This window comes from Vibrio sp. D420a (assembly GCF_030248625.1).
GTDB classification, from domain to species: domain Bacteria; phylum Pseudomonadota; class Gammaproteobacteria; order Enterobacterales; family Vibrionaceae; genus Vibrio; species Vibrio fortis_A.
This window is the reverse complement of sequence record NZ_JAHGAN010000019.1, coordinates 57,672-112,553: the sequence shown is the minus strand read 5'-3', so window position 1 is coordinate 112,553 and position 54,882 is coordinate 57,672. Positions and strand designations below refer to the sequence as shown.

Sequence of the window (54,882 nt, the reverse complement as noted above, 5' to 3'; positions counted from 1 at the left end):
TAAGGTTTGCGCTGCGCCACCATCGTAAGTGAACTGGGTAATCACTGCCCCATCAGCACTTTGTGCCGTCATCACATCAATGGTGTTGGTAGTAACAGTTCCGTCAGCCAAATTTGGCTCGGTGATATCGAGCGTACCATTAGCCATGATTTGCACATCATCACCAATAGTGACTGACAACGGCGACATCAATGAGTCATCGCCATCTGAGTCGACCGCATAAACTGGCAAGTCGAAGGTCAGCTCGTTGTTATCTAATCCATCAGCATGATCTAACGCTTCCAGCAGCGTAAAGGTATATTCTCCAAGGGTTGTCCCTGAGAAGCTCAAAGTGAATACAGGAACTTCCGAGCCCCCATCATTGATAAAGCCAATGTAGTTGCCTGAATCTACTGGTTCTTCTTTAAGTTCAACTGCGATGTTATTCGAGGTTAACGCACCACCGATATTGAACTCTGTCGGTTCAAGTCGAAACTTCTCTACATCATCACTTCGATTAGTAAACGAGATGGTCTCGGTTTGGCTGACCGCACTGCCACTTGGCGTTGAGCCATCAGCAAGCTGTGTTTCAGATAGCGATACGCTTGGTACTGACTCAATAGTTGGAATGTCACCATCAGTTATCGTAAGCATGACTGTCGCAGTTTCGACGTCGACATCACCATCACTGGACGTTACCACTATCGATTTCACGATTGGGCCATCTTCATGGTCGAGGTTACGGTTTGGTTCAAAGCGCGCATCACCTTCGAGGGTGATAAATAGAGAACCTTCAGCAAAGATAAACTCTTGCTCGCCTGTATCAGTTTGGTCAAGCAATAACGGTGTGCCACCGTCGTAGGTAAACTGAGTAATGGTCGCGCCATCCGCGCTCTGCTCTGGCATCACATCAATCGTGGTTGTGGTCACCACCCCAGCAGCCAGATCGACGACTGTCGGCTCTTCAATGGTCAAGACGCCATTGCTCATGCCTTGAACATCATCTTCAATGGTCACCGTCAGTGGCGACATCAAAGAGTCATCACCATCGCTGTCTACCGCATAAACTGGTAAATCAAAACTTAGAGTGTTGTTATCGAGTCCATCTTCATGGTCGAGCGCTTCAAGCAGTGTGAAGGTATAACGTCCTAACACGACGTCATCAAAGTTAAGGGTGAATACTTCGACCTCTTGATTTAGTGCATTAGTCGTAAATCCTGTGTATTGACCAGAGTCTGCTGGGAACTCTCGAAGCTCAACAGCCAAGCCATTCGAAGTCAGCGTGCCTGATGGGTTAAACTCATCAGTCGCTATTCTAAAGCGTTCAACATCATCGCTTTCATTAGTGAAAGAGATAGTCTCGGTTTGGCTCACTGCCACACCGCTTGGCGCAGAGCCATCTGCAAGGTCTGATTCTGAGAGCGAAACAGGTGGAATCACATCGATAGTTGGTACATCACCGTCAGTAATGGTCAGCGTGACTGTCGAGGTAAGAACGTCGTCATCACCATCGCTAGAGGTCACCACGATGCTCTTCACGATATCACCACCTGAGTGGTCTAAATCTCGGTTTGGCTCAAAGCGCACATCCCCCTGAGTTGTGATGAATAGAGAGCCTTCTGTGAAGATAAACTCCTGCTCAGTCACTATGTTTTTGTCGAGCGTATAAGCCGTACCATCATAGGTAAACTGAGTCACACTCGCACCATCGGCACTTGCGCTAGTGAGCACATCGAAGATAGAAGTCGTTGGCGTACCCGCAGCCAAATCAGCGGCCGTTGGCTCTTCTATGTTAAGCGCTCCGCTCGCCATAATTTGAACATCATCGGTAATGGTGACTGACAGCGGTGACATTAACGAGTCATCGCCGTCGGTATCGACTGCGTAGACAGGTAGCTCAAACGTTAGATCGTTGTTGCCACGACCATCTTCATGATCGATGTTCTCTACCAATGTAAAGGTGTATTGACCTAGAGTAGCAGCGCTAAAGTTGAGAGTGAAAATCTGTGTCTCTACATTCGAGGCATTAGTCGTAAATCCAACGTAGTTACCTGAGCCTGCCGGCTCTTCTTTAAGATCAATCGCTAACCCGCCAGATTTCAACGAGTCATCTGTATTGAACTCACTTGGCTCTAATCGGAACTTCTCAACATCATCACTTTGGTGGGTAAATGAGATGGTTTCAGTTTGGCTTACGGCTCCTATGATTGGAGAAGAGCCATCCGCCAGTCCTGCTTCTGCTAGAGTAACGCTTGGAATAGATTCAATGGTTGGGATATCGCCGTCGGTAATGGTCAGAGTCACCGTTGCCGTCTCTACATCAACATCGCCATCGCTTGAGGTGAAGACTAGCGATTTGACGATGTCGCCGTCTTCGTGGTCGAGATTTCGATTCGATTCAAAACGCACGTTACCTTCAATGCTCACGAACACTGAACCTTCGGTGAAGATAAACTCTTGCTCTCCGGTGATCGTTGGATCTAGAGTTTGCGCTGCGCCGCCATCGTAGGTGAACTGGGTAATCACCGCTCCATCAGCACTTTGCGCTGTCATCACATCAATGGTATTGGTCGTCACAACACCATCTACCAAGTTTGGCTCAGTGATGTCGAGCGCACCGTTCGCCATGACTTGGACGTCATCACCAATGGTCACAGACAGTGGCGACATCAGTGAATCGTCACCATCAGAATCAACTGCGTAAATTGGTAGGTCGAAAGTCAGTTCATTGCTGTCGAGACCATCAGCATGGTCTAACGCTTCAAGCAGTGTGAAGGTGTATTCACCAAGGGTTGTACCTGAGAAACTCAAGGTAAACACCGGAACTTCCGTTCCCCCATCATTGATAAAACCAGTGTAGTTTCCTGAGTTTACTGGCTCTTCTTTCAGCTCAACCGCAATGTTATTCGACGTTAATGTGCCACCGACATTGAACTCTGCCGGTTCAAGTCGGAATTTCTCTACATCATCACTTTGGTTAGTGAATGAAATAATCTCAGTTTGGCTCACTGCACTGCCACTTGGCGTTGAACCATCAGCAAGTTGCGTTTCAGACAATGATACACTTGGTACCGACTCGATGGTTGGGATATCACCATCAGTGATGGTCAGAACAACTGTTGCAGTTTCGACGTCCACATCACCATCGCTAGACGTCACCATAATCGATTTCACGATTGGGCCAGATTCATGGTCGAGGTTGCGGCTTGGCTCAAAACGCACATCACCCTCTAGCGTGATAAACAATGTGCCTTCGGTGAAGATAAACTCTTGCTCGCCCGTGTCAGTTTGGTCAAGCGTGTAAACACTGCTGTCGTAGGTGAACTGAGTAATGATCGCGCCATCTGCACTCTGCTCTGGCATCACATCAATCGTGGTTGTGGTCACCACCCCTGCTGCCAGATCCGCAACTGTCGGCTCTTCAATGGTTAAGACGCCATTGCTCATGCCTTGAACATCATCTTCGATGGTCACAGTGAGTGGCGACATTACCGAATCATCACCATCGCTATCAACCGCATAAACAGGTAGGTCGAAGCTTAGGCTGTTGTTGTCTAAACCATCTTCATGGTCGAGGGCTTCAAGCAGTGTGAAGATGTAACGGCCTAACACGACGTCATCAAAGTTAAGGGTGAATACTTCGACTTCTTGGTTTAGTGCATTAGTTGTGAAGCCTGTGTATTGACCAGAGTCTTCTGGGAACTCTCGAAGCTCAACAGCCAAGCCATTCGAAGTCAGCGTGCCTGAAGGATTAAATTCGTCGGTCGCGATTCTAAAGCGTTCAACGTCATCGCTTTCATTAGTGAAAGAGATAGTCTCTGTTTGGCTCACTGCCACACCGCTTGGCGCAAAGCCATCATCAAGGTTTGATTCTGAGAGCGAAACAGGAGGAATTACATTAATAGTCGGAATATCACCGTCGGAAATAGTGAGCGTGACTGTAGAAGTCAGTACATCATTGTCGCTATCGCTCGATGTCACTACGATGTTTTTAACAATATCACCCGTCGAGTGGTCTAAATCACGATTTGGCTCGAAGCGCACTTCACCTTCAGTGGTGATAAATAGCGATCCTTCAGTGAAGGTAAACTCTTGCTCAGAGCTGTCTGTTTGGTCGAGTGTGTAAGCCGTACCATCGTAAGTAAATTGAGTGACACTCGAACCATCGGCACTTGGCGCGGTAAGCACATCAACTACACCAGTAGTCACAGCTCCAGCGCTAACGTCAGCTAAATTTGGCTCAGTCACTGTTAAATCAACATCTTGCATAACCTGAACATCATCATTGATGTTCACAACCAACTGGCTTACAGCGGTTTTATCTCCATCCGTATCGACAGCCAAAATAGGAATATCGAAAGAGAGTAAGTTATTGCCTTGTAGAGGCCTATGATCGAACGCTTCAAGCAATACGAAGGTGAAATCACCAATATTGGTTTGATCAAAAGTAAGAGTGAAAACAGGCGTTTCAACGTTTGAAACATCGGTCGTATAGCCTAAGTAACTACCTGACCCTGCTGGCTCCTCGCGAATTTCAACGATAAGTCCGTTAGAGGTTAGCGAGTCGTCGCGGTTAAACTGTCCCACCACCACTTCGATACGTGCAACGTCATCACTCGCTTCAGTAAATGAAATAGTATTTTTTGAATCAACCGAGACACCACTTGGCGCTGAACCATCGATCAACCCAGACTCATCGAGCGTGACACTTGGTACATTATCTATAGTTGGGTCGTCGCCATCAGTGATTGTTAAGACCACAGTTGCCGTGTCCACGTCTACATCGCCATCACTAGATGTCAGCACAACCGTTTTAACGATATCACCATCGGTTTGATCGAGATTACGATTAAGCTCAAAACGAACGTCTCCATCTAGGGTTACAAACAGAGAACCTTCCAGGAATTGGAACTCCTGCTCGCCAGTATCATTCTGCTCTAAGGTTCGAATTGCACCATCGTAGGTAAACTGAGTGATTGACGCCCCATCTGCACCTTGGATAGGGAGCACATTGATCGTTTCCGTCGTAACAATACCTTGAGCCAACACGCCTAAGCTAGGCTCTTGAATGGTCAAAATACCATTTTGCATGGTTTGTAGGTCATCACCTATTGTCACAGTTAGCGAAGCACCTAGGGAGTCGTCGCCATCTGAATCCACCGCGTAAACGGGAAGGTCAAATGATAAGTCGTTATTCTGCAAACCATCGGCGTGATCTAGAGAGTCAAGTAGCGTGAAAGTGTATTCACCCAATGTCGAATCTGAAAACTCGAGAGTAAATACCGGCACTTCTGTATTCGAACTATCTGTCACGAACCCAACGTAATTTCCTGAGTCCGCAGGCTCTTCTTTCAAACCCACCACTAAGCCGTTTGAGGTTAGTGCACCACTGGTATTAAACTCTGAGCTCTCCAATCTAAAACGAGCGACGTTGTCACTACCTGGGGTGAAATCAATTGTTTGCGTTGAACTAACATCAGAGCCTGTTGGTGAAGAGCCCGAAGCCAAGTCTGGCTCCAATAAAGACACACTCGGAATGTCATTAATGGTAGGAATTTGCCCGTCAGTAATTGAAATTTGTAGTAAGGCTGAATCTGTATCGCCATCACCATCAACGGCATTAAATGTAATATCTTGAGTGATGGTCTCGCTTGCTGAATGGTCAATGTCTCTCGCAACGACAAAAGTCACATCCCCGTTTAATGCAACATTGAGTGTCCCCTCATCAAACACAAACGCTTGTTGAACCGCCTCGTCCTGATCTGGATCTAGATTGTATGTTGTGCCGTCATAAACAAAGGACTGAACCGTCGCTCCATCACCACCAGTGAAGTTAAAAAGATTATAAGAAACCGTTGAGTCACCGTCTTGCGTTGGCTCATCAAGTGCCACGCTGTTATCTACCAACTCGACAACATCATCGGCCACCGTCACCACAATCAATGCGGGTTGAGCGTCCCCACTACCACCAGCTAAAGAGGAACGATCGCCATCTGCATCAACTGCGTAGATAGGCAACTCAAAACTCAACTCAGCATCTTGAGAGCCTTGGTGCGTTAAAGAATCGAGTAGTGTGAACTCGTAAGAGCCCAAAACTGGACTATCGACTGCAACTTCAAAAACAACGCTTCTTACTCCATCAAGAGTGATGAAGCCCTCGTAGTTTCTAACCCCGTTCACTTCACTCACCAACTCCAAAGAAACAGGTTGGCCGTTCGACAACAGACTGCCATCAGTATTGAATTCCAACGGCTCTAATTCGTGGTGATCAATGATGTCGCTCGTAAAGGTATCTGAATCCACTGAACCCGCACCAGTGATAATACCTACGCCCTCTTCAGAGCCACCAACGAGACCACTCTCTTGTACAGAGATTGGGTCGACGGAATTGATCGTTGGTCGATCACCATCCGAGATAGTGATATTTAATGTACTCACTGCCGAGTCTTGGTCGAAGTCAGTGATTGTTACCGGGAGTGAGAATTCAAGAGAATCTGAATTGATCTGTTCAATAGGTTTGAACTGTTGGAAATGGTACTCGCCATCGGTATCAACTGAAACCGTGAGTACAACCTCTCCGCGGCCTAAGATAGACAGAGTGATCTCTGTACCATCGTCCGACAGCCTCGCGATGGTATTCTGGTTATCACTCAAAATACCATCGAATTGGGAAAGCGACGCAGAATCAAAGACTGCCGAAGCCAAGCTATCACTTTCTATGGAAACGAAACTCCCCTCAACCAAGGTCGTATTGGTTTCCGGGTTAGTAATCGTAACAGTCTCGGGAGTTGGATCTGTACCATCTAAAATTGCAACACCAGCTGAAATAAGTGTCGCTATGGCGTTACCACCAATGTCAGCGCCTTCAATATCAAAGGTCAACGTAATCTGGTTATCAACGTATGAAACCTGTCCGTCACCTACTGAAGAAACATGATCAATAGGAGCAGATAATGTCGAGGTAAGCGTCAAGTTAACATTCGAACCCGAGCTTACGGTGTCGATATCGACGCGTAGGACTTCCGTACCATTCTGAGTGCCCACAATGGCATTTTCGTTTGCATCATAAACAAACTGAACCGCCACACCACCCGATGTAATGTCGCTATTAAGTTCACTAAGCAGAGAAGAGAGAGAATCAGCAGCAGGTACAAAAGAGTTAGGGTCTAAATCGAGACTGCCGCTTGGAATAAGTTGATTTGTGGAAACGGTTTGAGGATAAGTTCCTTGTGACAAAGAACCCTCGGTCAGACTCTGTGAGACAGTCTGTCCACCTGATGAAGCGGTAACGTCGGTTCTAAATTCGTCATCATCTTCATCGACATCTTCTTGCGCTAACGCTGAGGTTTCAAAAAACGTTGAAGGTCGTGTTTCAGTATAATTGTAATCGATAGTCACAAAGCCAGCATTCGCCGAACCACTCGCTCCCCCAGCGGCCGTCGCTTCTAATATCTCCGTTGGATCTTCCCCAGCGAGTATTGCCTCTTGAATCGCCGCAATGTCGTTGACATCGAATGCCTCATCGCCAGCCTGGGTAAAATCTATCTCAACATCACCACCTAGGGGTTGTTCTCTCCAAGCAAATGTATCATCAAGACAACCCACACAGTTTTCGTCAACACTGACCTCTCCATTCACTTGAACAAGGACCAACTTTGCGCCTTTTGGAGTAATGATTATCTCATTGTCACGAATAGTATCTCCGGCTTTCAGCTTGCGAGCGCTACCATCCGGACTCATGACGACCACATCACCACTTACTTGTTGAACTATTGCTGCATTACGCAAAACTTCGACATCCATATGTCCCCCTAGATACACATAATGATGTTTTCATCATCGTGTAAGAATTGTTGTAAGCGCGCGTTGGGTTGTAACTCAGATTCAACCACTAATTTTTATCACATTATCTATCTTTAACTTGTGATGGCTCGATTTTGTTTTTACTTGATGTTTATCGAACTCATTTACTCTTAAGACTAGTATTTCCTTAGGAAAATTCCATTTTCAGGGGGATTGGATTGCATATCGAACCACATCCTATTTATGAGATAGATTTTTCAATTTAAGTGATAACAAATAAGGACTTATTTTAAGCAATCGGAAATAGTCACTAACTAGCGTCAATTTCGACCATTATGCGATTTCGATGAAGCTATCGTGCTCAGATCTCGTCATGATGAAAATACTATTTTCGAAGCTATCTCGCTTCAAACGACATATCATTCGACCGATGAAGCACAAAACAAAAAAGCCACTGCTCTATAAAACAGTGGCTTCTTTAAATCGGAGGTATGCTTTAAAAATCAGTCAGCTAGACGATTTGCAGTCCAAACATACAGAAGTTCTAAAGCAATGGTTGCTCCAGCTAATGCCGTAATGTCACTTTGGTCATAAGCTGGTGACACCTCGACAACATCCATTCCGACCATGTTTACACCTTGAAGACCACGAATAATCTTCAAAATTTTGTCGGAGTTCAGCCCACCACAGACCGGTGTACCAGTTCCTGGAGCAAACGCTGGGTCTAAACAATCAATATCAAACGTCAAGTAAACCGGCTTATCGCCGACGGTTTGCTTGATACGTGACACGATCTCATCAACGCTCAGATCATTGGCTTCCATCGCATTGATAACGTTAAATCCATGCTCATCTTTTTCATACTCAGTACGAATGCCAACTTGAACAGAATGCTCTTTCGAAATTAGCCCTTCGTTTGGCGCATGATAGAACATAGTACCGTGATCATAGCGACTGCCATGACTGTAGGTATCGGTATGTGCATCAAAGTGGATTAATGCCATTTCACCATACTTTTTCGCGTAAGCGCGCAGCAAAGGCAATGTAATGAAATGATCACCACCTAAACCCAACAACGTTTTACCACTGTTAAGGATTTCCGTTGCTGCTGCTTCTAAGCGTACCGTTAAATCTTCCGCATCGCCGGTATCAAACACCAAGTCTCCAGAGTCAATTACCTTGATGTGGTCGAAGACATTAAAGTCCCACGGGAATTTCTTACCTTCCCACGCCAAGTTGACTGAGGCACGACGAATCGCATCTGGACCTAATCGCGCGCCCGGACGACCTGATGTTGCCATGTCTAGTGGCGCACCAAGCACCACGACATCTGCCTCAGCATCGACCGGATTTTGTACCAAAGGACGACGCATAAACGTCATCGCGTTGGAGTACAGTGAGTAGTCTTTTTTAGTAAACAGATCTTTCATTAAAAATCCTCTAAATAGGTGTAGCCCATTAAGCCTTGCTCTAACTCAGCAAGTACACTCTGCTGATCTTCTTTTGGTACTTTCGCGCTAACCATCTCTTCGTAATTTTGGCGAATCAAATCCACATCGATGTGCACGTAGCGCATCATGTCAGCAACGGTGTCACCCTCATTGATATAATCTAGGTTCGCTTTACCTTCGTCATCAACGTTTACAACCACACTGTGTGTATCACCAAACAGGTTGTGCATGTCACCCAAGATCTCTTGGTACGCGCCGACTAAGAAGAAGCCCATTAAGTACGGCTCATCTGGGTTCCAAGCAGGTACCGGTAGCGTTGTTTCAATACCTTGGCCGTCTACGTATTGATCTATCGTGCCGTCTGAATCACAAGTAATATCCAGAACCACTGCACGTCGCTCATTCACTCTATCCAAACCGCTTAGTGGCAATACAGGGAATACCTGATCAATACCCCATGCATCTGGTAGCGATTGGAACAGTGAGAAGTTCACGAAGAACTTATCCGCCAATCTGTCGCTTAACTCATCCAAAATCGGACGATGGTAGCGGTTCTTTGTGCTCATCAACTGATTTAACTCGTAGTTGATGCGCAATGAAACCTGCTCTGCCCATGCTCGGCTTTGAAGGTTCAACATGCCCGTTGCGAACTGGTTGTGCGCCTCTGCAATGTCACTCTGAGTATCGTTGTAGATCTCAATCAAAGCACGGTCATCGCTGCCATCGCGCAGTGACTGAAAGTTACGCCACATGTTTTTCAAAAGTAGTGGCGCATCTTCTTCAGGCTCTGCAATCACTTCCGGAGAGTAGCTCTCGGTACCAATAACGTTAGTGATCAGAACGGCATGATGCGCTGTCAATGAACGCCCAGACTCAGAAATAATCACTGGCATTGGCTGTTGGTACTGCTTACAGATATCTCCCACTGTCATCACGATATTACGTGCGTATTCTAAAAGACCGTAGTTCATCGAGTTAGAAGACTGACTGCGTGTCCCGTCATAGTCTACGGCCAAGCCGCCACCCACATCGATGTAATCTAGCTGAGCACCGATATCACGCAGTTCACAGTAGAAACGAGCTGCTTCACTTACACCATTTCGTACATCACGAATGTTTGCCATTTGTGAGCCCAAGTGGAAATGAACAAGCTCTAGTGCTTCTAACTGGTCTTCCGCTTTCAAACGCTCAATTACAGTCAACACTTGCGATGCAGATAAGCCGAACTTCGACTTCTCGCCACCGCTTGCTTGCCACTTACCCGCGCCTTGAGAAGCAAGACGAATACGCAAACCTAAACGCGGTTTTACGCCTAGTGCTTTCGCTTCTTGTAGAACAAGATCAAGCTCAGATAACTTTTCAAGTACAATGAAAACCTTATGACCCAGCTTTTCACCAATCAACGCCAAGCGAACATATTCACGGTCTTTGTAACCGTTACAAACAATCACTGAGCTCGCTTTTTGAGCCAATGCCAGTACAGCCAGAAGCTCTGGTTTGCTACCCGCTTCTAGCCCCAGCTGTTTTTGTTCTAGCTGTGCTTGGCTTGCTAAAATCTCATCTACGACTTCTTTTTGCTGGTTTACCTTAATTGGGTATACCAAAAGGTAGCGGTTGTCGTATTGGTACTCATCGATAGCTTGGTTGAACGCATTACAGATATTGTGCACTCGCTGATGAACAATCTGCGGAAATCGCACCAATGCTGGTAAACCGACATTCTTCTGTTCAAGTTGCTTAACAATATTGCTTAAAGGAATTTGATGATCCGCTTTGCTCGGAGAGACATACACTTCCCCATTGTCATCAATACCGTAGAAACCTTGGCTCCAGTGCTTAACGTTATATTCTGCACGGATGCGATCTAAATTAACTGATTGTTCCATTTCAAGAGACCTCACTATATAGGGCCATCACCAAGTAACACCCTGTTCAGACAAGTGGCATTACCCAAGCTAAATCGATACGTTACGATTCGTTGGGCGCATTAACTGATATTCTGGCGAGCGAGTCCAATCATAGATATTTGTCGTGTCGACAATAGTTGTTTTAAGCACTCGTGAGATATCGGTACATCAAGGCTTGCCGCCAATTCTCGGTGTAATACGCCATGATCATTTGGTCAGATTTTTTTCGTAATCCATAATTATTTGCTGTTTTAGGCACGAGCTTCCCCTGTTTATCTTTTAAACTATTTTCAAACTTTGGCTTGTAAAGCGGCGAGGACTGGTATAGATTTAAATCACTGACCGATCGGTCAGTCAGTTTAATGGGGAGTAAAAATCAATGAACCACAATCCGATGACCAATGATGACGCAGTATCAAACGCTGACATAACCAAGGTGTTCGCCCAGCAGAAAAGTTACTTTCGAGCGAACTCGAATACTGACTTACAAACACGCCAAAACAACCTAGCGCGTCTAAAAGAGTTGCTTGTGTGTTACCAAGATCAAATCATCGACGCACTATCAGAAGATTATGGTCAAAGAGCAAAATACGACTCTCTCATTGCCGATATCACGCCTTCGCTGCACTTGATTGATTACAATCGAAAGAATCTTAAAAAATGGATGAAGCCTTCTCGCCGCGGTGCTGGGTTAATGCTTCAGCCAGCGAAAGTAAGCGTTCATTATCAACCACTAGGCGTTGTTGGCATCATTGTTCCTTGGAACTTCCCTATTACCCTATCGATTGGTCCATTGGCGACTGCATTGGCTGCCGGTAACGTTGCGATGATGAAAATGTCTGAGTTCACGCCCGCAACAAACCGTGTTTTGAAAAAGATGTTGAGCGAAGGGTTTAGTGAAGATCAAATCGCGATCATAGAAGGCGAAGCGGATGTTGCGGCTCAATTTAGCGCTCTCCCTTTCGACCATATTATGTTTACAGGCTCGACAACTGTAGGTAAGCATGTGATGAAAGCAGCTTCAGTGAACCTAACTCCGGTTACTCTAGAACTCGGCGGCAAGTCACCGACCGTGATCGCGCCTGATATAGATGTGATGGATGCCGTTGAACGAATTCTATTTTCTAAGAGCCTCAACGCAGGGCAAATTTGTGTCGCACCAGACTACATTCTGATCCAGAAGGCGAAAGTTAATGAGTTTGTTGAAGCTTATAAAAGTTATTTCAGAAAACTTTACCCTGCGGGTCTTGAGAGCAAAGAGCTCACATCAGTCATCAATCAACGTCAATATGCTCGTCTAAAAGGTGTTATTGAAGATGCTAAACAAAAAGGTGCTACCGTTCATACGGTGAGCGAACAAGCTCAAGACGATGTGAATCATCGCATGACACCTCACCTACTGACTGACGTCAATGACGACATGATTGCTCTACAAGATGAGCTATTTGGTCCTGTTTTACCTATCGTCCCTTATGACACACTCGACGAAGCGATTGAGTACATCAATGATCGTCCTCGCCCACTGGCGCTATACATCATGAGTCACGAAAGCGAAACGCAGAATGCGATCCTTAGCAGAACCCATTCTGGTGGCGTATGTATCAATGACTCTCTGGTTCACGTCGCCGCTGATGATGCACCGTTTGGTGGGATTGGCCCATCAGGAATGGGGCATTATCATGGTATCGAAGGATTCAAAACCTTCAGTCACGCTAAAACGGTTCTGAGCCGAGGAAAAATCAACTACACAAAACTGCTGCATCCTCCGTATAATAGCGCGTTCAAGAAATTGATTTTTAAAGTGATTAACCGATGACCACCAAAAGACAGCAGATCTTAGATTCCGCCCTTCAACTCTTTGCCGAACAAGGCGTTGAAGGCACATCTACCGCTCAAATTGCTAAAGCTGCTGGTGTGGCGAAGGCGACTCTGTTTCACCACTTTGACAACAAATCATTACTAGTTGATGAGCTTTTTAGAGAGCTGAAACAAGCGCTGTTCAATGCTGTTTTTCAAGAGCTTGATACAAACGGTACGTCACTGTATCTGAAAATGAGCAAGCTGTGGGAGGTGGGAATCGATTGGGCAGCGGCGCATCCCACTGCGATGAAATTTCTCTCTAATATTCATTTCCATCCGACCACTGAAGCAAGGCAGATCATTGTTTCAGAACTGTTCGCTACGCTTGATGACAATGTACGAGCGGGACAAGATTCTGGTGAATTGATCGAGCTGGATATGGATTTGGTGCGCTATTTCATTCATAGCCACTTCTTAATATCGGTTAACTGGTTGCTAGACCAAAAGCAGCTCTCGACTGACGAACAACAGAATTACGTTCAACAGAGTTTTGATATGTGTTGGCGCGCTATTGGCGGCACACAACCTGATTAGCTTATTAACTGATTAGCTATTAACTTCCATTAGATACAACAAAGCCACCATCGCAGGTGGCTTTTTATTTTGTAAATTAACTCAACGCGTATTCAACACCCTGCTTGGCATGGATCTCAGTAGTGTCATAGAGAGGTACTTGTGTGTCTCGTTGACTCACCAACAGCGCAATCTCTGTGCAGCCTAAAATCACAGCTTGAGCACCTTCGGCATATAGCTTATCAATGATCGCAAGGTACTGCTGCTTTGAGCCTTCCTTAATAACGCCTTTGCAAAGCTCGTCATAAATAATGGTATGCACTGTCTCTTGGTCTTCTGAACTTGGTACTACCACATCCATACCGAATTTATCTGTCAGGCGGCCTTTATAGAAATCTTGCTCCATCGTAAAGCGAGTCCCCAATAAACCGACCTTTTCGATGCCATCAGCTTGCAACACGTTTGCTGTAGCATCCGCGATATGGAGAACTGGAATAGAAATACGTGATTCGATCTCTGGTACTACTTTGTGCATCGTATTAGTACATATCATGAGAATATCGGCACCCGCTTTTTCTACCGACTCTGCTGCATCAGAAAGTAGAACCGCCGTTTCATCCCATTTTCCTTGATGTTGAAGCTTTTCGATTTCATCGAAGTTGACACTTAAAAGCACCACTTTTGCTGAATTAAGCCCGCCCAATCTCGACTTCACGCCTTCATTGAGTGCTTTGTAGTAACTGGCTGTCGACTCCCAACTCATTCCACCTAACAGACCGATCGTTTTCATACTTCCCTCTACTCAAATTGAATACACAGCGTTGCTAGAGACCCTGCTCTAATTAATGTTTTATCAAGCAATTTAGTAAGATGCAACATGGTACAGCCCTCGCAATCACTAGCTAAGACACGTACACTACCCGCCTAAATGAAACACAATCAGAAGGCTTAAGTTTGCAAACTCTAGAACAACTACAATCAGGACAATTATTGGGCTCAACACATTTAAAACTGGCTGAAGGCCTTCAAACGTTCCCAATGGAAATCATAGAGCTTGCAGACACCCTAGAAGTACTCGACCTTTCTGGCAATTCGTTATCTGAACTTCCACAAGAGCTGGCAAAACTGACCAAACTGCGCATTATCTTTGCCTCTAATAACAAGTTCACTCACCTTCCTGAGGTGTTGGGTGAACTGCCGAACCTAGAAATGGTTGGCTTTAAAACGAACCAGATTAAGACGGTTAGTGAACACGCATTGCCTATCAAGTTACGTTGGCTGATTCTGACTGACAACGCGATTGAGTTATTGCCAGAAAGCCTAGGACACCGCCCAAGATTGCAAAAGCTGGCGCTAGCAGGCAACCAAATTAAAGCGTTGCCAAACAGCATGGAAAATCTCAACAACCTCGAACTGGTTCGCCTATCTGCTAACCAATTGGCCGAGTTTCCAGAACTGCTAATTAAGCTTCCTAAATTAGCGTGGCTAGCATTTGCGGGGAATCCATTCTGTAAACATCCTAAATCTCTCGATAGCGTACCGCAGGTAAAGACGACGAGTTATAGTTTGAATCAGGTATTGGGGCAAGGTGCGAGTGGCGTTATCTCTCATGCAAACTGGGTTGATGACAAGTTTGACTTTCCAAACGAAGTAGCGGTTAAAGTATTTAAAGGTGAAGTGACCAGTGATGGGTATCCACATGATGAATTAGAAGCGTGTCTTCAAGCAGGTCATCACGATAATCTTGTTAAGTCGATTGCACAGGTAGATGATGGCAACGACCTAGCATTGGTTATGGAGCTGATCCCTGAAAGCTATTACAACCTAGGACTGCCGCCGACACTGGAGACTTGTACACGCGACACTTTCCCAGAAGGTTTCGAATTACCAATCGAGCAAATCAACAACATCGTTACCCAGATGATTGATGTGTTTAATCATTTACACGACAACAAGGTTTGTCATGGCGACCTATACGCACACAACACCTTGGTCAATAAGCAGGGTCAGATGATCTTCGGCGACTTTGGTGCTGCAACCATCTATGGATACCTGACTGCAGAACAACAGCAAGGTATTCGCCGTATTGAAGCTCGTGCTTTGAAACACTTCATAGATGACCTACTGACAATTTGTGCCAAGCAGGACCTTGAGAGTGATCTGTACTCACGCCTTTCGAGCTTTGAAGCTTAGTCACTAGATAAAAGCTCTAGAACAAAGCAATCACAATGCACTTGCTCAAAACGACAAAGCCAACATCACTGTTGGCTTTTTTACTGGATTACGAAGCGACTTGTCTTTTAACTCTCTACCTGAACCAGCTTTAAGTATGAATGCAGCTCTTCGTTTTTGTATTCCACAGCAGAGTGAATATTGAGGTCGCCATTGGCTACTACAGCAAATTGGTAGCGATTATCACCTTTGATGATTTCAACATGCAGTAAACCATCTTTGAGATACCAATTCCCTTTCGTCTCAAAACGATCAAACAAGCGATACTCATCTAAAGTGCCATCAGCATGAAAGTGTACCTCTGTAATATAGCCACCAGGACAGCTCTTCACCCAAACTCGGTTTTCGATATCACTGATAACAAAATCGCGCTTAGTTTCGCGCCAAGCCAAAAAAGCTTCGCTGTCGTAAAGAGCGATATTAAGATCAGTGCGAGAGATTAACGGCTGATCAGTTTGCTCACGGCAATATAACTGAAGCATGATTTTCTCAATCAAATCGTTTTGTAACTCGGCCATTAAACCTCTTCCAATCTTATCGACTATCAACGGTACTCTAACGATCAAACCAGCTCGTAGGAGACAACGTACAGTTGAGAAATGCCTGGGTAGATCTCTTGAATAACGTCTTTAAGTACTTGCAGCGTCATGTTTTCTTGTTGAGCGTGGAACTCGCCCAACTCATCAAACAAGATTGGCTCGACACTGATGATTTTAAGGTTACAGAACACACGTCCCTGCTCCAATGTTGATACTTCTACAACGCTACCCGGTTGGTAGTCGCGCTCAGACTCATCACGGATGGTAATCGTCTTTTTACCTGAAAGAATGTCAGCTTCAAAACGCTCAAAGAACGTCATAGTGGTTGGTGCGGTCATGGGTTTCAATCACTTGTCATTAAAGATTTAGATACTTGTTTATATACCAGAATATCTAACGAAGCGAATAAAAAGAGAGATGCGAGATGCGAGATGCGAGATGCGAGATGCGAGATGCGAGAGAATATGACAAGGCCAAATTGCGGGCAATAAAAAAGGAGAGCCTAAGCTCTCCTTCTCTTAATCCTAAATGCAAACTCTAATTAAAGAGCAGCTTTTGCTTTTTCAACTAGAACTGCGAATGCAGCTTTGTCGAATACCGCGATGTCAGCAAGGATCTTACGGTCGATCTCGATAGATGCTTTCTTAAGACCGTTGATGAAACGGCTGTAAGATAGACCATTCTGACGAGATGCAGCGTTGATACGTGCAATCCATAGTTGACGGAATTGGCGTTTCTTGTTGCGACGGTCACGGTAAGCGTATTGACCAGCTTTAGTAACTGCTTGGAAAGCTACGCGGTAAACACGAGAACGTGCACCGTAGTAACCTTTAGCTTGTTTTAGAACTTTCTTATGACGTGCACGAGCTTGTACACCACGTTTTACGCGAGGCATTATGCTTCTCCTAAACTAAACGATTATTAAACTAAAAAGAATTAAGCGTATGGCATCATACGAGCAACTGCAGCCACTTCACACTTAGGAAGGATTGCATTTGGACGTAGCTGACGCTTGTTCTTAGTAGTACGCTTAGTCAGGATGTGACGTTTACCAGCGTGCTTAAACTTAATACCACCAGCAGTTTTCTGGAAACGCTTAGCAGCACCTTTGTTGGTTTTCATCTTAGGCATGATGAATAACTCCGCATTGTTGAGTTGTTAATAACAATAGTAATTAGGGCGAATAAAACCCCGCAACCAGAGGCTGCAGGGTTCAATTACTTGCAAAGCCGTTAATTACTTCTTTTTAGGGGCCAATACCATGATCATCTGGCGACCTTCGATTCGAGTCGGGAAAGATTCTACAACAGCTAAATCTACTGTATCTTCTTTCAGACGATTCAAAACGTCGACACCGATGTCTTGGTGAGCCATTTCGCGGCCACGGAAGCGAATTGTTACCTTCACTTTGTTGCCGTCTTCTAGGAAACGCGTCAGGTTGCGTAGTTTTACCTGATAGTCTCCAATGTCAGTTCCAGGACGGAATTTTACTTCCTTAATCTGAATCTGCTTTTGCTTCTTCTTCTGCTCTTTCGCAGCTTTGCTCTTCTCGAAGAGGAACTTACCGTAGTCCATCACACGACAAACTGGCGGCTCGGCGTTAGGGCTGATCTCTACAAGATCCATACCAGCTTCTACAGCTGCATCAAGCGCTTCTTGGATAGAAACGATACCAACGGCTTCACCGTCAGCGCCTGTTAGACGAACTTCACGAACGCCACGAATTTCACCGTTTAAACGATGCTGGTTTTGTTTGGCCGGTTGTTGGCCACGTCTTCCGCCTTTAATAGCTTATTCCTCCAGATTGAGCTTACGGCTTGAAACCTCGGCTTGGATGTAAGAAATAAAGTCATCCACTTTAAACTTGCCTAGGTCTTTACCTTTACGTGTACGTACTGCAATTTCACCGGCTTCCATTTCTTGGTCACCACATACAAGCATGAACGGTACACGTTTCAAAGTGTGTTCGCGAATTTTAAAGCCAATCTTCTCATTTCTCAAGTCTGCTTTGACTCTAAATCCACTTTTTTGCAGTTTTTTCGTAATTTCTTGTACGTATTCCGACTGTTTGTCGGTAATGCCCATTACAACTGCTTGTTCTGGCGCCAACCACGTTGGGAAGAAGCCAGCGTATTCTTCAATTAGAATACCGATGAAGCGCTCTAGAGAACCTAAAATCGCGCGGTGAATCATAACTGGCGTGTGACGCTCGTTATCTTCACCAACGTAAGTTGCACCTAGACGCTCTGGTAATGCAAAATCGAGCTGCACTGTACCACATTGCCATGCACGGTCCAAACAATCATGCAAAGTAAATTCAATCTTAGGACCGTAGAACGCACCCTCGCCTTCTTGAATCTCGTATGCGATTTCCATTGCTTCTAGTGCTTGCTTAAGGTCAGCCTCAGCACGGTCCCACATTTCATCAGAACCTACGCGTTGCTCTGGACGAGTTGACAGCTTAACAACGATGTTTTCGAAACCGAAAGTTGTGTAAGTGTCGTAAACCATTTCAATACAAGCTTTTACTTCTTGTTGAACTTGGTCTTCAGTACAGAATACGTGAGCGTCATCTTGAGTAAAGCCACGAACACGCATGATGCCGTGAAGTGCACCTGATGGCTCGTTACGGTGACATGAACCGAACTCAGCCATACGCAGCGGTAGATCACGGTAAGATTTCAGACCTTGGTTAAAGATCTGCACGTGACCTGGACAGTTCATTGGCTTGATAGCGTATTCACGGTTCTCTGAAGACGTTGTGAACATCGCTTCTGCGTATTTGTCCCAGTGACCAGAGCGTTCCCAAAGAACGCGGTCCATCATTAGTGGACCTTTAACTTCTTGGTACTCGTATTCGTTCAGTTTTTGACGAATGAATACTTCTAGTTCACGGAAAATAGTCCAACCGTTGTGGTGCCAGAACACCATGCCTGGTGCTTCTTGCTGCATGTGGAATAGATCCAATGCTTTACCAATTTTACGGTGGTCACGCTTCGCTGCTTCTTCTAGACGAACTAGGTGAGCTTTAAGCGCTTTTTTATCGTGGAATGCAGTACCGTAGATACGTTGCAGCATCTTGTTGTCACTGTTACCACGCCAGTAAGCACCCGCTACATTAAGTAGAGTAAAGTGCTGACAGAAGCCCATATGTGGTACGTGTGGACCACGACACATATCGATGTATTCTTCATGGTGGTATAGGCCTGGACGGTCATCTTTAGAAACGTTCTCGTCTAGGATTTCCATTTTGTATGTTTCGCCGCGAGCTTCGAAAGCATCACGCGCTTCCTGCCAGCTAACTTTCTTCTTAACAACCTGGTATTTGGTCTTAGCCAGCTCTTTCATGCGCTTTTCAATCTTCTCAAGATCTTCTTGCGTTAGAGAGTGCTCTAGGTCGATGTCGTAGTAGAAGCCGTTGTCGATCGTTGGGCCGATCGCCATTTTCGCTTCTGGGAATAGCTGCTTAACAGCGTGACCAAGAAGGTGAGCACAAGAGTGACGTACAATTTCAAGACCATCAACTTCATCTTTAGCGGTGATGATTTCTAGGCTTGCATCGTTCTCGATTAGGTCGCAAGCATCAACACGCTCGCCATCTACACGACCAGCAATGGTTGCTTTCGCAAGACCAGGACCGATTGATAGGGCAACATCTAGAGTTGATACAGGGTTGTCAAATTGACGCTGACTGCCGTCAGGAAGAGTAATAATTGGCATTATTTGTCCTTTACAGTGGTGTTGCACACCAAGCAACACATGAAAATGTTTAATATATGTCGGTCAACCAAGCGGAGTTGGTTGGGGATATATGAATAAGTAAAATTCACTTTTCAAGAAACAAATACAGATGCCTCTTTAAAAAGTGAGCAAGCATTGTAACGAATTAATATTAAATAACAATGACCGCTTTCTATCGTGTACTTCCAGTAAGCACGAAAAACCAAGAATTCAAGCAAAAAACAAAAGTTAATAAGATGTTAAATCGCTCTTTTACCACTAAGCTTAACTTACTATCGCTAGTTAACCTTGGGGGTGGGAATGAAAAACAAAGTTGTGATTCAAACGCTAAGCTTTGTGACTCTCTTTTACAGTGTGCCTAGCTTTTCTAGCGATGAATATGGACCGCTATTGAGTTATGTCCAATCCCCTATGCATTCCACTCGCCACACTCCAACCCTACGTTCGGGCTTCCCTATTGATGACGGTGACATTGAACTTTTCGCCAGCTTTACTGCTGCGAGTATTTGGGCCAATTCAGATGATTATCATCTCGACTACTATCAAAACCAGCTTCATACCGGTCTTCGCTGGCAGGTAAACAGCGAGTGGCAGTTTGAGCTCAATTACCGCTGGCTTTACGCTGGCAACAATCATCTAGATAGTCTGATTATCGATTTTCATGATTTCTTTAGCATTGACCAAGCAGGGCGAGATCAGAAGAATAAACACGAGTTCGACATTTATGCACCACAGTATGGTGTCAACATTTCCGATTTCTCTGGGGACACTCTGACCAGCGCCTTTACGCTTTATAGCCAATACCAATTTATCAACACCCTATCACATGGCTTGTCGCTGGGTGTCGCTCTATATAGAAACAACGTTAACAACGGTATCTTTGAAGGGGAAAGCTTTGAGCAAAGTGCTCAGTTAAATTACAGCTATGCATTTACGGATCAGAGTATCTACTCCTCTATCGCAATCACACACCAATCCGATTACGAACGAAAGAATGACTTCCCGCATAAGAGTACCCTGCTCGCTTTTATGGCAGGTTATCGTTTAGAACTACTCACCAATCATGAGCTTCATTTGGAATATCGACTTTATGAAGGCGCAGAGAATGGTTCTACAGAATTTTCAGAGCCGGCCAACGAAATCCTGTTTGGCTACCGCTATAAACTGCCCTTTGGCGCAGTTGAGTTATCCATTATTGAAAACATCATCAACATGGACAACTCAACCGATGTTGGCTTTCAGATAGCTTATCGCCATCGAATTAGAGGCAGCGAATAAGTGGCTCGGTAGAGCGCACCAATTCACTTGAATGCACCAGATACAAAAAAGCCGCGCATCGACACGGCTTACTCTTGCTGAGTTACTACTTACTTATGAGCTCATGATACGAGAAACAGCTGCACGGATATCACTATCAGACGCATTGATTGGCAGGCTAAATGAGATGTATTGATCACCACGGAAACTTAATGAACGATCAATTTCAGCTAGGCAGTGAACCGTATTACCATTCACGATAAATGAAAGCTCAATCTCTTTGTTATTGATGAAACCACCGCTTCTAAATTCTATCTCTTGGTAGCAACCCGACACAGACGAGAAAGTGTTACCCTTTAGGTAGCCCTTTTCAACATCGGCTTTGACCATTGTCATGCCGGCAGCCTCAACACCTTGAATGATCTTCTCAACTGTCGGCAGAGGTTTTACAACGACAAAGTCACGATCTTTAGGGTCAATCGCGAAGCCGATATCTAGGTTTGTTTCTACCCATACATGGCACTGGTTCATTTTGGCGTTAAGTGCCGTGATTGGCGTTTCATCATTCAGCTTTAAGCGAAATGGGACTTGTTTCGTTTCACCGGGTTGAATAGTGAATGGCTCTACCGCTTGAATTCTTCCTAAAGAAAAAGTCTCGTAGCTCGTGCTGTCTTCTGTTTCCACTTTGACTTCAGTATTAAGTACCAAGTTAATCAAGTCGATCTGCTGCTCTACGTCACCCCCGAGGATGTGAACGTTGCCGGATAATTCACCACCTTGGAACACTTCAATATTGTCCAAAACGGTATCGACTTTCGCCGCACCTATACCCAACGAGGCTTTTAGCTTTTTAAACATACTTTCCCTTTTTTAGAATTATCGTTTTTTGCATGACTTATTTGAATGCATTAGAGGTCTACCGACAAATTTGCTGCAGTTGCATCATATTAGCAAGTAATTTGCCCTATCCATGAGTCATCACACCACACATTTCGTGTAAATATTGTAATCGTTGGCAAATCAGGTACTCTATTTGTATAGTCAATTGAGGGTTAAGTATGTCGAACGCGCCGTTATATTTGCAGATAAAGCAGTTTATTGATGACAAGATCTCTATGGGACACTGGCCACCCGGGCACAGAATCACTACAGAGTTAGAGCTGACCAAACAGTTCAACGTTAGCCGAATGACGGTGAACAAAGCCATCAGAGATCTGGTAAGTGAAGGGAAATTAGCACGCAAGCCGCGTCTCGGTACTTTCGTCTGTGAACCGACAGAAAAAGCCCAGTCTCCGCTGCTCGACATCAACAACATCGCTCAAGAGATACGTGAGCGTGGACAAAATCATCGAAGCCAAGTGGTTAAACACCTGCAAATCAACGCGGATGAAAAGACCGCCATGCAATTGGGTGTTATGATTAACACACCCATTTTTTATAGTGAAATCATCCACTTTTCTGACAACACACCGACACAGTTAGAGTGTCGATGGGTGAATTCGGATATTGTTCCTGATTATCTTGATCAAGATTTTACTCACGCTACCCCGAATGAATATCTCTCAAACAACTGCCCACTAAGTGCTATAGAACACACAGTAGAGGCCATTGTGCCGGAACATAAAGTTCAAGAGAGCCTAGAAATGGCAGCCAATGAGCCTTGCTTACTACTCAATCGTCGTACCTGGAGTGCTGAGCGTTTGGTGAGTTTTGCCCTGCTTTATCACCCTGGTTCTAAATACAAATTAAGCTCTAAGATACTGCTCGATTAAAGCACATCATCCTGCTCATTGATCACAATTTTGCAACATCAACTTGATTAGTTAAGTACTTTAGCCTATTTATTTGTATATACATTTAAACAACCAAGGTTAACGATCGAAATGGCGACAAACTTGATCCTTAAAAATGCAAGTATCTGCTCAATGGCAGTTGGGGAGCTCGGCTACGCACCGTCAACGCCTCAAGACGTATTAGTCGTAGGTGGCAAAATTGCTCAAATTATCCCATCAGAATCAAACGCATTTTCCACACAAGAATCAATGTCAGATCATCAGGTCGTTGACTGTTCAGGCAAGTTGGTAACACCAGGGTTAATCGACAGCCACACTCACCTAATTTACGCGGGCAATCGTGCCAATGAGTTTGAGATGAGACTCAAAGGCGCAGCTTACACTGACATTGCAGCGCAAGGCGGCGGAATCTTGTCAACGGTTCGAGCGACACGTGCCGCGACTGAAGAAGAACTCATTGAGCTAGCCCTACCGCGCCTCGATGGTCTACTAAGTAGTGGTGTTACCACGGTTGAAGTTAAATCCGGCTATGGACTGACACTCGAAGACGAATTAAAGATGCTCAGAGCGGCTAAGGCTTTAGAGAACCATCGTCGTGTGCGTATCACAACTACACTTTTGGCTGCACATACGGTTCCACCTGAGTTTAAAGACAACGCCGATGAGTATGTCGACCTTATCTGCGACACCATCATCCCACGAGTCGCTGCGAAAAAGCTTGCAGATTCAGTCGATGTATTTTGTGAGTCGATCGGCTTTACGTTGGAGCAAACCGAGCGCGTCTTTCAGGCGGCCATAAACCATGGCTTGTCCATAAAAGGTCACACAGAGCAGCTCTCCAATATGGGCGGCAGTGCCTTAGCGGCAAACTATGGGGCGACCTCTGTTGATCATATTGAATATCTCGACCTTGCAGGTGTAAAAGCACTAAGCGAAAACAATACCGTTGCAAGCCTGCTACCGGGAGCTTTCTACTTTTTAAAAGAGACTCAGCAGCCACCTATCGAACTATTGCGTGAACACAAAGTACCGATGGCTCTCGCTACCGACTTAAACCCTGGGACTTCCCCCTTTGCTGACCTCACTCTGATGATGAACATGGGCTGTACTCTCTTTGGTTTGACCCCGGAAGAGTCTTTAAGAGGCGTCACCTGCCACGCAGCGCAAGCCATTGGCAAAGCTGGTTCACGTGGGAGAATTGTAGAAGGCTATGACGCGGATTTCACAATCTGGAACATTGAGCATCCAGCGGATCTTAGCTATCAGGTCGGTGTACCACGCCTACCTAAACGTATCGTTGCAGGAGAGCTATGCCATGACAGCTTCTAAGCTAACCCAACATAATCATAATTGGACAGGTCGTGATGACCTAGAAGACGGTGTAGATGGCAAGCGAGTTCACCACATCACGCAGGTCGTTGATTGCTTGAACATACCCTCTGAACGAAGCGTTGCGCTTATCGGTTTTGAGACTGACGCTGGCGTCGCACGAAACAAAGGACGCGTAGGAGCTAAGCAATCACCGAACCTAATCCGCCAAGCACTCGCGAATATGGCATGGCATAACAAAGCGAATGTTTACGATCTCGGAAATGTAACCTGTGAAGGTGATGATCTCACTAACGCACAAAAACAATGTGCTGAGGTCGTGACTCAAGCCCTAAACGAAACACGCACCATAGTATTGGGCGGGGGACATGAGATAGCGTGGTCATCATTTCAAGGGTTAGCCAATCACCTTGATCAGATATCACCAGATCAACCACCTCGTATTGGCATCATCAACTTCGATGCGCATTTCGATTTGCGCGAGCATGAAAGTGAGATTGCCGAAGTTAAACCGAGCTCGGGAACGCCATTCAATCAGATCCATCAATGGTGCCAAACAAAAGGCTGGCCGTTTCACTACGCTTGTTTAGGTGTAAGCGCTGCGAGCAATACGCAAGCTCTGTTTAAAAAAGCAGACGCGCTCAATGTTTGGTATTTGAACGACCACCAGATCACCTACCCTAATCTGGTCGGTAACTTAGAAAAGCTGTCTGAGTTTATTAAACAGTGCGACTACCTATACCTAACCATCGATCTTGATGTGTTCCCAGCGGCAACTGCACCCGGAGTCAGTGCTCCAGCTGCACGCGGAGTCAGCTATGACAATCTGGCGCCATTGTTAGAACTAGTACTTCAACACCCAGATAAATTGCTACTCGCTGACATTGCCGAGTACAACCCAAATTACGACATAGACCAACAGACGGCTCGACTTGCTGCGCGCCTATGGTGGGATATAGCCAACGCTATGGCAAACGCATAACTTTAATAACAACAAAAGATAACGTGAACATAAGGAAATCCAACATGACGGGACATCACAATAGCGACCCTCGCCTAGATACCTCACGTGAGATTCGCGCTCCGCATGGTACGACACTGCGTACTAAATCTTGGCTGACAGAAGCGCCACTACGCATGTTAATGAACAACCTAGACCCAGACGTAGCTGAGCACCCTCACTCGCTGGTTGTGTATGGTGGTATTGGCCGCGCTGCTCGTGACTGGAAGTGCTTCGATACTATTGTTGAAGTGCTAGAACGCCTAGAAGACGATCAAACTCTATTGGTACAGTCAGGCAAACCAGTGGGCGTTTTCCCAACTCACAAAGACGCACCTCGTGTATTAATTGCCAACTCAAACATAGTACCGCACTGGGCAAACTGGGAGCACTTTAACGAGCTCGATAAACAAGGCTTGATGATGTACGGCCAAATGACCGCAGGTAGCTGGATCTACATCGGCTCACAGGGCATCGTTCAAGGTACTTACGAAACCTTCGTTGCAATGGCTAAACAACACTTTAATGGTGACGCAAAAGGACGTTGGATTTTGACGGGCGGTCTGGGTGGCATGGGCGGCGCTCAACCTCTAGCGGCAACCATGGCGGGATTCTCTATGATCGCAGTTGAGTGTGATGAATCTCGCATCGATTACCGTCTGCGCACTGGCTATGTAGACAAAAAAGCTACCAGCCTAGATGAAGCAATGGCGATCATTACAGAATCTGAAACACCAGTCTCTGTTGGCCTACTTGGCAACGCAGCGGATGTATTCCCAGAGCTTGTAGAACGTAACATCACCCCTGATGCAGTAACAGACCAAACCTCTGCTCACGACCCACTCAATGGCTACCTACCTCAAGGCTGGTCAATGGAGAAAGCAGCGGAAGAGCGCTTAGCCGATGAAGCGAAAGTAGTAAAAGCAGCGAAGCAATCTATGGCGATCCAAGTGCAAGCGATGCTAGATCTGCAAGAACGCGGTGCAGCAACCGTGGACTATGGTAATAACATTCGTCAAATGGCACTGGAAGAAGGCGTCGAAAACGCATTCGATTTCCCAGGTTTCGTTCCTCAATATATCCGTCCTCTTTTCTGTGAAGGTATTGGTCCATTCCGTTGGGCTGCACTGTCTGGTGATCCAGAAGATATCTACAAAACTGACCAGAAAGTAAAAGAGCTGATTCCGGACAACCCACATCTTCACAACTGGCTAGATATGGCTCGTGAACGCATTCAATTCCAAGGTTTACCTGCTCGTATCTGTTGGGTTGGTTTGAAAGACCGTGAGCGTTTAGGTCAGGCGTTCAACGAAATGGTTAAAAATGGCGAACTAAAAGCACCCGTCGTTATTGGTCGTGACCACCTAGATTCAGGCTCAGTAGCAAGCCCTAACCGTGAAACAGAAAGCATGATGGATGGCTCTGACGCTGTATCAGATTGGCCACTACTCAACGCACTACTGAACACAGCTGGCGGCGCAACTTGGGTATCTCTGCACCACGGTGGTGGTGTAGGTATGGGCTTCTCACAACACTCAGGCATGGTGATCTGTTGTGATGGTAGTGATGATGCGTCTCGTCGTATTGCTCGCGTACTGCACAACGACCCAGCGACTGGTGTAATGCGACACGCTGATGCAGGCTACGACATTGCGAAGCAGTGCGCGAAAGACCAAAAACTAGACCTACCGATGCTAAACGCTGAACTACGTAAGCTTTAAGAGTGAGAGAAGATATGTTGAACCTATTACTGAAACCAGGACAACTTGGCCTATCCGAGCTTCGTAAAATCAGCCGTAGCCCGGTGAACCTATCGTTGGATCCTGAAGCCATTCCTGATATCGAAGCAAGCACTCAGGTAGTTGAGCAAGTGATCGCCGAAGATCGTACCGTGTATGGCATCAACACTGGTTTTGGCTTACTCGCAAACACTAAAATCGCACCTGAAGATTTAGAAGTACTACAGAAAAGTATCGTGCTTTCTCATGCGGCAGGTATTGGTAAATTCATGTCTGACGAGACCGTTCGTCTAATGATGGTGCTAAAGATCAACAGCCTGTCACGTGGCTACTCGGGAATTCGTCTTAAGGTCATCAACGCCCTGATCGACCTAGTGAACGCACAAGTCTATCCTTGTGTGCCACAAAAAGGCTCTGTAGGTGCATCTGGCGACTTAGCACCCCTTGCTCATATGAGTACGGTTCTACTGGGTGAAGGTCAAGCACGTCACAATGGCAAGATCATCACTGGTCTAGAAGCGATGCAAATTGCAGGACTTGAGCCAATTACCCTAGCGCCAAAAGAGGGTCTAGCGCTACTCAACGGCACTCAAGCTTCGACAGCATTCGCGCTAGAAGGCCTGTTTGCGGCAGAAGATCTATTTGCCTCAGCAACAGTATGTGGGGCAATGTCAGTTGAAGCGGCACTTGGAAGCCGTCGACCATTTGACCCTCGAATCCACCGCGTACGTGGTCATCGTGGCCAGATGGACGCTGCACTGGCTTACCGTCACCTACTCGATCAAACCAGTGAAATTGGTGAGTCTCATACCTGTTGTGAAAAAGTTCAAGATCCATACTCACTGCGCTGTCAGCCTCAAGTGATGGGTGCTTGTTTGCAACAAATCCGCAATGCAGCGGATATCCTAAAGATCGAAGCAAACTCTGTGTCTGATAACCCACTGGTTTTCGCAGACGATGGCGACATCATTTCTGGCGGTAACTTCCACGCTGAACCTGTCGCTATGGCCGCAGATAACTTAGCCATTGCAATTGCTGAGATTGGCAGCCTATCTGAACGCCGCATGGCGCTATTGATTGATAGTGCATTGAGTAAACTACCTCCATTCTTGGTCGACAACGGTGGTGTAAACTCAGGCTTTATGATTGCTCAAGTAACATCGGCAGCGCTAGCAAGTGAAAACAAAACACTCGCGCACCCTGCTTCGGTTGATAGCTTACCAACATCAGCGAACCAAGAAGACCACGTTTCCATGGCAACATTCGCAGGCCGCCGCTTGCGTGATATGGCTGAAAATACTCGTGGCATTCTTGCAGTTGAATACTTATCAGCAGCACAAGGACTTGATTTCCGAGCGCCAAACAAGTCTTCAGCTAGAGTGGAAGAGGCGAAGCAAATCCTACGAGAGAAAGTCAGCTTCTATGACAAAGACCGTTACTTTGCGCCAGACATCGAACAAGCAAACTTGCTGCTTAAGCTGTCAGTGCACAACCATCTGATGCCTGACGGTATTCTATGTAGCTTCTAAGTAGCAATATTCTACGTTAAGGATATCTCTGCTTAACCGACTAAACCTGCACTTCATAATTCAAATTTGAAGTGCAGGCATCGCTGATTAAACCGCTCACCTTTCCAAACTGCTCCTATTATTTACACCACCAATATTCCGACTAAGATCACATAACATTCGCGTTACCACTCTGTAGCATATGAACACAGTCACTAACTGGATAGACCATTAGATTCGAATTAGTCCGTTATAATCGCCGCAGTTTTGATAATGAATAGCGGTATTATGTTTCTAACACCATACGTTTCTACTGAAGAAAACAAATTTCAATTCACTCGTGAACAAGCTAGCCACTTCGCAAAAAAGGTTGCTGGTGATTTCAACCCAATTCACGATGAAGACAACAAGCGCTTCTGTGTACCTGGCGACTTACTATTTGCGGTTCTGCTGCAAAAGCAAGGCATTAGCCAAAAGATGCGTTTTGATTTTTCAGGCATGGTAAGCGATGGCATTGCATTAGATGTAGAAAACAAGTGCGATAAAGAAAGCGCTGTTGTTGATGAGAAAGGCAAAGAGTACCTACATATGACATGTGAAGGTGAAACAAGCCAAGACCAAGCATTCATCGAACATGTCGTGACTAACTACGTTCAATTCTCAGGTATGAACTTCCCGCACATCATGGTTCCTCTTATGGAAGAACAACAAATGATGATCAACTGCCAGCGTCCACTGGTTATCTATGAAAGCATGGAAGTAGAGTTTTCTCGTATCGACCTAACTCACCCAGAAGTTGAGTTCTCTGGCGCAACATTCGATGTTGAAGGCAAGCGTGGTGTTGTAACTCTTAACTTCGATTTTAAAGAAGATGGTGAGATCGTAGGTAAAGGCGTTAAACGCATGGTAGCAAGTGGCCTTAAGCCATACGACCAAGCGTCAGTTGACGACCTAGTAAACCGCTTCAACGAGCGCAAAGATATGTTTCTAGCACAGTTCGCTGCAGCCGCTTAATCGCTAAACAGCTCTTTAGCGCAAAGCGATAGCAAAAATTATAAAGCCCAGCTTGAGATAAGCTGGGCTTTTTGATGTCTGCAACTTAATGATTGACTTATAAAGTTTAAACTAAAAGAGCTTCACACTGTGAAGCTCTTTAAATCAAAACATTGGGAAATTAGTGGCGCTTTCTCAGTAGACCAACACCTGCCAACATCAATAGCCAGTACCAACCAAATGAGCCACCGCCGCTGCCACTACTTCCTGACTTGGCGACGTTATTTCCACTCAAGTTAGAACCAACAATTTCCTTGGTGTGCCTTAAGTTGCTGAATCTAATTTCATCGGCCCCTCTGGAGTAAAAAGCATCTTTTGCATAAATAATTTCTAAAGTATTACCAGTTTCACGAACCAGAGGTACTGACACCGACGTAGTCAAAATACCAGAATTAATGTAAGCAACCTTACCATTTGTCAAAATAACGACTCGGTCATAATGCTCTTCGGTCGAAATGTTCAAGTCAAGTGTCACACTCCCTTGAGGAATACCATTGATTCCCAAACGCGCGGCTTGAGTATCGAACAAAGTTGGCGAAACAATTTCATTGTCTGCTACTTTCCAAGTTCTATCGCTTACGACCTCATCGTAAGGAATATCAATTAGGTTAGCTATTTGTTGATTGACCGGATTACCTACATTAACCTCTACAAGATTGGTAAGCGACTCTGAACCAGGCAAGTCAGTATTCAACTCTATCCCGAAAGAATAAAATCCGACGGTTGGTAAGTTCTTTGTAATTTGAATTTCACAGCTTCCACCAATCGCTAGATCGTTACAGCTATTGCTTGTAATTACCGAACCTTTCACAGGACTAACGCCAGAAAAAGCAATAACTTGATCGCTAAAGTTATCAAACTTAAACGTATGACTCAGTTGGCCAACAGAGCGGACTCTTAAATGCTCGCGTGAACGATAACTAAGGCCTCTTGTCGTATCAGCGATCCATGAATCAAAATGCCCTACGTTCGCATAAACGCCATAGGCATTTGCTTGAGCACAACCCTCTCCCCAACTAACCACGCCGAGTTGTTCATAGCTGCCATTCGTCTCAACAACAATTGGACCACCACTGTCTCCTTGGCACGAATCTTTACCACCGTTCACAAAGCCCGCACAAAATGCGTCATTACCAATGTTTGCATAATTAGGGTTGACTGACGGATCAATATCTTTGCATGTCTCTTGATTAACGAGAGGCACATCCACCTGATACAGATGATTGCTGTTGGCAAAGTTACTTGACGTATCTTGGTCACCCCATCCCATCACTGTTAGGTTTTGACCGTCATTTAGATTCCAACGAAGGTTACTGTCTGCTAAGGAAACTGCTTTTTCTTGAGGAACCACTGTCAGTTCTATAATCGCGATATCATTACTCATCCCAACTTGGCCATATTGGCCATGAATGTAGATGTTCTTAACTCCGTAACGATGCTCGTTCACTTCACTAGAAGAAAGATCTGAAACACCAATTACCACTTCGACATCTTCTGCATTCTCATCTTCTACACAGTGCGCCGCCGTTAATACATAGCGTGAACCAATAAAACTAGCACCACAAAATTGGCTTTTGTACGCATCTAAGTTTTTGGTAACAAGTGCCGTCATAAATGGCCAGCTCTCCGCAGAGGCTTGCTCACCATTAATGATTCGAGAAGAGACATCAGCGAACGCTGACGTCGAAGACATACATGCCAATCCAATAACTGCGGACAGCAACTTAGTCTGTTTCATACTTTTACCTAGCCTTATTTACTTCTAATAGTCGGCGCAGGCTAATTTATAAATAAAGCATATGAAACATGAGTTTTGTATTTTTGTGACGTACATTAAGTTATGAGATTTATTCTCATTTACAACACACTCTTTTAAATCCATCTCCGAACTTTCTGTTTATAATCAACGTATTCGGCACCGAATAGCGATTCCAATGCTTGCTCTTCAGGAAGGATTTGAAAGCGGTTCATGTAGATAACGAACACGAAGCTAAGCGACAAGCTAATGAGATTTTGAAGGTAGTATCCGAAACAAAATAGCAGAATGAAGAGCGCAAGATACATTGGGTTTCTGCTGTATCCGAAGATACCCGAATCAACCACCAATGAGGCACTGTCCACTTTGATTGGATTTACTGTGGTCTTACGTTTTTTGAACTCCCAAACCGCAGAGACGCCAATCACGCCACTGACCAAGATACCCACCAATAACATGAGCTGATGATACGGAAGAGAGAACGAAGCTAACGCAAGGCTATTGGCGAGCCAATATGACAACAATAGGAGCACAACAAACAACGCGAGCGGTGGTACTTTTAATTCCAAGAACTTCATAGCCTTCCTTATGCCATATTGAGATATTAAAAAGCCCAGTCATTGCTGGGCTTCATCATTTATATCAATCTTTCAAGTGCTTGTAGTGGATGAGCAAGTTTCTCTCCCTCGAAGCGCTTAACCTGACTTCTGCAAGAATACCCTGTTGCTAAGCATCGATCTTTAGGAAGATCTTGAATTTGTGGCTTCCAACTCAATCCATAGATATCTTTCGACATCTGTAGCTTGTCGACTTCGTGACCAAAGGTACCGGCCATACCACAACATCCAACAGGCACCGTCGTTAATCCGGCACCAAAGTGAGCGAATATTGCGCCCCACTCTTTCTCTGCATTTGGCATTTTGGTCTTTTCAGTACAGTGAGCAAACAAGTACCACATCTCTTCGCTAGACTCACGACTAGTAAACTCTTCAAGACGTGGCAGCATCCATTCATGCACGGTGAGTACATCAAAATCACCACGCTTATCACCAAGCACTTCTAGATATTCATCGCGATAACAAAGCACCAGAGCAGGATCAACACCGACTAACGGAATACCGATATCAGCGATAAGCGATAAGAAATCAGCGGTTGATTTAGCATTCTTAGCAAACTTACTTAGGAAGCCCTTAATATGTTGCGCCTTACCATTTGGTTTGAATGGTAGAACGACAGGTGTTTTCCCAAGCTTGATAAGTAGCGACACAAAGTCTTCAACCACTTCAGCATCGTAGTAGCTGGTAAATGGGTCTTGAACAATCAGAACGTGCTGTTGTTTCTGCTCTTTTGACAGCCCCTCTAAATACTGTAAGTCAAACGCCTTAATCTGCTTTTCAGATAGTCGCTTATCCAGCGTAGGTACAGACATCAAAGGTGCATCAACATAACCTACTGTTTTTGCTGTCGCGCTTTGCACCCACTTCTGCGACAGAGCCGCGTTGACGACTTTTGGCGCTTTGGCCATTAACGGCAACATGGTCTCAATGTTCGCCACCAAATAGTCTTTTGCTGGACGTTGGTAACGAGAGTAGTAGATATTTAAGAAACGAGAGCGGAAGCTAGGAACGTCAACTTTAATCGGACACTGGCTCGCACACGCTTTACAAGCAAGACAACCATTCATCGCTTCATGCACTTCATGAGAGAAGTCGTATTCGTGACGCTTGTTGAGCGAGTTGCGAACACGTTCGATCATGGTTTTCACAGGCGTAGAGTCGTTTAGCGCTTGTTGCTCCAAATCAAGAATATCAACACCCTGCTCAGTTAACTGACGCAACCACTCACGCACTAAGCCTGCACGGCCTTTTGGAGAATGACGGCGATCGGCCGTCACCTTCATCGAAGGACACATCGGTGAGCTAGTATCGTAGTTAAAACATAGACCGTTGCCGTTACACTCCATCGCTTGCTTGAAGCTATCACGGACTTGAACATCAATCTGACGATCGTAGTAACCACGTTTAGTGTCGGTGACTTTAACCAGTTCTGCATCACTATCAAGCGGTGTACAGATCTTGCCTGGGTTCATCTTGTTGTGCGGGTCAAATGCCGCTTTTACTCGGCGAAGCTCAGTGAAGAGCTCCTGACCAAAGAAATCTGGGCCATATTCAGAGCGGAAGCCCTTACCATGCTCACCCCACATCAAGCCGCCATATTTAGCCACCAGCTTAACGACTTCATCGGAGACTTCATGCATCAACGCTTCTTGTTTCGGATCGCAAAGATCCAGCGCTGGACGCACGTGCAGAACACCCGCATCAACGTGGCCAAACATGCCATAGTTTAAAGACTTAGCATCAAGCAGTTCACGGAACTCAGCAATAAAGTCAGCTAGGTTCTCTGGCGGCACACAAGTATCTTCAGCAAATGCAACAGGCTTAGCTCGTCCTTTTGCTGCACCCAAAAGACCTACGGCTTTTTTACGCATGTTATAAATACGACCAATGCTCGCTAAGTCACTACACACTTGAAAACCAATGATGCCCGCTTCTTCCGCTTCTAGCATTTGGTTCAAGCGTTCAGTCAGTGCACTCACTTGAGCTTCAACTTCAGCCTCATCCTGACCAGCAAACTCAACCATATTGATGCCGAGCATCTCTTTATTCGGCACATCAGTCAGCAAATCACTCACTGTATGCCAAACAATGTCTTGCTTAGCGAGATTCAATACTCGCGAGTCAACGGTTTCGACAGACAAGGCATTCGCTTCCACCATAAATGGCGCATTACGTAATGCAGAGTCAAACGAGTTGTACTTCACGTTGACGAGCGTTCGAGCTTTTGGAATAGGAGTAAGATTTAGCTTGGCTTCAGTAATAAAAGCCAATGACCCTTCAGCGCCACACAGCACGCGAGTGATATCAAAACGGTCGTTTTCTTCATTCAACGCGTTCTTTAGGTCGTAACCAGTAAGAAAACGGTTCAATGGTGGGAATTTTTCTATGATTTGTTGGCGTTTTTCACGACAAACAGACTCCGTTACCTCTAACGCTTTATGGGCGAACTCGCCAACGTTAGGTAGCCCATTTGAAAGGTCTGACTCCAGAATAGAACCATCAGCAAACACCGCTTGCAACGACAACACATGATCGGAAGTTTTGCCGTATTTCAGCGAGCCTTGACCTGAAGCATCCGTATTAATCATTCCGCCTAGGGTGGCACGGTTACTGGTCGAAAGATCTGGAGAGAAGAAGTAGCCATAAGGGCGAACTGCATCGTTCAATTGATCTTTGACGATACCCGCTTGAACACGAACCCAACCCTCTTTCTCATTTATCTCAATCACTTGATTCATATATCGAGAGAGGTCAACTACCACACCTTTCGTCAAGGATTGACCGTTGGTACCAGTACCGCCACCACGAGGGGAAAAAGTTACCCTTTCATACGTGGATTTCGCACTGATTTTTCCGACTAACGAAACGTCGTGGGTGGTTTTAGGGAGTACCACCGCCTGTGGCAGCTGTTGATAAACACTGTTATCGGTCGCGACGGCTAAACGGCTTGAATAATGAGATTCGATGTCACCAGTAAAACCTGCCGCTTTTAACTCTTCTAAAAAGCGAACAACAACTGGATCGACATCAGCATTGAGTTGAAGTCTTGGTAACATTTGCTTCCTGCCCCTACTTCGCTGATCCTATCAGCAATGGGTTAAATTAGAATTTTAATAATTTTCTTTGAATTTCGTCACTTTACTACTAATAAGTTCATATAAAAAGGTGATCAAATAAGAATCTCAGTGCAAGAATGCAATAATAGTCACTTTTCTATTCTTTCAGTAGTAACATACTGGATATCGTTTTGTTAAAGATACCCATGAGCACAATATAATGAGAAAAAATAAAACAGTCACAACAGAAGACATTCTTCTAAAACTATGCCAATCGGTATCAAGCGTACTGACTTCTGCAACTGCTTCTCCTGTTCAATACTCAGCTATGGTCCAAAAGATCAGTAAGACCAGCCTTAAGCCAGATTTTGGTTGTTTTGTTCTATTCGACGGCGGCTTTTCAGGCCTAGTTGTTATCAACTTCACTTCAAAAGCCGCTCTAGAGATCTACGCAAACTACATGCGCAACATGGGCATGCCGGAAGATGAGCTTGCCGTACTGCACACCTCTGACGAAGTGGGTGATGTTTTGGGTGAGCTGATGAACCAATTGGTTGGCGACTTTACTAACAAAGTACGTAAAGAGCTGCAAACCAACATTACCCAGAACCAACCAAAAATGCTGTCTTTGAACAAGCAAGTTAACCTATCAGTAGACACTAATCTGGATCGACCACAAGCGCGCCGTGTGACTTTCTCTACTGAAAAGAACAACATTTTCTACCTAGAGCTGGCAATGGATAAAACTGAGTTCATTCAGCTTGAAGAGTTTGAAATTTCTGAAGATGAATGCCCAGACAGCATCTTAGAAGCAACGCAAAAGAAAATGAACGATGACAAATCAGACAACAAACCGTCTGACAACGACGCAGCAGCAGACTTGCTAGACGAACTAGGCATCTAAGCCAAATTTTCGTTCTTACCTTCTAAAACACCATCAACGATTTGATGGTGTTTTTCATTTCTAGGGCTACATTCAAACCAATCACTACCATTGCTAACACGACTTTTACTTTCTGTTGCTCACTAAAACGGGTAAAATGTCGGACTTTTAAAAAAATGTGGTAATGATTAGTCAGTCGATGGATAAGAAAAGAGCCCTCAAAAAAATTGCCAAGTGCTTAGAGCTTGGAAACTCAGCCAACGTTAACGAAGCCGCTAACGCGATCAAAATGGCGCATAACTTGATGCTCAAATACGGCCTCGAGAAGGACGATATTGAATTCATCAAGATGGGGAAAACTCAATCAACACATCTGCTACCCGCTAACATTAGCTCAACCCTTCTGCGTGTCATTCGCGGCATTAATACCAAATTTGGTGTGGAAGCGGTTCTTTTAAATCACAAAGGCCTGAAGCGCGCCGAATTCATCGGAGAAGCGGATCGCGCAATATTCGCGGCCTTTGCTTTTGACATCATCTACCGTGAAATGAATGAGCATACAGGCCAATTCCGTAATAGCTTCGCCGGCTCTGGCACCAGCTCAACGGAAGTGACTCGTCGCGTAAACTCGTTTGTCTCTGGCTGGGTTGAAGGCGCGCTTGAGAAACTACCAACCATCACCCCCGATGATGAATCAAACAACAAAATCAATAACTACATTGATAAAGAATTTAAAAACATCGACCGCGAAACCTTTAAGCAACAACTAAAAGAAGCAATGAAAAACCTTACTGCTGATTATGAAATAGGCTTAAAGAAAGGTCGTAAGTTATCTGTAAACCGCCCTGTCGCTGGTGCGCAGGCAGCAAAGCGGATAACCAAATCCTAATACTGGCTTTACTTAACAGTAAATCGCTGATAAATATTTCCTTCGACGGATATACAGAACAATATGTTTGTCATACACATCGACTGTTATGACTGAAGTACAACATGGAGACAACACGTTGAAAAAAATCACATTAGCACTTGCGCTGACTATCGCTCTAACTGGCTGTCAGGCGACTCAGCGTCAAAACGCAACCACAGGTGAATCTGAAACAAACTCTGCGACACAAGGTGCACTTATCGGTGCTATCGCTGGTGCCGTAGCGGGCGCGGCAACGGGTGATGACTCTAAAGATCGTCGTAAACGCGCACTGATTGGTGCTGCAGGTGGCGCGGCTGTCGGTGGTGGTATTGGTTACTACTTCGACCAACAAGAAGCAGCATTACGCCAAGAGCTACTTAACTCTGGTGTTCAGGTTGAGCGTGTGGGCGAAAATCAACTGCTACTTCGCCTAGAAAACGGCATCGGTTTTGAATCGGGTTCTTACGCTCTTGAGCCAAGCATCCACAAAACACTGCGCGGTGTTGCTCGTATTCTGGTTGAATACCCTGACACAAGCCTAGTGATCGATGGTCACACGGATAGCACAGGTAGTGAGTCTACAAACCAAATCCTATCTGAGCGTCGTGCTGAATCTGTACGTGCATTCTTGATCTCTCAAGATGTTGCAGCTGGTCGCGCTATTGCTCGTGGTAACGGTGAACGCTACCCAATCTGTGACAATGGTACATCTCAAGGTCGAGCATGTAATCGTCGCGTAGAGATTCAAATTCTACCGCTGAAATAATCTCGATTAAGCCCAGCCAATCGCTGGGCTTTTTTATAGGAACTACCGATAAAGATGGATCTATGTTGCACAAGCTCACTTTAATCCCCCTACTTTTTTGTCTTCTTAGCGCCCAATCATTTGCAGAGATAACACAGCAAGAACTCACTCAGCTTCAAGAGAAGGCCAACCAAGGCAACTCAGAAGACGAGTTTCGTTTAGCACAGACCTACTTGAATGAACCGAGCATCAAAAACGAAGAAGAAGCTTTCTATTGGTTTTCTCAAGCTGCAGAACAAGGCCACCAGCAAGCTCAACTGCAAGCTGCTGATATGCTGGTCAAAGGACAAGGTACTCAGAAGGATATTAACGCTGCTGCCCTTTGGTATACGCAACTTGCTATAGAAGGCAATCATCAAGCGGCATTCAACTTGGGCGAGCTCTATGAACAAGAAACCGAGTCGTTTGATGCGCTTGACCAAGCTGAGCTGTGGTACCGTCTAGCAAGCTCTCAGATCCCTCAAGCTCAACAAGCGTATGAACGCGTCCTGCAAGCACAATTTAATCAGCGTCGCTCACAACAAGTTTCATCATTTAAAGCGCTTGATGAGCAATATAGTGAGCAAGCCACAACCCAATTAACTAATTCGTCTTCCGTGACAACATCGCAGACGACCCAATCTGCGTTTCAGGCTAGCCAACAAAGCAAAACCTCTCACAATTTAATTATTGGCTTAGCGATTGTTATTACTCTGCTACTCGGTATTACGGGCTTTCTAGTCGCCAAGCTGCGTAAAAATAATCAAACGAAAACTGAAGATATCAATCGAGAACAAATCAAGCTCAAAGATATTCAACTGAAACAACAAAAGCACCAAATCGCCACACTCTATAAAGAACTGAAGAAGCGACAAAGCAGTAAGAGCAATCACAACCTTCAGCTAGCCTGTGCTGTGTTTGGATACAAGATTTCGGCCATTCCTGAACAAAAGAAAATCAAAATTCGCTACAAGCAACTCTCTAAAATTTATCACCCTGATGGCCAAGGTAGCGATGAAGAGATGAAAAGATTGAACGCTGCCCTGAAAACAATCTTACAAAATGTTACCAAAACGTAACAAATGAAATCTTTCGGGGGCGACTTAGTGCACGGAAACCCATTATTATTGGCGTCGCAAACGATCTCCCTCTCAAAAACAGGTAACAAACAATTAACTTATTAGTACTACTTGTGTCATAATCCACGCCGAAAATACACCTGACAATACAGGTGAGGAGAGGATATGTTCACAATTGAAGGCGTATGTGATTGGTGTAAAAAGCCAAGCCTAGTAAAAAAACATGACTACCTTGACGGTAAGTCTCATTGTTCATGTGAAGAATGCAATGACATTGCAACCATGGACGTTCGCCAGTTCAATATCGGCGAAATGGAAATGAGAGCAAAACTCTCCGAGGCAACGAGAAGATAGTTACCTCAACACGGAAGTAAAAAAGCGCCAATCGAGGCGCTTTTTTGATCCCGCTAACTTACCACATCCAACCATCATTCTTCGCTACGCCATTACTTCCCTTTCGCCTTTATCCTTAAGCCCTCTTTCGCTTCTAAAGAGACCTTCTATCTAAACAAGTCACCTCAGTGCCTATACAGTACTTTTATCAAACCACTGTATAAACCTGTATAGAAAAGGTGCTATGGATCTCAAACCTTCTTAATCATGAGAAATTTTGATATTTCAGTCGAATTTAAAAACACAATTCAAAACAATAATTTAATCTAAATTTCGAGTCAGATTTCGAGGTTTTGTTCAATATTCCCTCAAAAAATTGCTTGATCTTATGCACCACAAAAACTACTGTATACACATACAGCATGTATATAAGGACAGCAAAATGATTCAAGCTCACGTAAAAGCACAACACTCTAGCCCGCTAGTTCAATGCGCATTTTCTGCAGCATCACATCTGCCGCAAAGCTCTAATCAATCTCGCCACCAAGCAAACTTGTTAGCACGTATGGCTTTGCTGTCCAGTCAAGAACAGTGGTTACTGTTTACAGCGCAGACCCCTCGCCCTTCAGCGAAAGAACTCTCTCAGTTCAACATTTGCTGTGAGCGCATCATTCACATGAAACCTTCTCGCCAAATGAGCGAAATGGAGACTGTTGAAAAAGCGATTCGCTCTCGAAACGCGAGTGCGATTGTCGCGAGCAACCAAATTGATTCATTTGGCCAACAATATTTACGTGAGCTTGCGATCCAATACCAATGCGAAGTCTTCTTTGTCGAGCACAGCACAACTCATCACGTTCACTAATCAAACACTGCCGACCCCGCTCTTTTCTGTCGAAACCAACGACAGCATTGAGCGGGGTTTTTATTTGTTATCACGAACCTTGAAAGCAGAAAGAAAAAGAGAATTGCAAAGAAATAAGCAAACGTTTGCTTTTTCTCTGGAAGCTGAATTTAGATTGGGTATAATGCCCACCTAATCGAGTGTGTTATGCACTTCTCTGTACGACGTTTGATAAAAGATAGGAATGTCTAAATGAGCCTCGCTGATCAAGTTCTAGCCGTAAATGATGATCTACCCATCCGTACTGATAAACCTGTCCACAGTGGCAAAGTTCGCTCAGTTTACTGGTTAACCGAAGAAGATAGTCAAAGACTAATTAAAGAGAAAGGCTACGATGTTGCACCGGATGCACCGTTAGCAATCATGGTTATTAGTGACCGTATCTCTGCATTTGACTGTATTTGGCATGGCGAAGGCGGCTTAAAAGGTGTTCCAGGAAAAGGTGCTGCACTTAACGCTATCTCTAATCACTGGTTTAAACTGTTTAAAGATAACGGACTGGCTGATAGCCACATCCTAGATATCCCTCACCCATTCGTTTGGATTGTACAAAAAGCACGCCCAGTTATGATCGAAGCGATTTGTCGCCAATACATTACTGGTTCAATGTGGCGTGCATACGCAAATGGTGAACGTGAATTCTGCGGTATCGAAATGCCAGAAGGCTTAGAGAAAGATAAAAAACTTCCAGAGCTACTGATCACACCATCGACCAAGGGTATTCTTAAGGGCATCCCTGGCGTACCAGAAGCAGATGATGTCAACATCACTCGTCAGAACATCGAGCAGAACTTCGCTGCATTTAACTTCACTAAAGAGAGCGATATTGCTCATTACGAGAAGCTACTGAAAGAAGGCTTTGGCGTGATTAGCGAAGCATTGAGCAAGGTTGATCAAACCTTCGTTGATACCAAGTTTGAGTTTGGTTACGTCAATGATGCGCAAGGCAATGAAAAGCTTATCTACATGGATGAAGTTGGCACGCCAGATTCATCACGTATTTGGGATACTCAAGAGTACAACAAAGGCAACATCGTCGAGAACTCGAAAGAAGGCTTCCGCCAGTTCTTGTTAAACCACTTCCCAGATGCTGACATTCTACTTAACAAAGAGCGCATGCCTGAACGTGAAGCCTTGGCTCGCGATAACGAACTGCCGCTTGATGCGCTAATGTCACTGTCTCGCACCTACCTTGATATTGCTGAAAAGATCACAGGTAGCAAGATTGAACTGAGCGAAAATCCAAAACAAGAGATCGTCGACATCCTACGCGCTGAGTACAACCTAATCGACTAACACTCCTTTTTATCAATAAGGTCTGTTACTCAAAGGGCCGCTTATCACTTTATTACTCAAGTAACTGAGTTAATGAAGTAGATAAGCGGCCCTTTATTGTTATCAGGCTTGGCGCCGAAATAACGCCTCACCGTCTATAACTTTATCGTGAACTCCTCAGCCGAACTTCCGGTGATCACTAGGTGGCTTCGTGATTCGATGTACTCGATCTGTTCATCTTCCAACGAATATGGCATCACAACTTTCAGTTCATTGATACCTTCCAACTTTGCCAACTTAAGTAGTACCACGATGTTCGATTCGTCACTCTTTCGCGTAGAGAGCGATTTGAGTGCCTTTTCCCATAAACGATCTTCCGGAGTCGATAGATCTTTAATGCTATCTTTCCAAACTGTACCGAACACAGGGGCAAATGTGGTGAGTGCTTCTAGAAAAGTCCATTTTTTATCGCATGACGCGCCAAGAAAGTTTGTGTAATCAAATTCTACACAGGTCTCTTTTTGTTTATCCATGATGTCCCCCGACACATTGGCAACACAATATACTCTTAATATCCACCAACTTTTTCTATATAGCAATAGGATATAGAAGAATGGTCTTTTATGACCTTTTGATTGGTTAAAAAGGCATATAAAAATCAATTTTGTAACAAAAGACGAACTGAAAACTCATATATGCGTCTATTTGATTAATATTTTACAAATTGAAGTAATTCCTATTATTTCACATCCAAAACACGACTCGCTTTCTTGTATTGAATACGCCAACCAGACCAAACTGGCAGTTCCCAACGCTTAGGTGGTGTTTTACGTCCACCGCTCGAGTAATGGACATACACAAGCTTTCTTTGAGGAAGGTATTCAACATCGAGTTGGAGATCGGCCAATAATAAATGGAATGGGTATTTTTCTGCAAATTCTTCATATTCCCAGTATGGAATGCCATCAAAAGGGATGTCTTCCGCGTCGAACATCTCTAACTCATCGACTTGGCTTACACCCAACTCTTCTAACTGGGCAGCAAACCAATCAACAAAGTTAAGCTCTTCGATTTGTTGTGAGTACTCATGACTTTCACTCAGTCCCATTCGCACATACAACTGCCAATGTTTGATCTCTTGAGTTCTCTGTTTCGCGAACCCTTGTAAGTACTGCTCGCTTACCACCATGTCTATGACGGGCTTAAGTGAGAGTTGACCTTGCGCCTCGATAAGCTTGGTGTCGATCACACGACCTCCGTAAACCAAAGACATAGCCGTGAACACCTGCCCCGAGCTGTCTGATGGCCCTTCAACGACCGTTTCACCTTGCTCCCACTCCCCCAGCTCTTGTTCTACCAGCAACTGAAGCGGGATCGGCGCTACCGTTGTTGCTAAGGTCAATGTCTGCTTTACTCCTCTACCGGGCAAGCTATAGGTATCAAGTACGAGCAGAGCTTCGCTGCTGTCTGGAACTCGATTTTCCCTGCCTAACATCACTTCGAGCTGCCCATTAGCGTACGCCTCACGCCGCTTTGTTCGACGAACAAAAGCCAATTCTGGGTGCAGGCGTAAAATCTCATTGAGTAAATTGACTCTGTTGAATCGAGAAGCGACTTCCAGTTGAGGGAGCTCAAAAAGTTCGCGCATCTGTTCCGCTAAACCTTGAGCCTCCAACAGAGCTTGCTTATCAACCGTAATATGAGGGAACTGTTTTCCGCGAACGACGCCAATGAGTAAGGCAATGTCGCAGCCCTCTTTCTCCTCTTTGAACAGAGCATCCAAATGTTCTGGATTATTAGGCAATTGATAAAGTCGAGCAGGAACTGAAAGCGCGGCTGTGAGATCTATCATCGCCTCTTTAAGCGCTTTAGATTTAATCCGAGTCACAATGTCGGCATGCAAAGCATCAATCGGCAATGGATACATGCGTTGGCCATGCTCGGTCGCCATCCCCTTTTCATCTATCGCCTCCATCAAAAGCAAAGCTTGCTTCGCTTTCAACAATGACTTTTCTGGTAACTCATCTAATAGGTCTAAATCTTCAAACGTCATCTGACAACAAGCTGACGCTAACATCGGCTCAATCAACTCTTCACGTTGCATCTCTGGTGGTGTAACAAGTTCTAGAGCCGCATGATCGCCAAACAGTCGCACACACTGACCATCCATAACACGCCCTGCACGCCCCGCTCGCTGTTTCGCACTGGCACGAGATATCGCTTTCAAGGTTAGCGTTGTTCTACCATTGCGTTGAACCGTTCTGCGTTCCAAACCAGAATCAATCACCACCGCAATGTTCGGAATGGTTAGGGAGGTCTCAGCTACGTTGGTCGCCAGAATCACTTTGGTCTTTCGCTGTGATGTATCCAGCGGAATATCGGACAATGCGCGGTTGCGCTCGCTATCGGAAACCGATGCATAGAGCGGACATACTTCAATCTCTTCGATAGCATTCAGCATTTGAGCCGTTTGAATGATCTCTTTCTTACCCGGCAGAAAAACAAGAATGTCGCCCGTGCACGCCTCTAATTGTTGCTTCACTTCATCAGCAACGCGACGTTCGATATTACGGCTATCCGGTAAGTGACGAGAGTCCAACGCTCGATGTTCGATAGAGACATGATAGTTTCGGCCTTCACAAGTGATGCGTTCTGCATCGAGATAGTGAGCAAGCTTGGCCCCTTCGATTGTCGCCGACGTTACAATTAATCGATGTTGGCTACGCGCTTTCAAGATAGCCACCAACAAATCAATGTCCCAGCGACGTTCATGGAACTCATCGACTACAACGATATCAAACGTCTTTAGTCCATCTTCTACTAACCATCGCAGAGCGACACCGGGGGTGACAAAGGTCACCTGAGTCGATTCGTTGTATTTAGCGTCGAGCTTAATCGCATAGCCCACCTCTTCACCCAGCGGTTTGCCCGATGAAGTAGCCAAAAACTCAGCCAAGGAAGTACATGCAATACGTCTTGGCTCAATCACTAATACTCGACCATGTTTTGCCGCCCAAACCGGTAAACGAGTCGACTTACCAGAGCCTGTTTCAGCTTCTACAACAAGGTGATTTGAAGGAAGGAGTTCATGAAGTGCATGTTCATAAGAATCGATGGGTAGTAGAGACATAAAAGGTGTCAATAGATAAAAAATGTGAGCTAAGTATACCTAAATCTTCACTCGATATTCGAGAAGTGTGGCAAAGCAGTGAGATCATCATTTTGTTTGGTTATATAAGGGATAAACAGTTTACAATTGAATAACTAAACCGTTATCATTTTTCCGTTTTTCTTTCTCCCATATTAGGCTTCCAATGAACAACGACAAACGTCCTCTGTACATCCCATATTCGGGTCCTGCACTACTAAGTACTCCTCTTCTAAACAAAGGCAGTGCATTCACCGCTGAAGAGCGTGCTTCTTTTAACCTAGAAGGCCTTCTGCCTGAAAATACAGAAACGATTCAAGAGCAAGTTGGTCGTGCTTACAAGCAGTACTGCAACTTCGAAAGCGACATGGATAAGCACATTTACCTGCGCAACATCCAAGATACTAACGAAACACTCTTCTATCGTTTAGTTCAGAATCATATCTCTGAAATGATGCCAATCATCTACACACCAACTGTAGGTGCGGCATGTGAAAACTTCTCTAACATTTACCGTCGTGGTCGTGGTCTGTTTATCTCTTACCCGAACCGCGATCGTATCGATGACCTACTGAACAATGCGACTAACCACAATGTAAAAGTAATCGTGGTAACGGACGGTGAGCGTATTCTTGGTTTGGGAGACCAAGGTATCGGTGGTATGGGTATTCCAATTGGTAAGCTTTCTCTATACACAGCGTGTGGCGGCATCAGCCCGGCTTACATGCTACCTATCGTTCTTGATGTTGGTACCAACAACCCTCAACGTCTAGCAGACCCAATGTACATGGGTTGGCGTCATCCTCGTATCACGGGTGCAGACTATGACGCATTCGTTGAAGAGTTCATTCAAGCAGTTCAACGCCGCTGGCCAGATGCTTTGGTTCAGTTTGAAGACTTCGCTCAGAAGAACGCGATGCCACTGCTTGAGCGCTACAAAGATCGTATCTGTTGCTTCAACGATGACATTCAAGGCACGGCTGCTGTAACAGTTGGCTCACTATTGGCGGCTTGTAAAGCGGCAGGTAGCAAACTATCTGAGCAACGCGTGACATTCCTTGGTGCAGGTTCAGCAGGTTGTGGTATCGCAGAAGCGATCATCGCTCAGATGGTGTCTGAAGGTATCAGCGATGCGCAAGCTCGCTCACAAGTTTACATGGTTGACCGCTGGGGTCTTCTACAAGAAGGCATGCCAAACCTACTAGACTTCCAACAACGTCTGGTTCAAACCAATAAGAACACTGAAGGTTGGGAAACAGAAGGTACTGGTTTCTCGCTATTAGATGTTGTCCGTAACGCGAAGCCTACTGTACTGGTTGGTGTATCTGGTGCGCCGGGCCTGTTCAGCAAAGAAGTTATCCAAGAGATGAACCTTCACTGTGAACGCCCAATTGTGTTCCCTCTATCTAACCCAACAAGCCGTGTTGAAGCGACGCCAAACGACATCATTCGTTGGACAGAAGGCCAAGCACTTGTTGCGACAGGTAGCCCATTTGAGCCAGTGACTCACAAAGGCACAACTTACCCAATCGCACAATGTAACAACAGCTACATCTTCCCAGGTATCGGCCTTGGTGTTCTAGCGGTTAACGCTTCTCGCATTACCGACGAAATGCTGATGGAATCAAGCCGTGCACTTGCAACTTGTTCTCCACTAGCAATCAATGGTTCTGGTGCACTTCTACCACCACTAGAAGAGATCCACACAGTATCTAAGAAGATTGCTTTTGCCGTTGGTAAGAAAGCGATCGAACAAGGTGTTGCACTAGAGATCACTGAAGAAGCGCTACAGCAAGCTATCGACCAGCACTTCTGGCAACCAGTGTACCGTCGTTATAAGCGTACGGCTTTCTAAGCAAGATTGAAGATTATCTCTAAAGCCTCTGCATCGCAGGGGCTTTTTTCTTCATATAGACATCACTTAATCGTTCATTTTTATAAGATATTTTTGTTACTATCGACTATTCGTTAACGATGCTCAGGCGCAAGGACCCTACCTCGAGTGAAATTCAGTTCTTCAAATTTGATTGCACTTTTAAAGAAGGCGAGCAAAAAGATCCAAACCACCCTACTTTCCGTGTTTATCATTGTGTTGATTGGGGCTGCGACAGTAATTGGTATTGATTACTGGGTTTCTTGGCAGGCTAAAGGGAGAATCATTACCAAGATAGAAGACGTCCCTCAGAGAGAGGTGGCGGTTGTTTTAGGGACAAGTAAATACCTAGGTCGTACTCTTAACGAATACTATAAGCACCGTATCGATGCTGCTATCGACTTGTATAACCAAGGCACCATTAACCAGTTTCTATTAAGTGGTGACAACGCACATCGCTCTTACAACGAGCCTTGGACCATGAAGCGCGATTTGCTTAAAGCTGGTGTGCCTGAAGAGCGCATCAACCTCGACTACGCAGGTTTTCGTACCCTTGACTCTATTGTCCGCGCCAAGAAGATTTTTGATACCGATAACTTTCTAATCATCACTCAAAAGTTTCACTGTGAACGCGCACTTTTCATCGCGAGCTCTTACGACATTCACGCCCAGTGCTTGGCTGTTTCTGGGCCAACCAAACACTCCGGCTTCTATATCCGATTGCGTGAAGTGTTTGCACGAACCAAAGCATTTTTAGACCTCTACATCATAGATACCGCACCGAAATTTCTAGGTCCCAAAGAGCCGATCCAACCTAGCGCAACCCCTGAAAACAGTAATCCACAAACCGATGTGTAGAAATCTACACATTTTCGATTTGTCGCCTCACACTTTGCTACACCAAGAACAAAACACACCAACACTCCTTTATTAACTTGAGTAACATTCTGTCAACAAAGTCTGACCCTACATCAAGTCAAACACCTCGAACACAATAAGCGCCACATAGAAAATAGGCGCACCTAATAACAGAGGTGAAACAAAAGGAGCGCCCTATGACGGCACTTGTTACTACACTGAAACACTGGTTGTTCACCCGCAACAGCATGATCCTTATCGGGAATTTCTTGTTGTTTGCGACCCTGATTAATACCCTGCCCTTCGAATCGCAGGTCAACACTGGTCTGAGTATCTTGATCTTTGTTGCCGTACTTTGGCTTACAGAGGCGATTCACGTAAGTATCACGGCACTACTTGTACCGTTACTCGCTGTTGTATTTGGTGTCTTTAATACCCCTGCGGCACTAGCAAACTTCTCCAACCCAATTATCTTTCTTTTCCTAGGTGGGTTTGCATTAGCAGCGGCGTTGAACAAGCAAGAGCTCGACAAAGCGATTGCCGATAAAGTACTTTTGATTGCGAAAGGAAAAATGTCGGTTGCGATCTTCATGCTGTTCGGTGTGAGTGCAGGTCTATCAATGTGGATTTCAAACACTGCGACTACAGCAATGATGCTGCCTTTGGTTTTAGGTGTGATGAACAAAGTCGACCAACGTGAAGACCGCAATACTTATGTATTCGTTCTACTTGGTATCGCTTACTGTGCTTCAATTGGTGGTATCGCAACGCTAGTAGGTAGCCCACCGAACGCAATCGCAGCAGCAGAAGTTGGTTTGAGCTTTACAGAGTGGATGGCGCTTGGTCTTCCTATCTCTCTCATTCTTCTACCAATTGCAATGGCGATCCTATATGTGATGACTAAGCCAAAGCTGAACCACACCTTTGAGCTAGATCATAAGCCAGTTGAGTGGACCAACAGCAAAAAAATCACACTGTCGATCTTCTTGCTAACCGTGACCCTGTGGATTTTCGGTAAACCAATCAACGCAATGATCGGTGGCTTCTCGAAGTTTGATAGCCTGGTTGCTATTGGCGCTATCGTACTGCTTGGCGCATCTCGCGCAGTAGAGTGGAAAGACGTTGAGAAAACAACAGACTGGGGCGTACTGATCCTGTTTGGTGGCGGTATCTGTCTAAGTAACATTCTTAAAGCGACAGGCACCAGTGTTTTCCTTGCTCACTCACTAAGTGGTTTCCTAGAGCAGGCTGGCGTGCTTCTGACTATCTTAGCGGTCGTGGCTTTCGTGGTATTCCTGACGGAGTTTGCAAGTAACACAGCAAGTGCGGCGCTACTGGTTCCTGTATTCGCAACGATTGCTGAAGCACTAGGTATGTCACCGGTTATCTTGTCTGCACTAATCGCGGTAGCAGCATCATGTGCCTTCATGCTGCCTGTAGCGACACCACCAAACGCTATCGTATTCGGCTCTGGTCACATCAGACAGAAAGAGATGATGCGTATCGGTATGGTGCTTAACATTGTATGTATTATGGCGCTAACACTGTTCGCATGGATCTTCTGGTAATCAACACTCCTGCTCCACACAAACGGGTTGCGATTCCCCCTAGCAACCCGTTTCAATAATCAAGAGTGTAATCATAGCCTGGCACCTACTAACAACAACACAGGCATACTTTCCCTTTGGTGGCCTCACGCGCCACCTCTTTTTTTGATTCCCTTCGTTACATCCCCGCTGAATAGCCAGCCAAAACTCTAGCGTTATTGACTCACCACCACTTGGTTTCTGCCTGAATGCTTTGCTTGATAAAGTGCTTCATCTGCTCTCGCGATGGTTTCTGTCATCCGTTCCTGTTTCATTTGAGCAACGCCGATACTGCAGGTCAAAGGATCTCCATGAATCCATAAGTGTTGTCCCACAATAGTTCGAATTTTCTCAGCTTTGGCTTGGGCTTCTGCAATGGACGTTTCTGGACAAAAAACGATGAACTCCTCGCCGCCCCATCGAACTAGCTTGTCGGTTGAGCTGATTAAGCTCCCCACCACCATAGAAAACTCACGCAGAATGTGGTCGCCCATTTGATGGCCGTACTGATCGTTCACTGACTTGAAGTGGTCGATATCAAAATAGAGCATGCTGAACACGCCATAGCCCTGCTTTACATCTTGAGATTGGGCTTTAAGCCAATCACGGACAGCATGACGATTCAGTGTCCCAGTAAGCTCATCACGATTGGCAAGCTCCGAGAATTCAAAGTTCTGTTCACGAAGAGATTTGTTAACGTGTTTTAGGTGCGCATGACGTTTTTCCGCAATCATCATCCGCTTGCGAGAACGGTGTAACTCCGAAAATAAGAATGCTATCGCTGTTCCTACCCACACAAACAGCAGAATAAGAAACAAGCTTTCTGCACTGAAATATGAGCCTTCAAATTCGATACTCTTAACAACGATCTGATGCTTACCGAGTTTGGCACCCGACCCAGTTGCAAATTCTACCAAGTTGACGTTTGAATATTCCGGCGCAGAGTACTCTAGCGCGATGTCGTTATCCGCAAGCCACCAGGTCATCACTTGCAGGTTTGCAATCGGGATTTCAATCACACCACCATCGACACCAGGCTGAAACTCCATACCATTGTATTTAAAGGAATACTCATCATCCGGCGTTGAATAAGCAGGGTTGTAATTACGAAGGTAAGTTCTTAATCGACCGCTAGACTCTTCGCTAGTGTGGTAGTCGATGTTGACACGAAAAGTATGATATTGGGAAAGGTCGATCCCGATGGTGGGATCAGAATTGATTTTGATCGACAGCCCACAATAAGGCCAAGGGTATTCCGACTTGATTAACTCACAGTCCAATACATAGTGATCATCTTTTAGACTCAAGACCGATGTACTGACGCCATTATCAACCTTGTCACTTGTTGCAATAAACTCAAATTTGTCAGGCGTTATGGCCGTAATGACGCGATTACCACTTACTTGATATAGCTGAACAATCGCCAAAGTCGCCACAACCAAAAAAATGACAACCTTATGTATCCACTTCACTGGTTTTACTTCCAATCTGCTGCGCGCTACTGGCGCTCTATTCACAACATTCTACGGTCTATGCCAAGCACTCATATCTCGCCTCCAAACGTTATAGCATGGCTTTTCAAAATGTCATACTCTAATTTAGAGGGTGCTTAATAAAAGTTCGAACGCCTTATCAAGCATCAATATTACGTACCTAGCGCATCTCTATTTGGTATACTGACTGGATAATCAATGCGGCAAAGGCTACGGCTAGATCGCAAAATATAATCAAAAACGCACGAGTAATGTCATGTCTTTATTAGCGAAAGGAACACTCAAAAAAATGAGTGCTTCTCTTGATGGTACGGTTACGTATCGTCTACCGGTCGGCGAAGAGTTCGTAGAATTGAACCCTCTGATCGGCAAAACCATTAACCTCACCCACACAGGCAACATCTTCTGCTGCTCTTGCGGTAAGAAAACAAAGAAAAGCTACTCTCAAGGTCACTGCTTTGTCTGTATGAAAAAGCTAGCGAGCTGCGACATGTGCATCATGAAGCCAGAGACGTGTCACTACGACCAAGGAACCTGTCGTGAGCCGCAATGGGGTGAAGAGAACTGCATGGTTGATCACTTCGTGTATCTATCAAACACCTCGAGCCTGAAAGTGGGTATTACCCGTCATACGCAGATCCCAACACGCTGGATTGACCAAGGTGCCACTCAAGGCCTACCAATTTTGAAAGTGAAAACTCGTCAGATATCAGGTCTGATTGAAGTAGAACTGGCGAAACACATCGCAGATAAAACCAACTGGCGCACCCTGTTAAAAGGCGATGGCGATGACATCGAATTGGTTGAACGCGCGAAAGAGTTACTGCCTCTTGTGGAAGATAAGATCCAAGAGATCAAAGCTCAATTTGGTGATGATGCCATTGAGGTTCTTAATGAAAACATCACGCCACTGAGCTACCCAGTTGAGCAACACCCTGTGAAAATCACGTCACACAACTTCGATAAAAACCCAGAAGTGACAGGCGTGCTGCAAGGGATTAAAGGCCAATACCTGATTCTTGATACGGGTGTTATCAACATTCGTAAGTTTGGCTCTTACGAAGTAGAAGTGTCTGCTGAGTAACATTCCGACTCAAAGCAAACGCCCAGTGACAACAATCACTGGGCGTTTTTTGTTTTTAGGTCACTAATACATGGTATTGCCATTCGCCGTCCCTTCCGGGATCTCCTGAAGTGCATCCCAATGCTCAACAATCTTACCGTTATCATCAAAACGGAAGAAATCCATCGTCACATACTCGACATTATCCGGCCATGTTTGATGAGTATGCAGCGCGACCAAGTTACCTTCAGCCACTGCACGAACAAAGGTGATGTCTTTATTCGGGTACTCTGATTGCATGCGCTCAAAGTAATCGATAAACGGCTGTGGTCCGTTCCCCACCAGCGGGTTATGTTGAATATATTCATCCCCGACGTATTTCTCTACCGCTTCTTTAGGATTGCCTCTGTAGGCCATCTCATAAAAATTGATCGCATTTTGTTTATTGGCTTGAAGGTCTTGGCTCATGAATCACTCCCTGAATGAGGCTTTCGATTGAAGCCTCACCGTTAATTGTAAACAAGGTACTCGTGTTACTTACTATAGACTCTGGCAATCAGATCGCAGACCAAGAGCACGACTATTTTTCTTTAAGCGCCTGCTTAACGGTGCTTTTAAGATTCTGCATGAACACTTTAAAGTGCGGCATGAAATCCAAAAACAGAGGATGCTTGCGGTCTTTCATCATCACAGGGCCAAGCAGACGAAGGGCTACCGCCACTTTCGTTGCCGTTTCAGGTTCAAGCCCACTGCCCTTTTTCAAACTGTCGACAACGTTGAATAGATCTTCACGGTCTTGGTATTCAAACTCTAACGTTCTTGCTTGTTCGGTACCGACTTCTTCAATGGTGAAGCGGTACTGTTTATCTTTGCGAATTGTAGGAATCATTTTATGGCCTCTAATGTCATTGTTCTGGTGATCGTGCCCCCATCAGGCTCACCATGCCCAACATAACCAAAACTTTTTGGATAAGCGGCGTTTTCTGTGGCTCGATTACTGATTCATTCATCACAGCTTGTACAGTCATTCTCTTCTCCAGTCTTGAATTAGCTTTGAATTAAGTTGATAATGTCAACTATAGTTTAATTTGATTGATAATGTCAACTAGTTTGACTAAGGCGTTTTTATGTCTGAAGGTAAATCACTGGATAGCCTGTTTAAATTGGTACATGCCGTAAAAAGAAATGTGCATGAAAAGATAGAGGCGTTGGATCTCGATATTGCACCTATGCACGTGCGTGTATTAAAGATCATCACCAAGAAGCCGCAGTGCACTGCTGTTGATATCGCGAACTTTTTGGACCGAGATAAGGCGCAAGTGACTCGCCTGCTCAGTGCCCTAATTAGACAAGAATTGATCGTTAAAGAGCCCAACCCCGAAGACAAGCGCAGTCAATGTTTGGCTATCACCGAGCGCGGTAAAGCCATTGTTGATCAGCTAACTGAGGTTGATAGCGAGATGTTTGAGAAGATGAAGATAGGCATTGATAGTGATGAGCTCGCAACCTTTGAGCGAGTGGCTAAAGCGATGGCTCAAAATCTCAATTCGAAAGGATAAAAAACAAAGAGCGCACTATTTCGAGTGCGCTCTTTTCGTTTGATTGTGAGTCCGGATTAGTCTTTACGAAGAATGCCTTCCAACACATTGAACAGTAAGTCGATCTCTTCAATTGAGTTGTAATGCATGCAGCCAATACGAACCACACCTGTCTCTTCTATGCCTAGCTGCTTAACTAAACCAAGTGCGTAAAAGTGGCCATTCCAAACACAAATATTGTGCTCGCCTAGCGCCTTAGCTATCGACTCTGGTGAGTGATCATCAAACGTGATGGCAAACGTCGGCGTACGCAAGCTCGAGTCATGGGTTGTTTTACCGTAAAGGCGAACACCGCTTAGCTCGTTTAACCTTTGCAAGAAGTACTCACTCAACTGACTCTCATGGCGATTGTACAGCTTGTAGCTCTGCTCCAAACGCGCTCTTAGATCATCTGCCGGATCGCCACACTGCGCAAGGTAGTCAACCGCCGCAATCACACCTGCTAGGCCTTCAAAGCTCTGAGTACCGGTTTCAAAACGACCTGGACCAACATTCGTAGCAGGCTCAACTTTGTATGGCTTCAATGTATGCAACCATTGCGGAGCAACATAGGCGATACCAACATGAGGCCCGAAGAACTTATATGCAGAACACGCTAGGAAATCACAATTTAGCTTCTGTACATCAATCAAGTGATGAGGTGCGTAGTGAACCGCATCAACGTAAACCTGCGCACCTTTACTGTGTGCCAATTCTACGACTTTCTTTACATCAACAATCGAGCCTGTGGTATTGGAAGCGAAAGTGACTGCGACCAATCGAGTTTTATCACTCAGTAGAGATTCGAAGTGCGCCATGTCTAGGCTGCAGTCTGATTCATCTACACGAACTTGATGTACTACAACGCCTTTGTCTTCTGCCGCTTGTTGCCAGCTTGATACGTTAGAATAGTGATCCAGTGCTGTAACAATGATCTCATCACCCTCGTTCCAATCGCGGCTAATTGCTCGGCTCAATTGGAACGTCAATGAAGTCATGTTGGCGCCAAAAACGATGTTGCCAGAAGACTCTGCGTTCAGTAGTGCTTGAACAGACTCTCTCGCCTGCTGCATTAACCCTGTTGTTTTCTGGCTCGAAAAGTAGTGTCCACCTAGATTTGAATTAAAATGGCCAAGATACTCAGTCATTGAGGCTAGGACATTTTCAGGGACTTGCGAACCACCGGGCCCATCGAAAAAAGTAACAGGCTTGCCATTATGATATTGGCTTAACGCGCTAAATTGCTGGCGAACTTCATTAAGAGTGAAGGACATTGCGCTCATCCTTTGCTGTTAATACGAATACATCCATATGACCTACTTCATCGTGGTCAATCGTGCGGATAGGTTGAGCATTGTGCCAAAGCTTGCTGTCTGCGAGCATCGCCACTTCGCCATCTTCAAGTACTTTTCTAAAGAATGGTGCTTCGTGAGAATCTTGGTAAAGCATGATTTCACCGCCAACAATGTTATGACGGTTCACACCGATCAGTGCGATGTGGTCAAAACCATCTTGGTGTACGCCTTCAGGGGCTACTTGCGTCTCTTCGTAAATTGCCGAGATGCGAATTTGGTGAATTTCGATCTCTTGACCGTCTTTCAAACCATTCGTCTCGATGAAGAGTTCACACATCTCTTGCATGCCTTCACTCTGTAGAATGTTAGCTTCAACAGGTTCAAATTCGCGTACTACGTCGCCTTGAAAGTGATTAATGTCTTCTGATTGAACAAAGTTGTGTTTGTCCTGTTCCACAACCTGACCACCGCAAAAACGAATTACCGAGTATCTTCTTAAACGAAACTTACCATCTGCATGTTCAGTGCTTGGTAGCTTTTCAAACGAAGGTGACAACTCTTCAACGGCATGGTTGCTGAGGTGGGTAATATGTAGGGTGTTTTCGTGAGCATGTAACATCATCGACTCCTTAATGAATGTCCACTTTACTTATTTTATTTAACCTTTTGTTTACATAAATGATACGTG

44 protein-coding genes are annotated in these 54,882 nt (G+C 45.1%); 22 read left to right on the top strand and 22 right to left on the bottom strand.

From position 1 onward, the window contains the following. The 3 genes from KI743_RS14160 to speA all read right to left on the bottom strand — a co-directional run. The coding region (locus KI743_RS14160; protein ID WP_285466899.1) for a retention module-containing protein at positions 1-7,782 on the bottom strand (7,782 nt) is incomplete at its 3' end. A 503-nt stretch (positions 7,783-8,285) separates the two neighbouring features. Further along, complete coding sequence (speB, locus tag KI743_RS14155) at positions 8,286-9,212, bottom strand: agmatinase (RefSeq protein WP_285466898.1); 927 nt, start codon at positions 9,210-9,212, stop codon at positions 8,286-8,288. Further along, positions 9,212-11,119, bottom strand: coding sequence for an arginine decarboxylase (gene speA / locus KI743_RS14150; protein WP_285466897.1), 1,908 nt, complete (start codon positions 11,117-11,119; stop codon positions 9,212-9,214). The genes speB and speA overlap by 1 nt, the downstream gene beginning before the upstream one ends. Positions 11,120-11,519: 400 nt before the next feature. On the opposite strand from speA, the gene KI743_RS14145 reads away from it, so the two are divergent. Together KI743_RS14145 and KI743_RS14140 are read left to right on the top strand one after the other, a co-directional pair. Beyond that, positions 11,520-12,956 carry a coniferyl aldehyde dehydrogenase gene (locus KI743_RS14145; RefSeq protein WP_285466896.1) on the top strand — a complete coding sequence of 479 codons (1,437 nt, stop codon included), beginning with the start codon at positions 11,520-11,522 and terminating at the stop codon, positions 12,954-12,956. Then, complete coding sequence (locus tag KI743_RS14140; protein ID WP_285466895.1) at positions 12,953-13,534, top strand: TetR/AcrR family transcriptional regulator; 582 nt, start codon at positions 12,953-12,955, stop codon at positions 13,532-13,534. Before KI743_RS14145 ends, KI743_RS14140 begins: the two co-directional genes overlap by 4 nt. Positions 13,535-13,610: 76 nt before the next feature. On the opposite strand, the gene KI743_RS14135 is transcribed toward KI743_RS14140, so the two are convergent. Next, entirely contained in the window at positions 13,611-14,303 is a 693-nt protein-coding gene (locus KI743_RS14135) for an aspartate/glutamate racemase family protein (RefSeq protein ID WP_285466894.1), read from the bottom strand. A gap of 164 nt (positions 14,304-14,467) precedes the next feature. Here KI743_RS14135 and KI743_RS14130 point away from each other — a divergent pair, with 164 nt between their 5' ends. Then, positions 14,468-15,706 carry a leucine-rich repeat-containing protein kinase family protein gene (locus KI743_RS14130; RefSeq protein WP_285466893.1) on the top strand — a complete coding sequence of 413 codons (1,239 nt, stop codon included), beginning with the start codon at positions 14,468-14,470 and terminating at the stop codon, positions 15,704-15,706. 107 nt (positions 15,707-15,813) lie between these two features. On the opposite strand, the gene KI743_RS14125 is transcribed toward KI743_RS14130, so the two are convergent. From KI743_RS14125 to thrS, 6 genes are all read right to left on the bottom strand, one after another. Then, positions 15,814-16,263 carry a hypothetical protein gene (locus KI743_RS14125; protein ID WP_285466892.1) on the bottom strand — a complete coding sequence of 150 codons (450 nt, stop codon included), beginning with the start codon at positions 16,261-16,263 and terminating at the stop codon, positions 15,814-15,816. A 44-nt stretch (positions 16,264-16,307) separates the two neighbouring features. Next, positions 16,308-16,622: a N(4)-acetylcytidine aminohydrolase gene (gene yqfB, locus KI743_RS14120; RefSeq protein ID WP_152468587.1), complete on the bottom strand. Its 315-nt coding sequence runs from the start codon at positions 16,620-16,622 to the stop codon at positions 16,308-16,310. A gap of 203 nt (positions 16,623-16,825) precedes the next feature. After that, positions 16,826-17,179 carry a 50S ribosomal protein L20 gene (rplT, locus tag KI743_RS14115; RefSeq protein WP_004401084.1) on the bottom strand — a complete coding sequence of 118 codons (354 nt, stop codon included), beginning with the start codon at positions 17,177-17,179 and terminating at the stop codon, positions 16,826-16,828. Positions 17,180-17,220: 41 nt separating this feature from the next. Continuing rightward, entirely contained in the window at positions 17,221-17,415 is a 195-nt protein-coding gene (gene rpmI / locus KI743_RS14110; RefSeq protein WP_032549209.1) for a 50S ribosomal protein L35, read from the bottom strand. Positions 17,416-17,520: 105 nt separating this feature from the next. Beyond that, positions 17,521-18,072, bottom strand: a complete 552-nt coding sequence (gene infC / locus KI743_RS14105; RefSeq protein ID WP_084181800.1) for a translation initiation factor IF-3 — start codon at positions 18,070-18,072, stop codon at positions 17,521-17,523. 3 nt (positions 18,073-18,075) lie between these two features. After that, entirely contained in the window at positions 18,076-20,004 is a 1,929-nt protein-coding gene (thrS, locus tag KI743_RS14100) for a threonine--tRNA ligase (RefSeq protein ID WP_152468586.1), read from the bottom strand. Positions 20,005-20,325: 321 nt separating this feature from the next. Here thrS and KI743_RS14095 point away from each other — a divergent pair, with 321 nt between their 5' ends. Further along, positions 20,326-21,303: a DUF3187 family protein gene (locus tag KI743_RS14095; RefSeq protein ID WP_285466891.1), complete on the top strand. Its 978-nt coding sequence runs from the start codon at positions 20,326-20,328 to the stop codon at positions 21,301-21,303. A 93-nt stretch (positions 21,304-21,396) separates the two neighbouring features. Here the strand turns inward: KI743_RS14095 and KI743_RS14090 are convergent, their stop codons facing one another. Further along, a complete protein-coding gene (locus KI743_RS14090; protein ID WP_285466890.1) occupies positions 21,397-22,140 on the bottom strand; it encodes a sporulation protein in 744 nt (247 codons plus the stop codon). 200 nt (positions 22,141-22,340) lie between these two features. Between KI743_RS14090 and hutC the strand changes: the two genes are divergently transcribed. From hutC to KI743_RS14060, 6 genes are all read left to right on the top strand, one after another. Then, positions 22,341-23,054: a histidine utilization repressor gene (hutC, locus tag KI743_RS14085; RefSeq protein ID WP_285466889.1), complete on the top strand. Its 714-nt coding sequence runs from the start codon at positions 22,341-22,343 to the stop codon at positions 23,052-23,054. Positions 23,055-23,165: 111 nt separating this feature from the next. After that, positions 23,166-24,404 carry an imidazolonepropionase gene (hutI, locus tag KI743_RS14080; RefSeq protein WP_285466888.1) on the top strand — a complete coding sequence of 413 codons (1,239 nt, stop codon included), beginning with the start codon at positions 23,166-23,168 and terminating at the stop codon, positions 24,402-24,404. After that, the gene (hutG, locus tag KI743_RS14075) at positions 24,391-25,386 is read left to right on the top strand and encodes a formimidoylglutamase (protein WP_285466887.1); all 996 of its coding nucleotides are present in this window, start codon (positions 24,391-24,393) and stop codon (positions 25,384-25,386) included. Before hutI ends, hutG begins: the two co-directional genes overlap by 14 nt. Before the next feature lie 44 nt (positions 25,387-25,430). Then, positions 25,431-27,125 carry a urocanate hydratase gene (gene hutU, locus KI743_RS14070; RefSeq protein WP_285466886.1) on the top strand — a complete coding sequence of 565 codons (1,695 nt, stop codon included), beginning with the start codon at positions 25,431-25,433 and terminating at the stop codon, positions 27,123-27,125. A 14-nt stretch (positions 27,126-27,139) separates the two neighbouring features. Next, complete coding sequence (hutH, locus tag KI743_RS14065; RefSeq protein ID WP_285466885.1) at positions 27,140-28,672, top strand: histidine ammonia-lyase; 1,533 nt, start codon at positions 27,140-27,142, stop codon at positions 28,670-28,672. Between the two features lie 267 nt (positions 28,673-28,939). Continuing rightward, positions 28,940-29,665, top strand: coding sequence for a DUF3581 domain-containing protein (locus KI743_RS14060; RefSeq protein ID WP_032549220.1), 726 nt, complete (start codon positions 28,940-28,942; stop codon positions 29,663-29,665). Between the two features lie 160 nt (positions 29,666-29,825). Here KI743_RS14060 and KI743_RS14055 read toward each other — a convergent pair whose 3' ends face one another. From KI743_RS14055 to KI743_RS14045, 3 genes are all read right to left on the bottom strand, one after another. After that, complete coding sequence (locus tag KI743_RS14055; RefSeq protein WP_285466883.1) at positions 29,826-31,442, bottom strand: trypsin-like serine protease; 1,617 nt, start codon at positions 31,440-31,442, stop codon at positions 29,826-29,828. A 134-nt stretch (positions 31,443-31,576) separates the two neighbouring features. Then, complete coding sequence (locus KI743_RS14050) at positions 31,577-32,038, bottom strand: isoprenylcysteine carboxylmethyltransferase family protein (RefSeq protein WP_285466882.1); 462 nt, start codon at positions 32,036-32,038, stop codon at positions 31,577-31,579. Positions 32,039-32,097: 59 nt separating this feature from the next. Then, positions 32,098-35,133 carry an FAD-binding and (Fe-S)-binding domain-containing protein gene (locus tag KI743_RS14045; RefSeq protein ID WP_285466881.1) on the bottom strand — a complete coding sequence of 1,012 codons (3,036 nt, stop codon included), beginning with the start codon at positions 35,131-35,133 and terminating at the stop codon, positions 32,098-32,100. Positions 35,134-35,353: 220 nt separating this feature from the next. On the opposite strand from KI743_RS14045, the gene KI743_RS14040 reads away from it, so the two are divergent. The 7 genes from KI743_RS14040 to KI743_RS14010 all read left to right on the top strand — a co-directional run bounded on the left by KI743_RS14040 (position 35,354) and on the right by KI743_RS14010 (position 41,322). Next, entirely contained in the window at positions 35,354-36,037 is a 684-nt protein-coding gene (locus tag KI743_RS14040) for a DUF3334 family protein (RefSeq protein ID WP_285466880.1), read from the top strand. Between the two features lie 178 nt (positions 36,038-36,215). Beyond that, a complete protein-coding gene (locus KI743_RS14035; protein ID WP_285466879.1) occupies positions 36,216-36,905 on the top strand; it encodes a DUF2786 domain-containing protein in 690 nt (229 codons plus the stop codon). 118 nt (positions 36,906-37,023) lie between these two features. Next, complete coding sequence (locus KI743_RS14030) at positions 37,024-37,692, top strand: OmpA family protein (protein ID WP_032549227.1); 669 nt, start codon at positions 37,024-37,026, stop codon at positions 37,690-37,692. A gap of 62 nt (positions 37,693-37,754) precedes the next feature. Further along, positions 37,755-38,789, top strand: a complete 1,035-nt coding sequence (locus KI743_RS14025) for a tetratricopeptide repeat protein (protein ID WP_285466878.1) — start codon at positions 37,755-37,757, stop codon at positions 38,787-38,789. A 165-nt stretch (positions 38,790-38,954) separates the two neighbouring features. Next, the gene (locus KI743_RS14020; RefSeq protein ID WP_032549228.1) at positions 38,955-39,143 is read left to right on the top strand and encodes a hypothetical protein; all 189 of its coding nucleotides are present in this window, start codon (positions 38,955-38,957) and stop codon (positions 39,141-39,143) included. Between the two features lie 421 nt (positions 39,144-39,564). Then, positions 39,565-39,987 (top strand): SulA-like leucine-rich domain-containing protein, encoded by a 423-nt coding sequence (locus tag KI743_RS14015; protein WP_285466877.1) that lies wholly within the window; start codon positions 39,565-39,567, stop codon positions 39,985-39,987. Positions 39,988-40,218: 231 nt separating this feature from the next. Then, complete coding sequence (locus KI743_RS14010; RefSeq protein WP_032549230.1) at positions 40,219-41,322, top strand: phosphoribosylaminoimidazolesuccinocarboxamide synthase; 1,104 nt, start codon at positions 40,219-40,221, stop codon at positions 41,320-41,322. A 134-nt stretch (positions 41,323-41,456) separates the two neighbouring features. Here KI743_RS14010 and KI743_RS14005 read toward each other — a convergent pair whose 3' ends face one another. Beyond that, positions 41,457-41,834: a hypothetical protein gene (locus KI743_RS14005; protein WP_032549231.1), complete on the bottom strand. Its 378-nt coding sequence runs from the start codon at positions 41,832-41,834 to the stop codon at positions 41,457-41,459. A gap of 206 nt (positions 41,835-42,040) precedes the next feature. Next, complete coding sequence (locus KI743_RS14000; RefSeq protein WP_285466876.1) at positions 42,041-44,431, bottom strand: helicase-related protein; 2,391 nt, start codon at positions 44,429-44,431, stop codon at positions 42,041-42,043. Between the two features lie 184 nt (positions 44,432-44,615). On the opposite strand from KI743_RS14000, the gene KI743_RS13995 reads away from it, so the two are divergent. The 3 genes from KI743_RS13995 to KI743_RS13985 all read left to right on the top strand — a co-directional run bounded on the left by KI743_RS13995 (position 44,616) and on the right by KI743_RS13985 (position 48,748). Beyond that, positions 44,616-46,304, top strand: a complete 1,689-nt coding sequence (locus tag KI743_RS13995; protein ID WP_150894932.1) for an NAD-dependent malic enzyme — start codon at positions 44,616-44,618, stop codon at positions 46,302-46,304. Between the two features lie 147 nt (positions 46,305-46,451). Beyond that, entirely contained in the window at positions 46,452-47,180 is a 729-nt protein-coding gene (locus KI743_RS13990; RefSeq protein ID WP_285466874.1) for an ElyC/SanA/YdcF family protein, read from the top strand. Positions 47,181-47,377: 197 nt separating this feature from the next. Beyond that, entirely contained in the window at positions 47,378-48,748 is a 1,371-nt protein-coding gene (locus KI743_RS13985) for a DASS family sodium-coupled anion symporter (protein WP_285466873.1), read from the top strand. 194 nt (positions 48,749-48,942) lie between these two features. Here the strand turns inward: KI743_RS13985 and KI743_RS13980 are convergent, their stop codons facing one another. After that, positions 48,943-50,238 (bottom strand): GGDEF domain-containing protein, encoded by a 1,296-nt coding sequence (locus tag KI743_RS13980; RefSeq protein ID WP_285466872.1) that lies wholly within the window; start codon positions 50,236-50,238, stop codon positions 48,943-48,945. A 277-nt stretch (positions 50,239-50,515) separates the two neighbouring features. On the opposite strand from KI743_RS13980, the gene KI743_RS13975 reads away from it, so the two are divergent. Next, positions 50,516-51,343 (top strand): DUF2797 domain-containing protein, encoded by an 828-nt coding sequence (locus KI743_RS13975; RefSeq protein WP_150872136.1) that lies wholly within the window; start codon positions 50,516-50,518, stop codon positions 51,341-51,343. 63 nt (positions 51,344-51,406) lie between these two features. Here KI743_RS13975 and KI743_RS13970 read toward each other — a convergent pair whose 3' ends face one another. From KI743_RS13970 to KI743_RS13960, 3 genes are all read right to left on the bottom strand, one after another. Further along, the gene (locus KI743_RS13970) at positions 51,407-51,790 is read right to left on the bottom strand and encodes a nuclear transport factor 2 family protein (RefSeq protein WP_285466871.1); all 384 of its coding nucleotides are present in this window, start codon (positions 51,788-51,790) and stop codon (positions 51,407-51,409) included. A gap of 112 nt (positions 51,791-51,902) precedes the next feature. After that, a complete protein-coding gene (locus KI743_RS13965) occupies positions 51,903-52,211 on the bottom strand; it encodes a DUF3861 domain-containing protein (RefSeq protein ID WP_285466870.1) in 309 nt (102 codons plus the stop codon). A 16-nt stretch (positions 52,212-52,227) separates the two neighbouring features. Beyond that, on the bottom strand, positions 52,228-52,350 hold the full coding sequence (locus tag KI743_RS13960; RefSeq protein ID WP_285466868.1) for a hypothetical protein: 123 nt from the start codon (positions 52,348-52,350) through the stop codon (positions 52,228-52,230). 99 nt (positions 52,351-52,449) lie between these two features. Between KI743_RS13960 and KI743_RS13955 the strand changes: the two genes are divergently transcribed. Continuing rightward, the gene (locus KI743_RS13955) at positions 52,450-52,881 is read left to right on the top strand and encodes a MarR family winged helix-turn-helix transcriptional regulator (protein WP_285466867.1); all 432 of its coding nucleotides are present in this window, start codon (positions 52,450-52,452) and stop codon (positions 52,879-52,881) included. A gap of 56 nt (positions 52,882-52,937) precedes the next feature. Here KI743_RS13955 and KI743_RS13950 read toward each other — a convergent pair whose 3' ends face one another. Continuing rightward, on the bottom strand, positions 52,938-54,173 hold the full coding sequence (locus KI743_RS13950) for a cysteine desulfurase-like protein (RefSeq protein WP_285466866.1): 1,236 nt from the start codon (positions 54,171-54,173) through the stop codon (positions 52,938-52,940). Then, positions 54,157-54,813, bottom strand: coding sequence for a 2OG-Fe dioxygenase family protein (locus KI743_RS13945; protein ID WP_150872121.1), 657 nt, complete (start codon positions 54,811-54,813; stop codon positions 54,157-54,159). The genes KI743_RS13950 and KI743_RS13945 overlap by 17 nt, the downstream gene beginning before the upstream one ends. Positions 54,814-54,882 lie beyond the last annotated feature (69 nt).

Excerpts from the sequence above, each read along its gene's own strand:
- KI743_RS13955 (WP_285466867.1), top strand. The coding sequence starts at position 52,450 with ATGTCTGAAGGTAAATCACTGGATAGCCTGTTTAAATTGGTACATGCC.
- thrS (WP_152468586.1), bottom strand. The coding sequence starts at position 20,004 with ATGCCAATTATTACTCTTCCTGACGGCAGTCAGCGTCAATTTGACAAC.
- KI743_RS13965 (WP_285466870.1), bottom strand. The coding sequence starts at position 52,211 with ATGATTCCTACAATTCGCAAAGATAAACAGTACCGCTTCACCATTGAA.
- KI743_RS14060 (WP_032549220.1), top strand. The coding sequence starts at position 28,940 with ATGTTTCTAACACCATACGTTTCTACTGAAGAAAACAAATTTCAATTC.
- rpmI (WP_032549209.1), bottom strand. The coding sequence starts at position 17,415 with ATGCCTAAGATGAAAACCAACAAAGGTGCTGCTAAGCGTTTCCAGAAA.
- hutU (WP_285466886.1), top strand. The coding sequence starts at position 25,431 with ATGACGGGACATCACAATAGCGACCCTCGCCTAGATACCTCACGTGAG.
- KI743_RS14020 (WP_032549228.1), top strand. The coding sequence starts at position 38,955 with ATGTTCACAATTGAAGGCGTATGTGATTGGTGTAAAAAGCCAAGCCTA.
- KI743_RS14010 (WP_032549230.1), top strand. The coding sequence starts at position 40,219 with ATGAGCCTCGCTGATCAAGTTCTAGCCGTAAATGATGATCTACCCATC.
- KI743_RS13945 (WP_150872121.1), bottom strand. The coding sequence starts at position 54,813 with ATGTTACATGCTCACGAAAACACCCTACATATTACCCACCTCAGCAAC.
- KI743_RS13950 (WP_285466866.1), bottom strand. The coding sequence starts at position 54,173 with ATGTCCTTCACTCTTAATGAAGTTCGCCAGCAATTTAGCGCGTTAAGC.
- KI743_RS14135 (WP_285466894.1), bottom strand. The coding sequence starts at position 14,303 with ATGAAAACGATCGGTCTGTTAGGTGGAATGAGTTGGGAGTCGACAGCC.
- speA (WP_285466897.1), bottom strand. The coding sequence starts at position 11,119 with ATGGAACAATCAGTTAATTTAGATCGCATCCGTGCAGAATATAACGTT.
- hutG (WP_285466887.1), top strand. The coding sequence starts at position 24,391 with ATGACAGCTTCTAAGCTAACCCAACATAATCATAATTGGACAGGTCGT.
- hutI (WP_285466888.1), top strand. The coding sequence starts at position 23,166 with ATGGCGACAAACTTGATCCTTAAAAATGCAAGTATCTGCTCAATGGCA.
- KI743_RS14140 (WP_285466895.1), top strand. The coding sequence starts at position 12,953 with ATGACCACCAAAAGACAGCAGATCTTAGATTCCGCCCTTCAACTCTTT.
- KI743_RS14090 (WP_285466890.1), bottom strand. The coding sequence starts at position 22,140 with ATGTTTAAAAAGCTAAAAGCCTCGTTGGGTATAGGTGCGGCGAAAGTC.
- KI743_RS13975 (WP_150872136.1), top strand. The coding sequence starts at position 50,516 with ATGTCTTTATTAGCGAAAGGAACACTCAAAAAAATGAGTGCTTCTCTT.
- KI743_RS13995 (WP_150894932.1), top strand. The coding sequence starts at position 44,616 with ATGAACAACGACAAACGTCCTCTGTACATCCCATATTCGGGTCCTGCA.
- KI743_RS13985 (WP_285466873.1), top strand. The coding sequence starts at position 47,378 with ATGACGGCACTTGTTACTACACTGAAACACTGGTTGTTCACCCGCAAC.
- KI743_RS14145 (WP_285466896.1), top strand. The coding sequence starts at position 11,520 with ATGAACCACAATCCGATGACCAATGATGACGCAGTATCAAACGCTGAC.
- KI743_RS14055 (WP_285466883.1), bottom strand. The coding sequence starts at position 31,442 with ATGAAACAGACTAAGTTGCTGTCCGCAGTTATTGGATTGGCATGTATG.
- KI743_RS14035 (WP_285466879.1), top strand. The coding sequence starts at position 36,216 with ATGGATAAGAAAAGAGCCCTCAAAAAAATTGCCAAGTGCTTAGAGCTT.
- rplT (WP_004401084.1), bottom strand. The coding sequence starts at position 17,179 with ATGCCTCGCGTAAAACGTGGTGTACAAGCTCGTGCACGTCATAAGAAA.
- hutC (WP_285466889.1), top strand. The coding sequence starts at position 22,341 with ATGTCGAACGCGCCGTTATATTTGCAGATAAAGCAGTTTATTGATGAC.
- KI743_RS13970 (WP_285466871.1), bottom strand. The coding sequence starts at position 51,790 with ATGAGCCAAGACCTTCAAGCCAATAAACAAAATGCGATCAATTTTTAT.
- KI743_RS14125 (WP_285466892.1), bottom strand. The coding sequence starts at position 16,263 with ATGGCCGAGTTACAAAACGATTTGATTGAGAAAATCATGCTTCAGTTA.
- KI743_RS13960 (WP_285466868.1), bottom strand. The coding sequence starts at position 52,350 with ATGACTGTACAAGCTGTGATGAATGAATCAGTAATCGAGCCACAGAAA.
- yqfB (WP_152468587.1), bottom strand. The coding sequence starts at position 16,622 with ATGACCGCACCAACCACTATGACGTTCTTTGAGCGTTTTGAAGCTGAC.
- KI743_RS14050 (WP_285466882.1), bottom strand. The coding sequence starts at position 32,038 with ATGAAGTTCTTGGAATTAAAAGTACCACCGCTCGCGTTGTTTGTTGTG.
- KI743_RS14015 (WP_285466877.1), top strand. The coding sequence starts at position 39,565 with ATGATTCAAGCTCACGTAAAAGCACAACACTCTAGCCCGCTAGTTCAA.
- speB (WP_285466898.1), bottom strand. The coding sequence starts at position 9,212 with ATGAAAGATCTGTTTACTAAAAAAGACTACTCACTGTACTCCAACGCG.
- hutH (WP_285466885.1), top strand. The coding sequence starts at position 27,140 with ATGTTGAACCTATTACTGAAACCAGGACAACTTGGCCTATCCGAGCTT.
- KI743_RS14040 (WP_285466880.1), top strand. The coding sequence starts at position 35,354 with ATGAGAAAAAATAAAACAGTCACAACAGAAGACATTCTTCTAAAACTA.
- KI743_RS14000 (WP_285466876.1), bottom strand. The coding sequence starts at position 44,431 with ATGTCTCTACTACCCATCGATTCTTATGAACATGCACTTCATGAACTC.
- KI743_RS14005 (WP_032549231.1), bottom strand. The coding sequence starts at position 41,834 with ATGGATAAACAAAAAGAGACCTGTGTAGAATTTGATTACACAAACTTT.
- KI743_RS14025 (WP_285466878.1), top strand. The coding sequence starts at position 37,755 with ATGTTGCACAAGCTCACTTTAATCCCCCTACTTTTTTGTCTTCTTAGC.
- KI743_RS14045 (WP_285466881.1), bottom strand. The coding sequence starts at position 35,133 with ATGTTACCAAGACTTCAACTCAATGCTGATGTCGATCCAGTTGTTGTT.
- KI743_RS14095 (WP_285466891.1), top strand. The coding sequence starts at position 20,326 with ATGAAAAACAAAGTTGTGATTCAAACGCTAAGCTTTGTGACTCTCTTT.